This window comes from Romboutsia lituseburensis (genome assembly GCF_024723825.1).
Taxonomy (GTDB): Bacteria; Bacillota; Clostridia; order Peptostreptococcales; family Peptostreptococcaceae; genus Romboutsia_F; species Romboutsia_F lituseburensis_A.
Genome location: NZ_JANQBQ010000001.1, coordinates 288,358 through 346,028, shown reverse-complemented (window position 1 = coordinate 346,028; position 57,671 = coordinate 288,358). Strand labels below are relative to the sequence as shown.

Below are 57,671 nucleotides of genomic sequence, written 5' to 3'. Positions count from 1 at the left end.
TCAAATCCTAAAGAGGGACATATTACAAATATAGATAGGATGCTTGGCATTGTTTTAAATTAGTTACTCAAAACTAGCTTACATCAAAAAGGAAGAAATATGAAATTTCTTCCTTTTTATTTTTAAGTTATATAAATAATTACAAATATTAGTATTCAAATTTATAAATTAAAAACATCTCTTGACTATCTTTACCGTATAAATTACTTATTGGTATTTCTTTATGTAATATAAATGGAGTTTCATTTTCTAAGTAATATATGTAATCATCTGATGGATAGTATAAAATCAAGTCTACAAATTTATTATATTCATAAGCTGAGATTATAATATTATCAATAATTTTTCTAAATATCTGAACTGAAAATGGATTAAAAAAGTAAAACTTATTTTCCAACGGTTTTATTTCATAATCTTGCGCAAAACAGCATTCAAAATTTATTTTATTGCTACTTTTTTTATGTATCTTCAAATAGCTTTCTTTATTTAGTAGACACTCTTTATAATATTTATCATCCATTTCTATTCCTATTACAGTTGAATTAAAATGGTAATTTATATAAAAATTAAGTCTACCTTTTCCACATCCAAAATCAACTACATAATCATTTGTACTTAAACTATATTCTTTAAATAAATCTTCTAGAGCTTTATATAAAGTTGCTTGATATGGATGATAATGATTTATTTTATCACTCCACAACTCTTCTCCAGTTGTTTTTATATTTAATAATTTCTCATATGACACTTCTTGCATGTTTATTCCTTCCTTTTATTGCTAATTTATTATGTCGGTAACATCTCCATTATTTATATTAACATGAAACCATCCTGTAGTAGCCGTATGACTTTCACCTTCATTTTCTATAATTTCATATGCGTGTACTAAATAATAATTACCATCAATGCTATCTACATCTATTATAGGCGGAATATATCCACCCGTTTTATTTAAATATTCTTTCACATTTTTTATTGCTTGCTTCTCAGTTATAGTTTTATCATCATTATTAATCATCAAAGCTTCAACATTATCATTATTTTTTTCTTTATTATTATAAGATATATTAGCATTTACACATATAATAAATAAAATTCCAAACAATATAGAACTTATTAGTATTAATTTTTTTGAATTCATGGTAGACCCCTCCGTAATTTTTCATTAATACTATTTTTTTCCTTATACTGTTTATTTATACACTAAATTTATTTAATCTTTATTTAGATATTACTATTTTAACAGATTTAATTTTATATAATATATATATTTTTTCAATATTTTTATTTAACTAGATAAAACCATATTTATATTTTATAATTAAAATCTCCTATAACATTAGATAATGCTATAGGAGATCTAATACTATTTTTCATACCATTTTGAAATAACTTTTATGCTTTCCTTTGATGGATAAAAGTTTTTATCTTTACCTTTTTGTCCAACAGCAAACACCGAAAATCCATTTATAAAATCTTCATCTTCAAATACTATTTTATAAGCTTCAAAGCACCTTGTTTGCTCTTTATTGTTTACTATATCTGACACTAAACTGTCCCAAGGATGAGTTGCTGCATAGCTTCGTCTTGGAAATCCTAACTCGCCTAAAAATATAGGTTTTTGATATTTTTCATAAAAATTATGAATTTCTTTTACTATATTTTGTTGTCGATTATAAATTCTAGTCGATTTTAAACAATTTACCAATTCATCAACAGTATTTTCACTTTTCTCGCTTAATTCAAAGTATGCTCCAATAGATATAAAATCCACCTTGGAAAATAGTTTATTATTTAGTTTATTATTGTATCTATTTATACTTTCTTTATCCCATTTAGCAGTATACCACCATGCTGTTTTATAGGTAACTAATCCATTAAATTTTGATTTAACAAAATCTATTATTTCACACCACTCGTCTTCATAAACTTCTAGTTTACTCATATTTGAAGATACTACCATAATATCTATTTTATAGGGATTGGCTACATCTTCTATTAAACAATTTAAAATATTTTTCCAATCTAAAAAAAATTTATCTTTATCTAAAGGATTATATTCTGTTTCATAATCACTTCCATTGTTTATCCAAGGATAAGGCTCTAATACTATTTTTATTTTTTTATCTTCAAGCTTTTTTATTAATTTTATAGCTTTCTCTTTACTATATTCATCTATTATAATATCATTCGAGGTTAAACTTGGTATATTTATCACCACTGGAACATTAACTGTATTTACATTTAATTTTTTTATATCAATTAAAACTTGTTTAATTTCATAGTCTGTCGATAAATTAACAGATTTTATCTTCTCCTGAGAATGTTTTTCATTTAAATTTAACTTACTTATAGTAAATATCCCTAAAAGCAGTACTATTATTATAATTATTATTTTTTTATTCATTAGTACTCCTTTCTTCAATTTATTTTCTGTATTTTAATACTAAAAATGCTATAGATGTTATTAATGTTATAAATAAAAATATTGCTACTAATATAAATATTTTTGCTTCGCTACTTAAAGTTTTATGTGTATTTATACTTTCTTTAGTGTTTGGACTACTTTCTTTATAGCTTAAATCTTTTATATATCCATTTCTATCTATAATAACTGTATCCCCTTTAAGTTCTTTTGTAAGTCTTAGGTCACTTAAGTAAACTCTAACTAGGCTTAAATCTTTGGGATTTGTTGAAGATACAACCATAGTAGCCTTAGCCCTTTCATATGGCGATTCTATTAATTGTATTGATGCAATCTCTGATGCATATTTACCTACAAATTTTATATTATCATCTGATTCAAATCCACTGTAATCACTTTTAAATTTAAGATTTAAATTTTTATTTATGTCTTTTATTAGTTGATTATTTTTAGGTGTTCCAATTATAATTAAATTGCTTTTTTTATCTTCATTTTTTATTTCACTACTCTTTAAAACTGTGAAGTCTCCACTATTAATATTAACATCTCTACCTATATAGCTTATTATATTTGATATATTTGTTAAATCCTCTGAACTTGAGCTATCTGGTATTATAACTTTTAAGTCATCAAACTTATCATTATTTACAAAAGGATTTGGATAATTTTTAAAGTTTAAATTTTTATTATCTGCATATAAAAAATCTATAAAAGAATCATTTGATATATATGCCCAAGGATTATCTGTTTCTCTTGTTACACATGCTAAATCTAATAGTTCTAAGTTGAACACAACCTTAATTTGATAATAATTATAGTTGAAAATTTCCTTTGGAAGCTTTAACTCGATAGTGTCATTGTTACTTTTTTCTTTAGATAATTTCTTACTTCCTATTGGAATTTCATTTATATAAACAGTTGCTAAGCTTCTTTCAAAGTCTAAATTTTGTGCATATCTGATATTAAATTTAACTTTTGAACCATCTGTTACTATCTTGTTTTTTGGTATCTTTATATCTATTATTGTTTCTTGAGAAAAAGGTCCTTTTTCAATTATATTGTCATACCCTAAATCTTTTAAATAAACTCTATTAGAACTTAGTTTTTTATTTAAATCATCTACATCTGTATTCTCATTAATTATCATACTTTCAGTATTTAAATTTTTAATTAATTCATCACTGCTAATCAACCTACTTGCATTTTCTAGTAATCCATCTTTATTAGATATTATAATTATCATTTTCTTCTCTTTATTAAATATTGAATTGGCCTGTTTTATAATACAATTTTCATTTAACTTATTTTTTTCATCTTCTGTTAATAGATTTAATATTTCTTTTGAAGTATTATTTTCTTTTCCTATATAAATTATATTGTCATTTTTATTTTTAAAATCTGAGTATAAATTAAAATCAAATTTAAATGATTCATTTTTTAAGTTTTTACCAATATCAGAACTTAAAATCATACCTGATGTAAGTTCTGATGATGAGTAACTATCTGGTATTAATATTGTAGTATTTAACCTTGATCCATTATCTAAATTCATATATAAGTTATTATATTCACTTATTTGATTTGAAGCCTCTTTGTAATTATAATCAACACTGATATTTGACTCTTTATGTATAACTAACCAATTAGCTGTGTTTGAATCATCTCTACATACCATATCAGATATTGTTTTATAAGCTTTAATTTTTATTTCATTAAATCCTTCTTTAATTAAATCTTTAGGAATTTCAATAGCTGTTTCTTTTTTATATTCCTTTTTACCATCTAGTCTTTGAGAATGAATAGGTGTATCATTTATAAGTACTGTTATTGTTGAATAATCTATATCTAACAATTCACTTTTAGTAAATACTAAATTTAGTTTTGCATTTTCAACATTCCAGTTCTTTGATATGTTAAAAAACTTTCCTGTCGTACTTATAACTCCACTCATTTTTATATCATTTTCAAAACTATAATTTTTAACGTTTTTTTCATCTGCAAAAGAAGTCATACTACTCGTAATCGTTATTAGTATTGATAGTATTATAGTTATTAATCTCATATTATCTTCTCCCTAAAATCGTTCTGTTTTATACCATTTTGCTTCTCTTTTATGTATTGCATCTGAAAAATACCCAAACATTCCTTTTAGTGCCACAATTAACCACATTTGAGAATACGTAAAATACATAAGTGCAACAAGTAATATATTCTGTAAATCACCTTCTCCTTTTTCCATACTTAATGTAATGCTTACTTGTAGTATGAATAAAATATAAGATAATATCCAAATAACTAAAAAGTTAAATGGTATGTTTATTTCAACTATATTAAATAAGCTTAAAACAAATATTATATCTGATATTACTACTGATGTTAAAAATAAAAAATATACTGAGAAAAAATATAAAATATCAAATAAAACTCTATTTTGTTTTCCCTTAAATATATTTGTTATATATTTTACTAGTACATATATATTTCCCTTAACCCATCTTGTTCTTTGTTTTATCCAAACATTTATTGTTTCAGGTTCTTGCTCCCAAGTAACTGATTGCGGAATATATGTTATTCTCTGTCCTATTTTATAAATTCTAAAACTTATCTCGGTATCTTCTGCAATGGCTTTTGTATCCCATCCCCCTAATTTTTCAATTGTCGTTCTTCTAAGTACAAAATTAGTTCCGGGTATTGTGCAAAGGCCTAAAATCTGTCTTCTTCCAGCCTGAGCAATCCATTGAAAACTAAGAGTTTCTATATTTATAAATTTAGTTAATATATTTTTATACTTATTTCTAGTTCTAAACTTTCCTATTACTGCTCCTAAGCTATCATCTCTTACTATTGTTTGTATAAGATATCTTAAAGCTGTTTTTTGAGGAGTATTATCTGCATCATATATTGCAATAAATTCTCCTTTAGCTGATTGGTATCCAATATTTAAAGCATTAGATTTTCCTTTTCCTCCAGTTATATTATCTGTATTTATTATTGTAAAATTATATTTGGGATATCTAATTTTAATACTTTGTAAGATGTCTTTTGAATCATCCGAGGAATTATCATTTATAACTATAAGCTCCATTTTATCGATAGGATAGTCAAGTAATAGAAGAGACTCTACAGTTTTTCCTATAACTTTTCCTTCATTATGTGCTGGTACTAATATAGACACAAATGGGTAATATTCTAACTTTTCATCTTTAAAATTTAAATTTTTTAAATAATATACATATCCGCCTATAGCTAAGATTATATTTATAAGCAATATAGCCCATATTGAAACTAAAGAAAATAGGAAAAAATAATCCACTATTTTTAAATTTTCCATTTTTATCTCCTTGTAAATTTATTAGTGTTGATTTTTCTAAACACTATAAAAATTATGAAAAATATTACTAACACAAAAGACACAAATCCTATTATCATATCATTTATGTTTTTTATTGTAATTTCAAAGTTTGATTTCTTACTTTCTTTAGAAATAGACTTTGACTTATCATAATTTAAATATATATTTCCATTTTTAGACTTTATACTTATATCTTCTATTTTCACATAATTACTCTTAAATCTTAAATCTATAAATTCTATATTATTATCTTTTATATATTGTATTATTTCATCTAAATTATTAATTTTTACATTAGGTGAAATTGATAAACCTGCGCTGTATCCTCTAACTACAGATAATTTATCTAAATTTTCTTTTACCCTTTCTGTAGAAAATTCATCTTCACTATTTAAAATACCTAAATTTTCAGGTAAAAAAGTGTTGAACAAATCACTTTTATTTATCTTGTAAGGAAAAGAGCTTATAAAATAATTATCATTATTATTTTGGAAGTATCCTATAAATGTAGAAAAATATTTTTTTATTTCTATATATCCTTTGTTATCCATTGCACCACTAGGCGCTTCAAATGCTAGCGGATATATATTATTTTCTATACATATTCTTAATCCACGTAAAACTCTATCTTTTATATAGGATTTAATATCATTAGTTATTGGACTATCACTTTTTATATCCCAAAATTCATATTCATTATTTTGTTTGTCCTCTTTATATTTTGAATATCCATTTAAGACTACTACTCCACCTTGTTCTTGTATTTTCTGTAATACTTCTATAAATTCTAAATTTAAACCCTCTGTATTTTTATTTTTGCTATTTGTATAAGTTGGAGTCAGTGAAATTAAAAATGGAACTGACTGTGAATACAAATAGTTACTTATTTCACTTAGCGCTTTTATATCTGTATTTGGATTAACATTATTTATTTTTATAAAGATCTCATTATTTTTATTATTTTTAACTTCAAAAAAATCATTCAAAGAATCTTCAAATACAAAATTTTCGCCTAAATTATATTGTGATATATAATACAAGTTTTTTTCTCTTATTATATAAGGATATTCATTGTAACCATCCCCCATAGTTGAAAGTATTTCAGTACCTTTAGATGTACTCAATATGTTAAATTCATTTTTAGATTGTAATATCATTTTTTTATTTTTGTAAAATATAGCATTTATGTTTTCAATTTTTCCTTTATAGGATATAGAGTACTTTTTATTTTGTTCTAGTATGTTTTCTATTTTATTTCCTATCCAATATATATTTTTATCATAAATAGATATATCATATAAAAAATCTTCATTTGATATGTCATTTTTTATATTTATAACAAAAACAGAATCAAAATTATTTATATATTCTTTTTTATAATCTTCTAAGTTTATTTTTTCAACGCCTTCATTAAATACATATAAAAGTTCTTTCAAATGATTTACTTTATTTTCATTACTTGAAAAAGTTTTTTCATTTTCATATACTATTAAGGATTTTTTATTTGTGTTTGCATATGTAAAATAAGGTACATTAAAAAGAAATACTGCTATTATAAATATACTTACATAAAATTTCTTATACATCATATTGTAGTTCCTCTTCTGTAAGATATTTAAATTCCATAGATGTGTTTATTTCTTCTTTATACTGAAGTATAGCTATTTTTGTATCTATATTCACATATTTTTTTTCTTCATTTAACTTTAAATTTAAATTGTCTATTCCTGATTTGATTCTATCTTTTACAACTTGAGCTCCACTTATATCTGTAGTTGGCATTATTATTGCTAATGTATCATTTTCTATAGTATATCTTTCATCTTCGCTTCTAGTAGATTTTATAATAACATCACTTATTTCTTTAATTAATTTATTAGCTCTATTTTCTCCAACTATTTTTTTAATTTCTTTATAATATGGAAGCTTTATTAACATTAATGTGCATGGAGTTTTATGTCGTCTAGACTTACTAATCTCTCTATCTAAGTGCATATAAAATAATTTTATATTTCCAAGTCCAGTTTGCTCATCTATTGTCACTAAATCTTTATAACTTTCTCTTAAATTCATATTTATTTCTTGAAGTTTAACTATATGACGTTGCAATTTACCTGCTGTAAAAGTTACTATAGGTATTGATATCATCCATATATAGGATATAGTTTGAATATCTACATTTTTAATTAAATTGTTATAAAATATATAACTTCCATATATAAATGTAGCTATTGAACTTAATATAAGACCTACTATTAACCCTCCAGTATAAGTTATAATAACAGTAAAAAAAGTTATACATAACATTATAAAATCCAAAATATTTCTAGATTCACTTATATGTAGCATAAAGATTATTACAATAATAAATAGCTCTAGCATTAGTCCTAACACATACGCATCAATTTTTCTCGAGTTTTTATCCATTCATTTCACCTCAACTATTATATCAATTTTGACCACCAAATAATGAAGAACGCTTAAAACATAACATATCTGTCGTTTTTTTGTCAAAACTTGCGAACGTCATTTAATTTTATATTTTTTATCGATTAGAATTATGTTGTGAATATTTATATTTGCTTATTCTAATTAATACCATTATACATACATATTTAAAAATAAATTATTAAAATTACATTAATTAATTTATTTTTACATAATGCAGTTATTATATTATTGAGCTACTATTATGATAGTTCTCTGTTTATTATTTTTTATATTCGAAAATTTTTAGGAGGTTAACTACTATGAGACCTATGTATTTAGCTGTGATTCAAATGAACACTACTGAAGACAAACTTACTAACTTAAAAACTGCTACTAAATTTATAAATAAAGCATGTGAACAAAAAATTGATATGGTCATTCTTCCAGAAATGTTTAATTGTCCTTATAGTACATCTAATTTTCCAATTTATGCTGAACCTGAAAATGGTGATACATACAATTACCTTTCTGGTCTTGCCAAAAAACATAAAGTATATATAGTTGGAGGATCTATTCCTGAAAAAGATTTTAATGGTAATATATATAATACCTCTTATGTATTTGATAGAAAAGGTAAACAAATAGCAAAACATAGAAAAGTTCATTTGTTTGATGTACAAATTGAAGGTGGCCAATACTTTAAAGAATCAGACACTCTAAATGCAGGAAATAATGTTACTACATTTAATACTGAATTTGCTACATTCGGTCTTGCTATTTGCTATGATTTTAGATTCCCAGAACTTTCTCGTATGATGGTTAACAATGGTGCTAAGGCTATAATAGTTCCAGCCTCATTTAATCTAACTACAGGACCTGCTCATTGGGAAATTTTATTTAAGTCAAGAGCTATCGATAATCAAGTATATACTATAGGATGTTCTAGTAGTCGTGATTGCTCCGCTTCATATATTTCATATGGTAACTCTATAGCTGTATCACCGTGGGGAGAAATTATAAATAGAATGGATGAAAAAGAAGGGTATTTTATATGCAAATTAGATTTTTCTTATGTTGATAAAATAAGAAATGAACTTCCTCTTCTTAGTCACAGAAGGCTAGATTTATATAACCAAAATACTTAAAATTAAACAGTTAATATGTAACATTTTCGTAACCTAAAGTAACAAGTACGTAACTACTATATTGTTCTTTTCTATGATAATATTTAAGTATAGAAATAATAAATAAAATGCAATTATAAATATACATATTATCTAAGAAAAGTGAGGTTATTACTATGAAAAAGACAGCTTTAATATTATCAATACTAATCGGAGGATTAGCTTTTATAACACCTCTAGAAAAAGTAGTATTTGCACAAGAAAAAAATACTAAAAAAATAGAACAAGCAATAAACTTAACTCAAAATGATGCTAAAAAACTTTTAATAGACTTTAATAATAAAGTAGATTACATATACCAAGGAACTCATAACGATTTTAAATACTTACAAGAAAAAGGATTAAAAGGATTTGTATTTTTACCTGATGTAGAAACAGATATAGGATACTTTGTTGATGAAAATACATCTCATATATATGCATTCCATCCAAGTGGATACTTAGAATTAGAAAAGTAATATTTAAATAAAAAAGCCTAGAAATAAATTTTAAAATTAATAATTTATTTCTAGGCTTTATATGTATTTATTAAAATGCAATAAATATTATAATATGAAATTGATCAATGATATTATATATTTTGATACATATGATTTTTCATCAGTTGTATATATAAGATATTTTTTTAATTCATTCCATTTATCTTCATCATCAATATTTTTGTTATTTATCTTTTCTAACTCATCTATAATATTTATTAACTCATATTTCTTTTCTTTTAATATTTTACTATTATTTCGTATATTGTCTCTAGCATCATTAAATGTATTTATAGATATTTCTTTATTATAATTTTCTAAAACTTCTTCTTTATACTTAATTATATTTTCTTTTAAATCTATTAAGTCATTTTTAGTATATGACCAGACTTTATTATTCTCTGTAGAAATTGTATTAATTTTATCTTTATACTTATCAATTAACTCTTCTAGTGCTATAACTATTTCTAGATAACTATTTTCTATTAATACATCTTCGCATCTTTTAATGTCTTTATTTATATCTAGTATTTGATTATCCAATTTATTACCTCTTTCTTATTTCTAATTATTAATATATTTTACTATATATTATAAAATATATTAATAACTTATTTAAATAATAAAAACTATAGTCTTACAAGACTATAGTTTTTATTATTCATTAAGTTCACTTATATACTTAGCTAATTCATTTACTGCTAATTGCTCGTCTTCACCTTCTGCTTGAATTATTATAGTTTCCCCTTTACACACACCTAGACTAAATAATCCTAGTATACTCTTTGCACTTACTTGAGCACTTCCTTTTATTATTGTTATATTTGATTTATATTTTGAAGCTTTTCTTATAAGCATAGTAGCAGGTCTAGCGTGTAATCCAGATTCATTAACTATTGTTACTTCTTGTTTAACCATACTCAACATCTCCTTAAGACTATTATAATTATACAATATCTGAAAACGTTTTTATAGTCAATGAATTTATTATATTTTTTATATTACTTTTTTATTGTATTTTTTAAATGTACATTTTTATTATATTTTTCATAAATTGTTGTATACAGTTATAAACAATGCTATTCTATTAAAATAGCTATAAATTTCAAATAAAAAAGGGGGACTTTCATGACCAAAGATATGACTCATGGTAATCCAGTCAAACTGATTTTGTATTTTTCAATTCCACTTCTAATCGGGAACATATTTCAACAGTTTTATAGTATGGTTGATACCATAATAGTTGGGAGATTTTTAGGTGTAAAAGCACTTGCAGCCGTTGGTTCAACTGGATCTTTAACATTTTTAATCATAGGATTTGTTTTAGGATTAACTTCAGGCTTTTCTGTTTTAGTATCTCAAAGATTTGGAGCTAATGATGATGAAGGATTAAAAAAAGCAGTAGCTAGTGCTACTTTATTATCTATTATGATGGCAATTATAATAACTATTATAAGTTTATTTGCAGCAAAACCACTGCTTCACATAATGAATACTCCAGATGACATTATCGAAAGTGCTTATTCTTATATTTTCGTAATCTTCGCTGGAACCTTCGCTACATTTTTCTATAATATGATTTCAAGCATATTACGTGCTTTAGGTGATAGTAAAACACCTTTGTACTTCTTAATTGTGGCTTCTTTATTAAATATAGCACTAGATTTAGTATTTATCGTTAATTTTTCAATGGGTGTTGCAGGTGCAGCTTATGCCACTGTAATATCGCAAGGAGTATCAGGTTTATTATGTTTTATTTATATATCAAAAAAATTACCTATATTAAAGTTAGAAAAAAAACATTTTAAAGTTGAAGCTGAGTACATTAGTCAACATCTAAAAATAGCAATTCCTATGGCTTTACAATTTTCTATAACGGCAGTTGGAGCTGTTATTTTACAAAGCGCAGTTAATGCTTTTGGTTCAATAGTGGTCGCTGCTCATACAGCTGCTTCTAAAGTTGAACAACTTGCTATGCAACCAAGTGTTACATTCGGTGTTACTATGGCTACTTATTGCGCTCAAAACCTAGGTTCCGGCAATATTGATCGTATAAGGGAAGGTGTAAAAAAATGTACTATAATTAATATTATAATAGGCTTAGTAGGTGGAGTTATGCTAATTTTCTTCGGTGAACATTTTATAAAACTGTTTGTATCAGGTTCTGATCCAAATGTTATCTCTTATGCTAAGCAGTATTTATTTATTGTTGCATTCTTCTTTATACCACTTAGTTTAATATTTATATATAGAAATGCTTTGCAAGGTATGGGACACACTTTTATGCCTATGATGGCTGGTGTCGGAGAATTATTAGCAAGAACTATAGTTTCATTTACATTACCTAGTTTAATTGGATATGCAGGAATTTGCTTAGCAGGTCCTATGGCTTGGCTAGCTGCATCAATTCCTTTAATAATAGATTACTTAAAGAAAATGAATGATATGTCTCATCTTCCTGAGTATAGTTCTATATAATCATTTAGTAACATAGCACAAATAGAAAAAGACTATTTTCAATCTAAATTTAGATTAAAAATAGTCTTTTTCTATTTATTCATATTATTCACTTGTTCCTTTTTAACATTTTCAAGGTCTGCTAAAAATGCTTCTGCTTGATTATAATCTATATATAATAAGCAAGATATATCATCAGTTTTTTCACTTATTCTAGTTGCTACCCTTACATGATCTTCTAAATGTTTAGTGTCAAACTTATATATTAAATCTAAATGTTTTAATTCTCCATCCATGATAATATTTATATCATTTTGATGAATATATAACTCTACATTTCTTTCAGTTTCACTCATTGATATATTATTGAATTTAGTATATTTAAATGAATGACCATTGTAGTCAAATCTATTACTTTCTTTTAACTTTTCAAGTATAAGCTTAGCATCCTCTATTTTTTCTAAAAACTCATCTTCTTCATAAAAGTAATATTTAGAAAAATAATCTAATGTATATTTTCCCATAAATACCTCCTAAATATGTATTCAAATTTAGTATTTACAATAAGTAATATATATATTTACTTAATATAAAATCATCACATAAAAAAACGATTTGAAATAATATATTTCAAATCGTTTTTTTATTATGCTAATTCTAATGCAACTTCCATAATCTTAGTAAATGCTGTTTGTCTTTCTAATGCAGTTGTAACAACCCCTTCAAATGGTAAATCTAATATTGTCAATTTATTAACTTGGCTTAGAGACAGAGTTTGGCCTTATGAAAGTAGTTTTGACTATGAATACTCTTTAGTTTCATCTACTGCATGTTGTGTAGAATTAATAAGATCTGGGGTAACTACGTTCTTAGAGTAAGGTGGTCAATATGTTGATGCTATGGTTGAAGCAGTTGATAAAACAGGTATAAGAGCCTGCCTTGCTAAATCAACTATGGTAAAGTATCTCATAACCCTGCAGCTGCAATGAAGGTTGTTTTAGGGTTTACTTCAATACCAGAGATGCTTGATAAAGTAATACCTGTATCTATAGGTACAGATAGTGCACCTTCAAATAATAGAATGGATATGATGAGAGATATGTACTTAACATCATTAATACACAAAGGAAGAACACTAAAGTAAATGGTTAATGAAAGAAAAAGAAATAGTTGTTCTTGATGGAGTTGAATTGTTAGAAAAAGTTAAATCTCAAGATGAAATAATAAGAAGAAAAGCTAATATAAATTTAACTTCAAATTTTAATATAATAAAATAAAATTTAATGATATAATAAAGAAGAAGTATATTTTAATGTTAAATACATTTTAATATACTTCTTTTTAATTATTCTTGATAAAGAAAATTTATAATAAATATGTTATTATAGAAACAGTAATTATTTACTTCATCTACACTGGAGGATTAATATGAACGATAAGTATATTATTTATTTTATTAGTAGAACTAAGGCTAGTATGATAAAATTTATAGAAAATAAATTAAAAGAAAATAAGTTAAATGATTTGATACCTACGCACGGTAATATATTAACTGCTCTTTATGAAAGTGAAAAAAGCTTAACTATGAAAGAAATAGCAAAAAAAATTGGAAAAGACAAATCTACAGTTACTTCTTTAGTAAATAAGCTTACAGATTTAGGATATGTTAAAAAACAAAAATGCGAAAAAGACAAGAGAGTAACATATATCGTTTTAACAAATAAAGCTAGAGAAATCGAAGATACTTTTAACTTTATTTCTTCTCAAGTTAAAGAAACTGCATATAGTAATTTTACAGATGAAGAAAAAAAAGAATTTCTTAGACTTTTAAGAAAACTTAGTACTAACTTTAAAAATGCAAACAACTAATCTATTTAAATTTTTATAAAAAATAAAAAAGCTATCTATTATTTTAGATAGCTTTTTATTGTATATTTAAAGTTTTAATTATTAATTAGTCTATAAACGTTACAACATCTTCTAATGGTTTACGAGGTGGTTGAGCTGGAGTGTTATCTTGTGCTACACCTAATGATATCATAGACATTAACTCATAACCTTCTTTTTCAAATCCTATTAGTTTTTCTATTTCTGTCTTAGCATGAGTAGGTCCTGTCATATAACAAGTTCCATACCCCATCTCAGTTGCTGCTAATAAGAAGTTTTCAACAGCTGATCCTATTCCTTGTGCAGCAGATTGAGGTGACACTAAAACATCAAGCACTTCTTGAGGTGCATTGTTTTGCTTTAATATTTTGTACTCTATCATTTTATATTCACAAGAATACACTAAAACTACTACTGGAGCATCTTTAAAGCATGTATAATAGTTTATTACACTCATATGTCTTTTGAAATCTTTTTCATCTTTTGCAAGTTGTCCTATTTTTTCATGGCTTTTAGCTACTATATCTGCCATTTCATTTATTATATCTTTGTTTTGAAGTACAACAAAGTGCCAGTTTTGCTGATGTTTTGGAGATGGTGCATAAGTTGCTGCATTTAATAATTCAACTATATCCTCTTTTGGTATTTTAGTATCTTTGAATTGTCTTACACTTTTACGGTTGTATATGAAATCTAAATTTGCCATTATGTAATTCTCCTTTTGTTAAATTAGTTTGTCTTCAAACTAATTATATTAAAAAAATAGTTTTATGTCAAACTATTTTATTCAGAACATTATCTTGTCAAATTTTATAAAATAAAAGTACTTCTTGAAATTTTAAGAAGTACTTTTATTTTATCATTTATTTTCATTTATAAACAGATTTATTTCATCTATTGTAGCATATGAACTTATAGCCCCTTTTTTAGTTGTGCTATAAGCAGCATAATAATTTGCAAATATTAAATAATCTTTAATAGTCTGAAATTCCAGTTCACTTAAAGAGTTGACATCTACATTGTCTTTTAATAGTTTATATAAAAATGCACCTATAAAAGAATCTCCTGCTCCTGTTATATCTATAGCATTTACTTTGTTTCCATTTATAGTAACAAAGTTATTTTTAGTATAAGCTGTAACACATTTGCTTCCTTTTGTGAATAAAACCATAGATACATTTCCTCTAAATAAAACTTCTTGAGCTATTTTTTTATAGTCCAACTCTCAATCTCCTTTCAATATTTATGTAATCGATTATATATGGTATCGATTCCTTATGTCGCATTTATTATATAATAGGTTTTATTCTTTGTAAACATTTTCATAAAATTTATTTTAGTTATATTATTTCTATTTTGTTTATTATTTATATAATTTGATTAGTCATAAAAAAAGTATACTAATTTACTGTATACTTTCTCTTTCTTTTAATTTATATCCTAATTTTATGTTCTTTATTTCTTTATCTTTATTTTGTAATTTACTTATAATTAATTTTGCTGCTTCTATTCCGCTAGTTTTATAATGATAATGTATAGTTGTAAGTTTTGGGCTAACCACTTTAGATACTCTAGAGTCCCCCTATTGATATCATGGCTATATCTTTTGGTATATTAATATTATTTTCTTTAAGATACTCCATAGCTCCTATTGCTATACTATCAGTTGCACAGAATATTTAATCTAGATGCTTATTATTTTGAATTAATACTTTACACCCTTCATATCCTGATTTTTTTGAAAACTCACCTATTTGAATTCGCTCTTTTTCTACTTCATAATTATAATTTTTTAATGCTTTTAAGTAGCCATTTTTTCTTTCTTTACCAACAGCTATATCTTTTTCACTTACTCCTATATATCCTATATTTTTTTTATTATTTTTTATAAGGTATGTAACTGCACTGTATGCTGCTCCAAAATCATCATGATATATGCATAAGTAATTTTCTACACTTTGACCTACTATAACTATAGGTCTTTTTATTTTTTTCATTATCTCTAAATGATTTTTCGTTATTACAGTTGCAACAAATATAATCCCATAAACTTCATTGTTTTTAAATATATTTAAGTATTCTATTTCTTTTTCTATATCTAAGTCAGTGTTGCCTAAAAGTACATTATATCCATGTTTTCCTATTTCACTACTTATACCATCTACAACTCTACTTATAGTCTCTGAGCTTATCTTCGGAAGAATTACTCCTATTAAATTAGTTTTCTTAGTTCTTAATGTCTGTGCATATGAAGATGGTACATATCCTGTTTCATCTATAATTTTTTGTATTTTTAATCTATTAGCTTCACTTACATATCCATCATTTAAAAATCTAGATACAGTTGTTCTTGAAACACCTGCTAGCTCTGCGATTTTACTTATGTTCATTATATCCTCCTAATTACTTTATCTATTGATATTTTATTATAAATTTATCGTATTGTTAAGGGTGTATTTTTATATTTGACTAACTATCATACTTTCGAAACTTAAAAAGGAGATATTTTTATATATCTCCTTTTTTCTTGTGTTCATTTTTATTTGTTAAAATAATTTTTTACAGTTAAATATAGTGTTTTACTATATTTACTAGGTCGTCAAAAGTTAACTTTATCATTAGGGGTGATGTTGTTAACATCACTGTAGAGATGCTTGCTACAAAAAAATCATATAAATCAAGGGACATAATCTCATCTCCTAATAATGCAGTTTTTATATTATATTACTTAAAACTAAATTTAATAAATATTATTTGAAATTTATAGAAATACTAAAAGTGTTGTAATAATTATTTTACTATTTTATAGAAGATATTATTTCAATATTTTATTTTGTTTTTAATCATTAAAAGTAAATAAAGGAGGCATTTATATGAGTGACAAAAAGTTGCCTAAAGAAGCTTATGGTGGTGTATCCGGTAAAGATTATGTACCATATATCACTGATAAGTCTCACAAAGGTGCAAACGTAGCTGTATTGATTATAGGTATTTTCCTTGCAACAATATTTGCTGCTTCTACCGCTTATTCTGGTATGAAATCCGGACTTACTGTTGCAGCTGGTATTCCAGGGGCTATAATTGGTTCTATGTTTGTCGGAGTATTTGCCAAAGAAAAAGGTATACTGGGTAAAAATATATTACAAGGTATGTCAAGTGGTGGAGAATCCATTGCAAGTGGTATGATTTATGTATTACCTGCAATAATTTTAATCGGTAGCCAAATTACATTTTTCGAAGGTGTAGTTATAGGTGTTGGTGGAGTTTTATTTGGTATAGGGTGCTGTTCTTTAGTTTACAACTATTTAATTGTTGAAGAGCATGGTAAGCTTATGTATCCAGAATCTATGGCTATTTCAGAAACACTTGTTGCTTCTGATGGTGGCGGAGATGCTATAAAATTTATGGGTATTGGTTTTGCTATAAGCGGAATTATAAATGTATTAACAAGTTCTTTCTTAAATGTATTAAATAATACTATGACATTTATAGGAAGTAGATTTTATAAATGGAAATTCTCAACAGAAGTTAATCCTTTACTTTTAGGTATCGGTTTTATAGTAGGTCTTGAGGTATCTTTAACTATGTTTGCAGGTTCCATATTATCTAACTTTGGTGTAGCACCATTAATAGGTTACTTTACTGATATGGCCGCAAATGGCGCTGTTGTTTGGAATGATCCAGCTATTGCTATCAATCAAATGGATGTTAATTCTATTTCCGGTAGTTATGTTAAATACATTGGTGCTGGTATGATGCTTTGTGGTGGTATAATAGGTGCCCTTAAGCTTATACCTACTATAGTTGTTTCTATTAAAGAAACTCTTAAAGCTAAGTCTAGCAAAGACGGTAACTCAGAGGGATCGTCTAGTGAAATGTTAATTTTATTAGGTGGCATAGTTATTGGATTTGTAGGTGCATTTTTAGTATCACAAAGTATAACTATGGCTATTGTTGGTGGTATAGTATCTCTTATATTATCACTATTATTCGTTATAGTTGCTGGACGTTTAACTGGTACTATAGGTACTTCTAATCTACCAGTTTCTGGTATGACAATAGCTTCTTTAGTTATACTAACATTAGTATTCGTTATAATGGGATGGAAAGGGCAAGCTGACAATAAATCTTTACTTTTATTTGCTGCTTTTATGGTTGTTGCTATATCCATAGCTGGTGGTTATACTCAATCTCAAAAGGTTGCTTATATTATAGGTGGTAGTAAACGTGAAATGCAAAATTACTTTACTATAGCAGGTATTGTAGGTGTTGTTGTTGTTACTGGTACAATACTTTTACTTTCTAGTCAATTAGCTATAACTGGCAGTGATGCTCCATTTGCTCTTCCTCAAGCAAACTTAATGTCAACATTAACTTCTGGTATTATGTCTGGTAACTTACCTTGGGTTATGATAATTGTTGGTATATTTATAGCTTTAGTTTTATTTTTCTTAAATTTACCAATAATGACTGTAGCTATAGGTTTCTACTTACCGATATCAACTACTTCTATAATATTAGTTGGTGCATTAATAAGAGTATTTGTTGAGAAAATGTCTAAAAGTGAAGCAGAAAAAGAAACTAGAGTTGCTAATGGTATAAGTTTATCTTCTGGTCTTGTTGCTGGTGGATCTATAATAGGTCTAATAGGTATCATATTACAAGTTTCAGGAATAATTAAACCAAATATCCCAACTGGATTTGCATCAACTAATGCTATGGCTCTTATTATTTTAGCTGTATTGGTTGTAGCAACTACAATACCTATTATTTCATCAAAACCAAAAGGAAATCAAAGATAAATAATATATATTTTAATTAATAAACAAAAATAAAGGAACTATATTTTATAGTTCCTTTATTTTTGTTTATTATTAAGTTGTATTTATTAGTATATAATCAGTATTTTTATATTTTTTTGTTGTTTTTTAAATATCAAGTTAAACATTTTATGTAAAAAATATTTTACTTTGTAATTTTGTATTTTTTATTGTCGAGTTTTATGGTATAATCTAGTAACAATTTAATACAAGGAGGAATTTCTAATGAAGAAAAAATTACCTAAGGAGGCTTATGGTGGTGTATCTGGTAAAGACTATGTACCATATATCACTGATAAGTCTAATAAGGGTGGAAACGTTGCTATTTTAATAATAGGTATCGTTTTATCTACAATTTTCGCTGCTTCTACTGCTTATTCAGGTATGAAGTCAGGACTTACTGTTGCAGCAGGTATACCTGGTGCTATAATCGGTTCTATGCTTGTGGGTGTTTTCGCTCGTGAAAAGGGTATTCTAGGCAAAAACATATTACAAGGTATGTCAAGTGGTGGAGAATCTATCGCTAGTGGTATGATTTATGTTTTACCTGCAATTATATTAATCGGTAGCCAAATAACATTCTTTGAAGGTCTGTTAGTTGGTGTTGGTGGAGTTTTATTCGGTGTTGGATGTTCATCGTTAGTTTATAACTACTTAATAGTAGAAGAACACGGTAAACTTATGTATCCAGAATCTATGGCTATTTCAGAAACACTTGTTGCTTCTGATGGTGGCGGAGATGCTATAAAATACATGGGAATCGGTTTTGGTATAAGTGGTATTATAAACGTTTTAACTGGTTCATTCTTAAACGTAGTAAACAATACTATGACTTTTGTAGGAAGTAAATTCTACAAATGGAAATTCTCAACAGAAGTTAACCCTCTACTTTTAGGTATAGGATTTATCGTTGGTCTTGAAGTATCGTTAACAATGTTTGCTGGCTCTATATTATCAAACTTTGGTATAGCTCCATTAATAGGTTACTTTACTGATATGGCTGGAAGCAATGCTGCAGTATGGAATGATGCATCAATGTCTATTAGTCAAATGGATGTAAACGCTATCTCTGGTAGCTACGTTAAGTACATAGGTGCTGGTATGATGCTTTGTGGTGGTATAATAGGTGCTCTTAAACTTATACCTACTATAATCATTTCTATAAAAGAAACTCTTAATGCTAAGTCTAATAATGATGGTAGTGCAGAAAGCTCTTCTGGAGAAATGTTAATCCTACTAGGTGGTGTAGTTATAGGATTTGTAGCTGCATTCTTAATATCTGGTAGCATTACAATGGCTATCGTAGGAGCTATAGTTTCTTTAATATTAGCGTTATTATTCGTTATAGTTGCTGGACGTTTAACTGGTACTATAGGGACTTCTAACCTTCCAGTTTCTGGTATGACAATAGCTTCTTTAGTTATATTAACATTAGTATTCGTTGTAATGGGATGGAAAACTCCAGAAGATAATAAGTCTTTACTTTTATTTGCTGCTTTCATGGTTGTTGCTATATCTATCGCTGGTGGTTATACTCAATCTCAAAAAGTTACTTACATAATAGGTGGTAGTAAACGTGAAATGCAAAACTACTTTACTATAGCAGGTATTGTTGGAGTTGTGGTTGTTACAGGAACAATATTATTACTTTCTGGACAATTAGCTATAACTGGTAGTGATGCTCCATTTGCACTTCCTCAAGCAAACTTAATGTCAACATTAACTTCTGGTATAATGTCTGGTAACTTACCTTGGGTTATGATAATTGTTGGTGTGTTTATGGCTTTAGTTTTATTCTTCTTAAACTTACCAATAATGACTATAGCTATTGGTTTCTACTTACCTATATCAACTACTTCTATAATATTAGTTGGTGCTTTAATAAGAGTATTCGTTGAAAAAATGTCTAAAAATGACTCTGAAAAAGAAGCTAGAGTTGCTAATGGTATAAGTTTATCTTCTGGTCTTGTTGCTGGTGGATCTATAATAGGTCTAATAGGTATAATATTACAAGTTTCAGGTATTGTTAAGCCAAATACTCCTTCAGGATTTGCTGCAAGTAATATGATGGCATTTGTTATATTAATACTTTTAGTTATAGCTACAACTTTACCAATAATTTCAACTAAAGTAAGACAAAATGAAAAATAATGAAGATGTTTTAGGTATAATTTTTAAAGTGTCAGATACAATTTGTGTTGAAGTGAGTAACGATAATATTGTTACCATATTAGAAAAACAAGATCATAAAGTACAAAGCTTTTTTAGAAAGTTAAAATTTAAAATTCCACAATATAAAAAAATTGAATTAGATGAATTCGGAAGTGCTGTATTTTTATTAATTGATGGAAAAAGCACCGTTAAAGAAATTGGTGAAATTTTAGATTCTAAATATGGTGAAAAAATTCATCCTCTTTATGAAAGACTATTATTATTTTTAAATCATATTGATGTAAATTGTAACTATATTGAAAAATTAGATATTTAAAATACAAAATATAACAAAAGTGGGAGACTTAATTTGTCCTCCCACTTATTATTTTAAAATACTTATTTTTTACACTTATCTATCTTTTAGTAAATGGATTTATCTCATATGTAGAATAAATAGGTATCTAGTAGATTCATTACTTATATTAACGTCTCTTACGACATTTACCAATTCTACTGAATCTATAGTTGAAACTTCTCTAAATTCTTCTAAAGATCAATTATATCCTATACTTTCTATTTCATTCTTATTACATTGTAAACTTTTTTCCATATCTTTTTACAGTTATTTTGATCATTTTGATTATTAGGTCTATTGTTATTGCAGCTACAATGATTATTTGGGCTACCAACGCAACCATTATTGTGGTTATAATTGCAATGGTGATGGTTAGTGCCGCTATTATTTCTATCTTCTACTTCATCAAAATCACAATTCTGATTTTGATTATGATTTATTTTCCTTCTTACTTTTATTCTTTTACATTCATAGTCTGCATCTATTGCTAAATAATCCTGTGCACAATTAGATTGATGTCTTATTATTTGATTAAGTCTTCTATTTAATCAACTTATAAATTCCCTATTACTAGTTTCACTAGTTAAAACTTTTATTTTAGATATGTCACAAATAGATATAGTTAAATCTCCAAAATTTACAACAGTATCGCATATTTTTGCTTGCTCAAATACACCAGAATGAATCTCTATACGGTATACTAAGCCTGTATTTAATGTTATCTCTATATTTATTCCAAATCCAGGTATATTAGAATGGTGTACACAATCTATTATAGCCTTTAATGTTGCTCTTATTCCATTTATACAAGAGTCATTATTATTATGTTTACATTTATTTTCATGATTACATTGATTATTATCGCAATTATTTCCATAAAATTCACTATACATAATTTATCGCCGCCATAAAATTCATAAGATATATTTTTAAATTAATATATCTAGTATTAATGCATTAGTTTTCGACTTAATTTGATACAAAAACTATGTATAAAATAAAAAATAGTAGTCATAAATGACTACTATTTTCTAATATGTTATTATTCATTTTTAATTAAGCTTGAGATGCCCAATCCGCTGGATATGTTACATATATAAATCTAGCATAATCTTTAACAGAAAATTGTATGCTACTTCCTTTTGGTATAAGTATTAATTCACCAGCTGAAGCAGAAACTGTTCTTCCATCTATTATTATATCTAGTGTTCCTTCTATTACGTAATCAATTTCATCGTAGTTTAAAGTCCAATCAAATGTTGTTTCTTTCATTTCCATCATTCCACAACCTAATCTTGGGCTTTCTTCTAATGTAAATAAATCTTTAGTGTATACTACATCTTTAGAATTTCCTGTATCTAATCTATTTGATTCATCAACCTTTACAGTTGGTAATTTTATAGATGTTATTCCACTTACATCTTTATTTCTTACAAAATCTACGCTATCTTTAGTTCCATTTATTTTTTCTTCTATTATTTGTCTTACTAATGTTTCAAGTAAACTTTTATCTATATTTTTTATATCCATTTTATGCTTGCTCCTTTTTTAGTGTTTTATTTGCTATAACCATAGCTAACATAACTGCACTTATTCCTCCAACTAATTTAGCAACTATCATTGGAGTTATCATTTCCGAATTAAATCCTGCTGTAAATCCTAAGTGATCTCCAAATACGAATGCTGCTGATACAGAGAATGCTACGTTTATTATTTTTCCTCTATCATCCATATCTTTCATCATACCAAACATAGGTATACAGTTAGCTAAACTTGCAACAAGTCCTGCTGCTGATATATCATTCATTCCAAGTACTTTACCTAAAGCCATTAAAGGTTTGTTGAATACTTTAGTTATAACAAATACTAGTGGGAATGCTCCCGCTAAAACTATTGCTATATCTCCAACTATTGCTATACCATCATGTATAGGAGCCATCCCTGGTATTATAACTATTCCAGTTAATGCTTCAACTATAGCTGCTGCAAGACCTAATGTTATAACTATTACTACACCTTTTCCAAAATATGTGAATCCTTTTATCATAGCGTTTTCAAATTTTAATAATCCAAGTGCTATAACTATTGCAAATATTATTATAGGTATTAAGTTTTTAACAATCATCATAAGTGGGAACCCTGCTACTAATCCTCCAACAAATGCTCCAACAGGTATTGTTATTATACCTGCAAGTATTCCTGTTGCTAAGAACTTTTGATCTTCTTTTTCTATTATTCCAAGAGCTACTGGTATTATAAATACTATAGTAGGTCCCATCATTGCACCTACTATTAATCCACCAAATAATCCTGCTTGAGGATCTTTTGCAAGTTCCATTGCAAGTGGCGCTCCACCCATATCATTAGCAAGTAAACTTCCTGCAAACATTGCTGGGTCTGCACCTAACATGTCAAATACAGGAACTATTATAGGTCTTAATACGTCTGCAAGTACTGGCGCTAAACATATAACCCCTACCATTGCAACCGCTAGAGAACCCATTGCCATTATACCTTCTTCAAATTGTTCTCCTAGTCCAAACTTGTTACCTATAGATTTATCTATAGCTCCAAGTACCATAAATAGTACCATTACATAAATTATAATTTCATTTATACTCATAATGCCCCTCCATTATATTAGATTTTTTATTATTTGATTATCAACATATGGTATTATTGAAATATTTACTATATCTTTTTTATCTAAAATCTTAGTTCCTTCATCTATACCATAGTCTAAATCACTTAAATTTCCACTTACTATATATACAAGTTTTCCTCCTATTGCAAAAGATAATTGCAATTTAACAAGAGATACATCACTAGATTTTAATGTTTTGTCAAGTGCTGTAAGTCCTGCACATACTTTGTTGGTTTCTACTACTCCAATAGATGTTATACTTTCTAACTTTTTATATTTATTTTTTAGTCCATTTATTATATCTAAACTAACTGCATTAATTACAAAACTATCAACTATATAACCACTACCTTTAGTTAATCCATAATCTATGGACTCATTTATATAAGAAGTTTCCCCAGCTATTATTATTAAGAATTTACCTGGACAAATACTTTTTAAATATAATACTTCAACTGAGGACTTCTTAATCATTTCATTCGATACTTCTATGCCTTTTGCTATACTTCTAAATTCTATAGCACCTATACTTTTATTCATCGAAAAACTCTAATGTATCAACTATACCAACTATAGTTGCATCTATTGGCACATCTCTTTTTTCAATGGATGCTCTTGCTGATGAACCTTTAGTTATGAAAACTAAGTCTCCATTACCAGCTCCTGCATTATCAGCTGCAACTAAAAAACCTTCTTTGTACGTATCTTTAGTTTTTAAAAGCTTTACTACTAAAAACTTTAATCCACATAATTTTTCATCTTTTCTAGTTGCCCACACATTGCCTACAACTTTACCTATTTCCATAACAATTCACCACTACATTCTTTTTAATTTTAAATGATGTATTCTCATAAAGTCAGTAGCTAATGGAGTTATTATGCTTTTTTTGCTAACAACAACATTTTTTATTCCATTTACCATTGGCTTTCTTAAGTCACTTTCTGATATAAGTTTTTTAGTTCTTAAATCTAAGCTAATTTCATCATCTATTATTTCTTTTTCTCTTAAAGTTTTTTTATCTAAAATATTTAAGCTTAAGTTTTCTACTTTATTAGTATTAATTTTAGCTTTTGAAGTTATAGAATTTAAGTCTTTAACTACCTCTACTCCAAATTTCAATATTTCATCTTCATAAGATAAGTATTTGTTGTATAGAGCTTTTGGTGCAGTTTCTTTGTATCTTTTATATTCTATTCCTTCATCTAATACATATACTTTTTTGCCTTTCATAAGCATTTTAAGTATAAATCTTTCTTCATCACTTACACTATTTCCTAAAGCTAGATTACAAATTCCTCTCATACAAAGTTTTGATACTATAATCATTTCACAGTCTCTTATGTCTTTTTCAAAAGATACTACATCAAAATTTTCTTTTAAGAAATTAAATCGTTCTTTATTGTTTTCATATATTAAAACAGCTTTTGGCTTATTTGTAATTTCTAATTTATCTGTACAATTTATTTTTTTGTAAATCTCTTCTACTATAAGATTTACAAGATTATCATAATTCATATATTCTCCTCCCTAGAGGTAGTTTACTAATTTTAACCTTTTATAATTTTTGCCATAGTTCCTTTACTAAATCCACATGCATTAGCTTCATCATAGTCTATATGCATATATGTGTTAAATTTTTCATTAACTCTAACGACTACATCATCAAATATTAATGGTCTTTGTCCAAATACTTTAACTTGAACTACTTCATTATCACATACATTAAATTTAGCTGCATCACTAGGTGTTATGTGTATATGTCTTTTAGCAACCATAAGACCTTTATCTAATGAAACTTCACCATGTTCTGTAGATATTTTTATACCTAATGTATTTTTTAAATCTCCACTTTGTTTTATAGGAGCTTTTACGCCTAAAGAAGATCCATCTGTTAATGACACTTCAACTTGAGTTTCTTTTCTACAAGGTCCTAGTACTATAACATTTTTTATACTACCTTTTGGACCAGTTATTGTGACTCTTTCTTTACAAGCATATTGACCTGGTTGAGATAAATCTCTTAACTTTGTTAAGGTATATCCTTTTCCAAATAATTTTTCTACATCTTCTTCACTTAAGTGAACATGTCTACCCGATGCCTCAACCTCTATAAAAGCTTCTTTTTTTACTCTACTTATAACTTCTTGTACTATTTCATTTAATAGATTTTCCATTATGTCCTCCAATTACTTATATTTTCCTGTTCTAATTTTATAAATCATAATCCAGAACACTGATGATAATCTATTAAGTGCTTTTATTAAATCTTCTCTTTCAACTTGTCCATATTCCCCTTTGAAAGCTTCATATGCACAAAGCTCAGCTTCTCTTGTAGCACTTCTTATACTATTTATACCTACTACTACTTCTCCCATCTCATATGATGGAAACTCATGTCCTATACCAAAGTATTTTTTAGGATAATGTGATTGCTCTCTTAATTCATCAGGAGTTAATCCTAAAAGAGTAAACTCTTCTAATTTTTCTTCTAATACTTCACATCTCATTATGCTTCTTACAAAGTCTAATATTTCTTGTAAATCCTTTGTCAATTTTGGCATATTACTTTTTTGAGAAAGTATTTGTCCTTCTAGTATTTTAGACTCTAAAGAATCTATTTTACCTCTAAGAATTATTCTTTTATGATCCTTAAATACTAATAAATTTCCATTTAATTGTGTCATGTGCTCTGGCTTTTTATCTAATTTAGCACCAAATACAGTAGTGTATTTATATGATTTTTCTTTTATAACTTCTTTTATAATTTCTTTCGGTTCATTACTCACTTCACTTATGCTATCAACATATTTAAGTTCAATACTTTTTTCTAATAAATATGATTTTGCTGAAGGAGTTATTATCTGACCCTTTTCTATATAAAATTCTGTTAACTTATCTTTGTCTTTTCCTATTCTTCTTCTTATTTCACTCTCTGTTAAAACACCCATTTTATCACATCTCCTACTAGATGTATAAAAGGAGATGTCTCATAGTTATAAATTGCTTTATCATTATGAAACAATCAGCTTTTGAGACATCTCCTTTTTTATCAAAATTTATTTATTCATTTGAGCAACGAGCCTTTTTAGATCGTTGGCGAAATGAGCATCGTGAATATTATTCAGCAGATACTTTTGGTAATATAGCATCTACTTCAAAGTGTGGTCTTGGTATTACATGAACTGATACTAATTCTCCAACTCTTTCAGCAGCTGCAGCTCCAGCGTCAGTAGCAGCTTTAACAGCTCCAACATCTCCTCTTACCATTACAGTAACTAATCCTCCACCAACTTGTTCTTTACCTACTAATTGTACATTTGCAGCTTTAACCATTGCATCTGCTGCTTCTATTGCTCCTACTAATCCTTTAGTTTCTATCATTCCTAATGCATTTGCGTTTGCCATAACAATTACCTCCAAAATTTTTTATATTATTATTTTTATTTTTTATTAATTGATCTTATCCTTAACTTATTTAACTTGCTAGTTTAATTCTTTAACTATTTTTTTTACTAATAAATTTATTAACTCTTCTTTATCCATAGAGTCAAATACTGAAGTTTCAACCTTAGGAGTAGTTCCTTTAAGCTCTTCTATTTCTTTAACTCCATAAGCTACTTTTTTAATGTTTATTAAATCAAGTGGCCCTATATTATTTGAAGTTGAACTTCCACCTATTGCTCCACATCCTAATGTTAAAGCTGGTATAAGATTAGTTGAGCCACCTATTCCTCCAAGTGCTGACGGAGTATTTACTAGTATTCTTGATACTGGCATATTAAGTGCAAATCTTTTTACTAACTCTTCGTCATTTGCATGCATTGAGAAAGTATGTCCTGCACCTTCATTTAATAATACTTCTCTACATCTATTTAATACTTTATCTACGTTTTCTTCAACATAAAATGCTAATATTGGAGCCAGCTTTTCTCTAGAGTAAGCAACGTCATGTCCTACTTTAGTTTCTCTTGCTATTAATACTTTTGCAGTAGATGGTACATTTTTTAAATTAGCTAAGTTTGCAATTGTTTCTACACTTTTTCCAACTATTTGTGGGTTCATAGTACCATTTGCTCTTAGTATAAACTTTGATAACATTTGGCTTTCTTCTTCATTTAAGAAGTAAGCTCCTTGATTTTTAAGTTCATTTACTACAACATCTTCCATAAACTTCTCAACAACTATTGATTGTTCTGATGCACATATAACACCATTATCAAAAGTCTTAGAATCTAATATTCTTTTAACTGCTAACTTAACATCAGCACTTTTATCTATAAATGCAGGTCCATTTCCTGGTCCTACTCCTATTGCTGGAGTTCCTGATGAGTAAGCTGCTCTAACCATTGCTTCTCCACCAGTTGCTAATATTAATTTAGTATCTTTGTGTCTCATTAGTTCATTAGTTCCTTGGATACTTGGAGTTTGTATACATAATATAGCATCTTCTGGGCATCCTGCACTTATAGCTGCTTCATTTATTATTTTTACAGTTTCAAGTATACATTTTTTAGCATTTGGATGTGGCGAGAATACTATTGAGTTTCCTGCCTTTAAAGATATCATCGTTTTATATATTACTGTTGATGTTGGGTTAGTTGAAGGTATTAAACCTGCTACAACTCCCACTCCAGTTGCAATATCTATAGTTTTTTCTTCTCTATTTTCAGCTATTATTCCAACAGTTTTTGTATCTTTTAATGTTTCATAAACCATTTTAGATGCAAATGTATTTTTAACTATTTTATCTTGCCATTTTCCAAATCCTGTTTCTTCATTAGCCATTTTAGCTAATTTTTCAGCATTTTCAAATGCATTGTCTGCTATAGCCTTTACTATTTTATCTATTTGTTCTTGGCTCATCTGGCTAAGTTTTTCTTGAGCTACTTTAGCTTTTTTTACAAGAGTTCTTACTTCTTGTATAGATAGTAAATCTTTATCTAAAAGTGTCATATCTATCTATCCTCTCTACTTAGCTTATCAATTAAATCTATTAACTCTTCCTTTTTTAAAGAGTTTAACTCTTTATTAGTTACGGAGCTGTCTAGTTTCTTTATATAAGCTTTTAATTCTTTTATACTTTTCTTTGATAAATCTTCTTTATTAGAATCAGCATTGCTTTCATTTTCTACTGCTTGATCTAATTCATTTTGATTTAAACTGTCAGTATTGTTTTCATTTTCTTCTATTTTATCTTCTAATATTTCATTATTTACTTTTATACTAGAATCTTCATTTATTGTTATTTGTTCTTCTTCTAAAGGAGAAATTTCTGTTGATGCAGCTTCTTGTACTTCACTATTTATGCTAACTTCTTCTTTAGTTTCTTTTTTATTTTCTTTTTTGAATAAAACATCTGCAACTTCTTTATTAATTCTTGGGATTACATGAGTTGATCTTAATGTTCCAATTCTATTAACAGCTACTTCAGCTGATTCTACTGCTGATTTAACTGCTCCTACATCTCCACTTATTGTTAAAGTAACTATACCACTTCCTACTTTATCAATACTTACTAAACTTACATTGGCAGACTTTAAACAAGCATCACTAGCTTCTATAGCAGCAACATATCCTATTACTTCTACTAAACCTAAAGCATTCATTTATACTAGAATCCTGTTGGGTTATCTGCTACTGATTTTACTGCTTCTGCAAAAGCATCACATGCTGCTTTACAAGCTGATTGAGAACCTGTAAGTAATGCTCCACCAAAGTTTGTTTCAGTTGGAGGTGCAAATAATTCACACATTGATACATCTGCTGCCTTCATAGCTGCATCTAGAGCATACATTGCTTCAAGTGGTGGTGCTACTAAGTAAGCTAATGCCTCTCCTTCTCTTATTCCTGCTACTTTAGAAAGATAAGTTCCTGTTCTTGATACACAATGAGCATAATATGCTATTGAATCATCATCATTAGCACTTATAAATGTTGATCCATATTCCATAAAGTCAACTACTGCATTTAATCCACTTCTTACTTCAGCAGGGCTTGGTCCTGCTATTATACCTAATACTTCACCTGCAAGTTTAGTTGATGCATTTGCAGCTCCTGCATACATTGATTTTGCATAAACTACCTCTACTTCAGAAGCTTTAGTAGCTTCATCAAGCGCAGTATATGTTACATCATCACAATCAGCTGTTATTAATCCTAAACTTTTGTGATGTGGCTCAAGTTCTAATTTTTTAGCCATTTCTGGGCTTACATTTGATATTATTTTTATTCCTAGTATATTAGGACGAATTACATCATTTTTCATAGTTTATACTCCTTTAGGTTATTATTTTAGGTCTATTCCTGAAGCTTTTTTATCTAACATTGTTTTTATAAGTTCAGCTATATGAGCACCTGCTTCAACTGCAGTTGTTCCTCCCTTATGGATGTTTGATATAACTGTTCTTTTAGCTTCTGCCATTCCTATATATGGCTTGTATGCAATGTATGCTGACATTGATTCAGCAGTAACTAGACCTGGTCTTTCTCCAACTAACATACATATAACTTCACAACCTAATTCTTCACCTAAGTGGTCCATAGCACCAACTCTACAGTGCTTAACAAATACTAATTCACCGCATTCTATACCATACATTTTTAATCCTTGCTTTATAGCTGGTACACAATCTTTTAAGTTTGCTTCTATTGCAGCTGAGCTTAATCCATCTCCTACCATAATTAGTACTTTTTGATTAGTTCCTACTTTATCTTTTAAAGCTTTTATAGTTTCTTGTGAGAACTTTCTACCAAGGTCTGGTCTTGTTAAGTACTCATCTTTATCATTACATAAAGTTTCTACTGCGAACATGTTATTTTCTTTTACGAAATCTTCATTTACATATGAGAATACAGCATCTTGTGCAGCAGCGTGGTCTGCTCTGAATCTTAAAACTGTTTCTGTTTTGTATCTAGCACCACATCTACCTATCCCTATTCTTGCAGGAGTCTTAGCTTTCATGTCTAAGTAACTTTCTGCATCTTTAGGATTATCTACTAATAATTGTTTCTTTATATCTACTTCCGTTATATCATCTATACAAGCATCGTTATCTACTACAGTATTGCTTACTTTTTTAACAGTTTCAGCTATAACGTTTGAATCTATATCTCCAACCATTTGTCCTACTAACTGTTCTACTAATGCTTTTAAATCCTTTTCATTCATATTAAAGACCTCCTATCCTAATAATATTGATGCATCTCCAGCTATTTCAGTTAACTTACCATCTTTAGTGAATCCCATCTTTTCAGTCCAAGCATCAAATTCTTTTATTGCTGTTAATCCAAACATTTCTCTAAGTGCTGCTGTTTCATGGTATCCTGTTGTTTGGTAGTTAAGCATTACGTCATCTCCATGAGGTATTCCCATAAAGTATGTACATCCTGCTGTTGTTAATAATATAGCTAAGTTTTCCATGTCGTTTTGGTCTGCTTTCATGTGGTTAGTATAACAAACGTCAACTCCCATTGGTAGTCCACTTAATTTACCCATGAAGTGGTCTTCAAGACCTGCCCTTACTACTTGTTTTGCATCATATAAATATTCAGGTCCTATAAATCCAACAACTGTGTTAACTAAGAATGGCTCGAATTTTTTAGCAAATCCGTAACATCTAGCTTCCATAGTTACCTGGTCTATTCCATGATGGGCTTCTGAAGAAAGTTCTGAACCTTGGCCTGTTTCAAAGTACATTACATTAGGTCCTGTAGCTGTACCATGTTTAAGTGCTAGTTGTCTAGCTTCTTCTATTGTGTCACCATTAAATCCAAAGGCTTCATTTCCTTTTTCTGATCCTGCTATTGATTGGAATATTAAATCTGCAGGAGCTCCATTTCTTATTGCTTCCATTTGTGTAGTAACATGAGCTAACACACAAGTTTGAGTAGGTATTTGATATTTATTTTTTACTTCATCAAATCTCTTAAGTACTTTAGTAACACTCTCAACTGAGTCATCAACTGGATTAAGACCTAAGACTGCATCTCCTATACCGAAAGTTAAACCTTCAAGAAGTGATGCAAGTATTCCATCTGGATCATCAGTTGGATGGTTTGGTTGAAGTCTAGCAGATAAAGTTCCTTCTTCACCTATTGTTGTATTACAATGAGCTGTAACTTTTATCTTTTTAGCCGCATAAACTAAGTCCATATTTGACATTAATTTAGCAACAGCTGCTATCATTTCAGAAGTTAAACCTCTTGATATTCTCTTTATATGGACACTAGTAGTATTACTATCTAATAACCATTCTCTAAATTCAGATACTGTCCAATCTTTTATTTCTTCATAAACCTTTTCATTTACAGCATCTTGTATTATTCTAGTTACTTCATCTTCTTCATAAGGTACTGCAGGATTATTTCTTATATTCTCTAACTTTATGTGTGATAAAACAACTTTTGCTGCAACTCTTTCTTCTGCTGATTCTGCTGCAAGGCCTGCTAATCTATCTCCTGATTTTTCTTCATTAGCTTTAGCCATTACATCATATAAGCCATTGAACTGATAAGTACGTCCAAATAATTTTGTCTTTAAAATCATTTGCTTACCTCCCTCTATTAATTAAAAACTAATGTTTTTATTACCACAGGTAATACTTTACCTTCTACTATTGGTTTACCAATGTCGATATAATCTCCATTTTCAACCTTGATACTGTCTATACAAACAATATCTTTTTCATAATTTAAAATCGCATAAATGGCTTGCCCTAGTACTTTTGCCATATCATTTTCAACAATTACTATAAATGGCAAGTTATTGTCTATGATTTCTTTCATTCCATTTACAAATCCATTTGCATATTCTTGTATATCTAAAAAAGTTGGATTTTTCTTGCCTGTTATGGCTATTGCAACTTTTTGAAGATCATTTTCTAGCTTAAACCAATTAAGTTTACTTTTTATTGCTTCTTTTATCTGTGTTTCATTACCATTTTCTTCTTCTGGTGATAGCTTTAAAACAGGTAAATTTTTAATTGGAAAAGCCTCATGTGTGTAAGTTATTGTACTTCCACTTACTTCTGTAGTATGAGAACCTGCTCCTACTACTGTAGCTCTTATAGTTTCTAGAGATTTTACTAAGTTTATATCTTTAAGATATTTGCTATTTCTTATTGCTTGACCAAGTAAGATACCTAAATCTCCATATTCAAAATAATCTTTTATTTCTCCATCATAGTAAATGTAATCAGCTACTCCACCAGAGAAAGATACGTTTTCAATCTTTTCATTTAATTTTATAGACTTATTAGTCATTATAAAGTCAAACAAAGGTGTTTTTGGTTTTAATCCAATACTTTCTGCTATTAAATCTACCATTATATCTATTATTGGTTTTGTATTTTCAATTGTTGCTGTTGTTCCTACTCGGAGATTAATATTATTTTCTTTGATAATTTTTTCTATCTTAGGTGATATATAAGTTATTTTCTTGCTTATCTTATCTACTTTTATAAGCCTTCCACCTATATCAAGGCACCCAGTGTCAATTACCTCTCCTCTTTTAAATGATGCTAAGTTACTAGTTCCTCCACCTACATCTATATTTACAACAGTTGTAGAATGTTCTTTTGAGTAGATATGAGCTCCAGCTCCTTTTCCAGAAATTATACTTTCTAAGTCTGGACCTGCCGTTGCTACAACAAAGTCACCCGCAAATCCACTTAAAGTATGAAGCACATCATTTGCATTTTCTTTTCTAGCTGTTTCACCAGTTATTATAACTGCTCCTGTGTGTATATCTTCTTTAGCTATATTTGCTAGTTTGTATTCCTTATCTACTATATCTTTTATTTCTTGACCATTTATCTCATTGTTTGAAACAAGAGGCGTAAAGTATACTTGACTTTTATAAATAATTTCTTTGTCTACTATACTGATTCTAGGTACTGAAAAACTCGATGCCGTATTTTCAACTATTAATTTTGAAAATATTAACTGAGTAGTACTTGTACCAATATCAATACCAACACTTAATAACTCTTCTCGCATTTTTTCACCTCCAAGTTAAAAGTATGTTTTAAACAAACAAAGAGGCTCAAAGCTATAATAAATATAAGCTAAAAATCAATAGATTTTTATTACTTACTTCATTAATAACCTTAAGCCTCTTTGCTCAATTAAAACTACTACTTTGTAGCCTTGTTATTATTAGTATTAATTTTTAAACAGGTATCTTAAGTAATATCTTAGTACCCTTTTCATTTGATTCTCTTTCTAAAGTTCCTCTCAAAACTTGTGTAATATAACTATCTATTATAAAAGTTCCTAGACTTTTTCTATCTATATTATTAGTTGAAAATCCTACTCCATCGTCTATTATTGCAATGTTTTTATAGTTATTTTCTTTGTTAATCAAAATTCGTATATTTCCACTTTCTTTTCCTTCAAAAGCATGATCATAGCAATTTTGAATTATCTCGTTTATAACTAGTAGTATTGCTGTTGCTTTCTCTCCACCTATCTTAAAATCTTCACCTGTTATGCAAATGTTTATATCTTTATTATCACAATAGCCTCCTTGGATATTGCTTACTAATAAATTCATAGCTTCTAGTATAGAAATATTATTATCTTCTTCTTTAGATAATAGATGGTGTGTTGAAAGTATTGCAAAAACTCTATTTGTTATATTATCTAAACAATGTTTTACTTCTTCATTGTTTGATAGCCTACTTTGCTTTCTTATTATTGATATTACTGTATGAAGGTTGTTTTTAACTCTATGATGAGCTTCCCTTACTGAAACTGATTTTAAAACTAACTCAGCCTCTTTTTGTTTTAAATCACTTATATCTTCAATTATTTTAACGACTTTGTACTCATCATCTTTGATGTGTATTGTTTTTATTTTGAAATATAAATCATCAATACAAACTTCATTGGTTTCATCATAATTTTCATCTAGTAATATATCTTCAAATTTTTTAGGTTCTATATATATATCATTATAATGTACGTCTTGTATATCACATAAAAATCCAAGCTTTTCATACATTTTTACTGCATTTTTATTTTTTATTTTAAGTTTTCCATTTTTATCAAATATAAGTATTGCTGCATTTAAATTATCTGTTAAGAAATTATTGTTCTTTATTAGATTTATAAATTCATGTGAGTTTTTCTTTTTATCAAATCCATCTTTTAACTCACTACTTATATCTTTTTCTACGATTAATACTGCTATAACTTTTTCATCTAGTGTTACAGGTTGAATAGTTTGTTTTACTACTTTGTATTCTTGTGTTAGAGCCTTTATATCCCTAGTTGTTATTCCTGTATTTAAGGTCTTTATAACTCCTGGTTCATTTTCATTTAGAGCTTTTTTTCCTACAACGTTTTCAGCATAAAGAGATTTATTTTTCGGCTTACTGTGACAAACTACTATTGCTTCCTCTACATCCTTACTCAACACATCAATGAAAACATCACTATCATAGAAGTTTGCCATTAAATCTAGAGATTTTGAAACTTCTAAGATTTTATCTATTTCATTTTCATTTAGTATTGTATTTTCTTGGCAGAGTGTTTTTATGATGTTACTCATCATATCCAATTATAATCATCTTAGCAATTTCAAGCATTGTGGTTCTCTTATCCATGCTAAGTTTTCTTATTCTTGTGTAAGCTTCATCTTCACTAATCTTAAATTCTCTTATAAGTATGCCTTTAGCTCTTTCTACTATTTTTCTTTCTGCTAACTTAGAATTCATTTTTTCTAAGTCTTTTTTCATTTGTTCAAATTCCTTGACTTTACTTAAACACATCTCAATTGTTGGTATAAGTGATTTTTCACTAGCTGGCTTAACTAAATATCCAAACGCGCCTATGCTTTTAGCTTTTTCAATGTGTTCTTTATCTTCAAATGAAGTTAATAAAAGTACTCCACCTGCTAAGTTTTCTTTAGCCATTATTTTTCCAGCTTTTATTCCATCTAGTATTGGCATATCTATATCCATAATTACTAAATCTGGATTATGTTTTTTACACATTTCAACAGCTTCAAATCCATCACAAGCTTCACCTATTACTTCATATCCACGGTCCTCTAGAATATCTCTAATGTCCATTCTTATAAGAGGTTCGTCATCAACTAATAGTATTTTTCTCCCCATATGTCTTTACCTCACTAACTAAAGGTTAATGTTTGCCAGGTAGTCAAATAATGGTTTAAGACCAATATCATCTACTGTATCTACTTTAAATATTTGACTTGCACCTGCTAATTCTAGTCTATCATAAGCTAGATTTATCTGTTCTTCGGTTGCTTTATTTATTTTTGTTATTATTCCTATAACATCTTTGCAAAACATACCTGCAAATCCTGGTGCTATATAATTTTCTTCTTGAGTTGGATCATATACTATTGCTATAACTTTTGCATCTACTGATGTAGTTATTAATGCATTGTATAATCCTCTGTTTTCCATATATTCACCAGGGGTATCTATTGCATTGTTGTATAACTCCACTGATTGTGTTTTTTTATATTTTATTTCTAATTGGTCTAGTTTTTGGCATAGTGTTGTTTTTCCACTGCCTGTCTTTCCCATAAATATTATATTTTTCATCACTATGTCCTCGTTATTTTCGCAGATGAGAAATTTAGCATATCTCCTAAAACTTGTAAAACTTCATTTAATGCTGATTCTACTGAACTTACATCACCGCTTATTACTACTGATCCACTGAATCTGTCTATAAAGCCTAATGACACATCTGATGATTTTGTTGCAACATCTGCTGCTATTATTGATGCTTCACTTGGCGTTATTGTCAGTATTCCTATTGCATCTTTTTTTTCAATAACTAATCCTAATTTCTTATAAATATCTTGATTTGGATTAGCTATTATATGTGCAAGAGTAACTTGTTTACCTGGAACATATTCTTGGATAACTCTTTGTTTAGTTTCTTCTACCAATTTAATTCCTGCTTTCTTTTGTCATTTAAATAAATAAAAGCTTCTAAAAGACACATACAGAATATATCTTTAAGAAGCTTCGTTGCTTTTTATCAAACTATCACGCCTTTGTGATACTTTTATTATAATCACTTGCCATATTTTTGTCAATATTTATTTAATAATTTATAAAAACATTTTCCTTTATTTTTTTCGACCCGCTTATTTGCTAGGTTTTTACAACTTTCGTTTAATTATTACTTTATTTTATTTAATATATCTATTATATCTTTTTCTGTAGGAACTCTTGGATTTGTTTTTGTGCATCCATCATTTATAGCAAGTATTGCTATTTCATTTTCTACACTACTTAAATCAGATATATTAACTTTACATTGGCTTAAGTTAGTTACCATATTCATTTCCTTTTGAAGTTTCTTTATTTCATTTACTAGATTTTTGACACCCATTCTGACATTAGATGTATTTAAACCTAATAACATAGATATTTGTGCGTACTTATTAGCAGCCATTGAATACTTTGTATTTGTATAACCTACTATATCTGCATTGTACTCTATTACATGTGGTAATAATATTGAATTTGTTCTTCCATGTGGTACATGGAATTTGCCACCTAGTACGTGTGCTATTGAGTGATTTATTCCAAGTGATGTTTGATTAAATGCCATACCTGCTAAACAAGATGCATTGTGCATTTTCTCTCTTGCTTCTATATCATTTCCATCTTTATATGCTCTTAATAAATATTTAAAAACAAGTTTTATAGCTTTTTCTGCTAAAGCATCAGAAAAATCATTAGCTTCAGTTGATACATAAGCCTCAATAGCATGTGTTAATACATCCATTCCTGTATCCGCTGTTATAAAGTTTGGCACTGTTTTTACTAGTTCCGGATCAAGTATTGCTACGTTAGGTAAAAGATCATCACTTACTAAAGGATACTTTGTTCCTTTTTGCTTATCAGTTATTACTGAAAATGATGTTACTTCTGATCCTGTACCACTAGTTGTAGGAATTGCTATAAACTCTATATCATTTGTTTTTAATATTTTTTTAGAAAAATCCATTATAGCTTTTGAAGCATCTATTGCTGATCCCCCACCTAATGCTATAAGTACATCTGGGTTTACTTCTTTAAATACTTCTATTCCACTTACTACCGTTTCTATTGGTGGGTCTGGAACTATATCACTAAATACTTCATATGAACCTTCTTTTAAATTTACTAATATTTTATCTATTGCTTTTGACTGAACCATAAATGGATCTGTTATGATTAATACTTTTTTATCTTGTATTTCTTGTAAAGCCTTTAAAGAGCCTTCTCCAAATTTTATTTTTGTCTTAATTTCAAAACTATGCAATTTAATCTCTCCTTTTATTTTCTATTCTAATATAAATTAAATTTACTATTTCCCAAGAAATACGTTTTCTTTAGTATTTATAAGTACTAGAAATTATTTTTTCTTGAGTAACGTGTTTCATCTTTAATTAATACTTAAAAAACAAAAAAGCTCCATAGATAATCTATGGAGCTTCATTGCTCTGTTAACACGCCTTTGTGTTATTAATTTTAATATACTATTTGATTTATATAAAGTCAATATTATTTTACATCATATATTTTTAAATATATAGCTCATATATGTCAGAAAGCTCTAATTCTATGTTAGATACATCTACTTTATATATTCTATCGTCTAAGTACTCACCATCTAATTTTTTATTTGGAAGTAAAATTTCAAATTCTGTACCGTTTTTTCCATCACTATCTAAATAAATTTCACCTTCATTTAATTTGACAGCAGACTGAACTATACTAAGTCCTATTCCACTACCTTCATTTAAGCGAGTTAATGACTTATCGTTTTGTACAAATCTTTCAAATATCGTTCCTTGCATTTCTATAGGTATCCCCATGCCATCATCTTTTACAATTATATGTATCCATTTTTCATCTGCATACATATTCACCAGCACATTTCCATTTTGCTTTGTAAACTTTATGGCATTCGATAGGAGATTAAGCATTGCTCTTTCCATCATATCTTCATCACATTTTATAATCTGTTCTTCGATTTCTGTATCAAACACAATATTTATTTTTTTATTTTGTGCATAATTAACTACAGATAGGGTTATATCCTCAACTAGACTTACTATATCACAATTTACAAATTTAGGCTTTATAAACCCTACATCAATTTTTGTTATATCTACTATATTATTTATAAGTCTTAACATACGTTGACAATTAGTTTTTAAACATTGTTTATGATCAGAGTAAATTTCATTAAATTTTTCTGGATTTGTTTTATTTTTTAAATCTAGTAACTGTATAGTTGAATAGAAAATATTAAGGGGAGTTCTTAATTCATGAGATATATTAGCAAAAAATTCATTTCTTACTTGTTCTTGATTTTTCATTTTTTCATATTCTATCAAGGATCGCTTTGTTCTAATTCTATCTGTTATATCATTAAAAATTATTACGATTTTTTTCATATCTTCCATATATATCTTTTGTACACTACAACTTATTGTAACCCCTGTTTCTTCTACCTCTATTTTACCTTTCCAGTATCCAAGTTGTAAAAAATGATCTTTTATTTCTTTTATTTTCTCTGGATTAATACCTTTACTTTCATAAATTAATATTTTATTTATATCTTCATATATAGTGCCTTCTTTTATATTATAGTATTGTTTAGCTAAACTGTTTATATATTTTAAATTTTTATATTCATCATATATAAGTATACAACTATGTCTACTTTCATCAGCTATTTTTTTAAACACCGTAAGTTCATTTTCAAGTTCTTTATTTTTTCTTATACTTAGTAAAAGTTCGCAAATTATTCCTCCTAGTAATATAATAAACCCTATATATGTAATAGATATAGATAATAACTTTACATTAGCTAAAGCTTTTGTGGCCCCTACTACTGCATATATAGCTTTCAGCATAAAAAAGAATATACTTGCGCTTATAACTGAGTATATATACTCACTTCTATCTAAGCTCTTTTTTAAATAAATAACTGAAATTATTCCATAAAATATAGTTAAAAATATATTGTAAGTAACAAATCCAGCTACATCATTAAATGTTGTAAATAGTATATCATGATGCTTTAAAAGTCCGAAACTTGTTGCAATTGCAATTGTTATTAAAATTGACTTTATTCTATTTTCCATTATTATTTTTTTCATCTTTCTAAAAGACGATAAGCTAAATGTTAGTATTATTAATCTAAAAATAGAATTTTCTACAATAAGATAATTACTTATATTTATTGTAGATGCATCAAGACTCATATTATCTACATTTCCAAGCAAAACATCTATGAAAAATATAATATAAAAAAGAGATAAAATAAATAGCTCTTCCTTATTAGTACTTTCATAGCAAAGTATACAACTTGATATAGCTAACAATACTAATATCAGCTCAAAAATCTTGATAAATGCTATTATATCAGCTGTATTTATTTTATTTGAACTTAATATTCCAAATAATAAAACCAAATAACTAACCCCAATGATAAAGCTTATTAAAAATATTACATTTATTGCTATTTGGTTTGTGGACGAGATTTTTTCCTTATTACTCATATTTAAATCACTCATCTGTCATTCTCCTAATTTGATTATTTACTTAAGTTTATTTAATATAAACTTTCCCCATTTTTTTCCATTTTAATATTATATCATTTTTCTTTCAAATATAATTATTTATGTATTTAATTAAATGCATTCAAAAAACATATGCCTTTAAACATCGGTATTTACAGACATATTTGAGCCATCTTCCATATCTGGATTAAGTATGTTATAAATATTTAGTATTTAAGAGTATAAATCTTAGGTGCTATTATTTCGTTTATATCTACATAATCTATACTCGTCACCCCTATGAGAGTATGTTTTTGCAACCTTTAGACTTATAATAACTTAATTAATTATGCTTCTATATTATACCATTATATCATGAATGTATCTTATTATATATATACGTTCTTGTTAAGTGCTATAATATTTTTGTAAAAGTAAATAAGGAGATGAAAAATATATGAAAATATTTGCCCATAGAGGTGCTAGTGGTGAATATCCTGAAAATACAATGCTTTCTTTTAAAAAAGCTATTGACTTAGGTATAAAAGCCATAGAACTTGACGTTCATAAGTCTAAAGATTCTAATTTGGTAGTAATTCATGATGAGGATATCAAAAGAACATTTAATGGACATGGTTTAGTTAAAGATTATACATATAATGAGTTAAGAAATTTCAAATGCAAAAAATTTGAATATATAAATAACGATTTATGTAAAATTCCTACTCTTGATGAAGTTTTAAAATTAATTAAGGATAATAATATTTGTTTAAATATTGAAGCTAAAACTGACTTAATTCACTATGATTTAGAAAAAGATGTTTTAAACTTAATAAAAAAATATAATTTAGAAGATAACGTACTTATATCAAGCTTTAATCATAAATGCATAAATGTATTTAAAAGTTTAAATCCTAGTCTTAAATATGGTGCTCTTTATCATAGTAAAGATGATTTTAAAGGATTTACTAATGTTATTGAGCATGCAAAAAACTTAGGTATTTATAGTATAAACCTAAATCATCAATTAGTTGACAAAAATATTGTAAATTTAGCTCATAAAAATAACTTAAAAGTTTTTGTATATACAGTTAATGACCCTATTCTTATGAAAAATATGATTGAATATGAAGTTGACGGAATATTTTCTGATTATCCAGATTTAATGAGAGATATTTTAAATAGTAACTAAAAAAGCCTAAAGATTTTCATCTTTAGGCTTTTATCTATTTGTAATACTTAGGCTACATAGAAGCTTTAAGTATATCTTTCACTTCATCATGAGTTGCTTTTATAGGATTTGTTAATCTGCAAGCATCTTTTAATGCATTTTCTGCTAATATATCAAAATCAGATTCTTTAACTCCGAGTTCTTTAAGACCTGATGGTATATTTATAGATTTAGATAATTCCATTATAGCATCTATTGAAGCTTGAGCTCCTTGTTCATCATTTAAGTTAGTTACATCAACCCCCATAAACATTGCAACATCTTTTAATCTAGCTGCACTTACTTTAGCGTTGAATTTTTGAACTCTTGGAAGCAATACCGCATTACATACTCCATGAGGTAAATCATAAAATCCTCCTAATTGGTGAGCTATGGCATGAACATATCCAAGTGATGCATTGTTAAATGCCATACCAGCTAAGTATTCAGCATAAGCCATGTTGTCACGAGCAGTTATATCATTTCCATTGTCAACTGCATTTTTTAAGTTAACTGATATTAATTGTATAGCTTTCATAGCACAAGCATCTGTTACAGGTGTAGCTGCAGTTGATACATATGCTTCTACTGCATGTGTTAATGCATCCATTCCTGTAGCTGCAGTTAATCCTTTTGGCATTGCTGTCATTAATTCTGGATCATTTACTGCACATATTGGAGTCATATTTTTATCAACTAAAGCCATCTTAACATGTCTATCTTCATCTGTTATTATACAGAATATCGTCATTTCACTTGCAGTTCCTGCTGTAGTGTTTACACATATTAAAGGTAATTGAGGTAATTTAGATTTATTAACTCCTTCATAGTCTTTTATATCTCCACCATTAATAGCTAATATAGCTATACCTTTTGCACAGTCATGTGGAGATCCCCCTCCAAATGATATTACAAAATCACATTGATATTCTTTTAATAGTTCTAATCCATCATGTACATTTTTTACAGTTGGGTTTGGTTTAGTTTCATTATATATAACATATTCAGCACTATTATCTTCTAATACTTTTGTAAGCTTGTCTACTAATTTAATATCACATAGTATTTTATCTGTTACTATAAGTGCTTTTTTAAATCCCCTTGCACTTATTTCTTCACCCATTTCTTTTAAGCATCCTTGCCCCATTAAACTTAATTGCGGCATATAAAATCTGTAAGCCATGTTGTTGTCCTCCCCTAGAGTCATTTTAATTTTAGTAATAAATTAAATATTAATTTATTTATTGTTTATTCTGTAATTTTAATTAAAATTTTATTTAATTTAAAATCATATTATTTTTATGTTAACAAGTTTCCAAATCCATGCCAACGTTTTCTAAAATATTTTTGTAAATAATTTCCTTGTTTTTTATTTTATTTTATTAATTTTTAACTAAAAAATAATAAAATACTTTATAATTAATTTTATTTTTGAATTTAAAATAAATATTATATATCCTAAATATTTTATTACCACAAACATTATAAAAATAATCATTTTAGCTTATATTAATTTGTTACAAAATATAAATTGTTTTTTGTTAAATAACGGTAGAATTAGTTAAAATAACACGTTGGAGGATTAATTATGAGACTATCAGAAAAAATCGAAGCTAAAAGAAAAGCAAAGGAAAAAGCATTAAAAAAAGAAAAAGCTAAAACAGTTGCTGTCGGTGCTACAGTTGAAGTTTTAACAGGCACTATAGGTGGTATATTATTAGCTCCAAAGTCTGGAAAAGAAACTAGAGATGATCTAAAAGCTGCATCTTCACAATTAACTGAAAAAGTTAATGAAAGAACAATTAAAGCTAAGTCTAATGTAAATAAAACTCTACTAGAAAATAAAGAAAAATTATCTGAGTCTAAAAGAAAAGTAAAAGAATACTTAAAAAATAAAAAATCAAATGAAATGGAAATAGAACATGAAATAGCTTTATTGGAATGTAATAATGATGTCGAAGAAAAAATAGAGTCTATTGATTCTAACAGCACTTTAAGAATAGAGGAGTAATATGTATATAGATATAAATGTAATATACGTAGCATTATTATTAGCAACACTTGGCTTTATAGTATATTTAATATATACTTTAAAAAATTTTAACAAATTAATATCTAATGCAAATAATATTTTGCTATATAATACTAAAAGTATAAATACAGCACTTGATAATTTACCTAGTATAGCTAAGAATGTTGAAAGTGCTAGTGAAAATGTAAAAGACGTAACATAGGTTGCCACTGATATAGCTGCTGGTGTTATAATTACAAAAGAAAATATAAAGTCAAATGCTGATACAGCTAAAGATATTATACACATAGTTAAATCTGTATTTATGAAATAATAACAAATAGGTATTGATTATTATAATCAATACCTATTTATTATATACAAATTTACTTTATTCTACTAAATGTAGCAATCGCTTCTGCTCTTGTTATATTTTTTGTAGGTCCAAAACTTCTATCAGAATATCCTAATATATATTCTTTCTCTACAACACCTTCTACAGAAGGTTTTGCCCAACTAGCTATATCTTCATAATCACTAAATACACTTATTTTATCTAAGTTTTCATCTGCTAATTTATTGTAATTAGCAAGCATTACAGCAGCTTCCTCTCTAGTTATAAAATCATCTGGTTTAAATTCCTTTGATGTTTTCCCATTACATACTCCATTTGTAACAGCTACATCTATATCATACTTAGCCCAATGAGTTTCAGTATCATCAAATATTTTTCCGCTAGAATTATTTAATCCATGCACTTTATTAAATATCGTTATAAACTCTGCTCTTGTTATATATCCATTAGGTCTAAAGGAATTTGAATTTGTAACCCATCCTTTATTCATAGCTTCAGATATAGTTTCTTTAGCCCAATGATCACTCCAATCATCTATGGGATTTTGATTTGGCTGTATAATCCTTCTTGCCGCTATATACTTAGATGCATATTTATGTTCTGATATCTTAGATACTATAACTCCAACATCAGGATTTGCAGCATGTACAAATTTACCCTCTCCTATGTACATACCAACATGATTTACTCTACCTGTTTTCATAGTGTCAAAGAATACCAAGTCGCCTTTTTTTAACTTATTTTTAGGAATATATGTACCTTTTACAGCTTGCTCTGCAGAATAATCAGTTAATTCTACATTTGCACCTTGTTTATAGCTATATAACATTAATCCTGAACAATCAAATTCATCAGGACCTATAGCTGCCCATACATAAGGTTTTCCTATTTGTTTTTTAGCTATATCTACGACCTTATTTATTATATTGTCTACTTCTAATTGAGTTAAGTAGTTTAAGGATTCTTCATTATAGTATTTAAAGCCTTTTAAATACTTTTCTTCGCACCAACCTAAAACACCATTAGGAAATTCAACCTTATACCACCCGTTCATATTTTTTTCTTTTAGTAAAACTACCTGATTAACTCTACCAGTATGAATAATTTTTTCCTTACTACTTGGACCTTTTCTCACACTAATAGTTTTACTACTTACAGTTGCAACTGTATTTATTAGTTTTTCTGTGTTTTCATATGCAAATACATAATCTAAGTTCAATAAATTAATAGAAAATACAGTCACTAGTAGCAATTTGATCAATATTTTTTTCATTTCCATCCTCCCCATTTTTTATTCCATTAAATATAATATCATAATTACTCTTTGTTTATAGTATATTTTTAACATAAATAAATTTTTTTGTTAAATTATGTATTTAATATGAAATAAATGGTTATATTTAACTATTTAAAAATAAGAAAAAAGCCACCTTCTGTAATATAGAAGTTAGCTTTTTTCTTATTTTCAATTAATAAATTTCATCTAGTATTTTGTGTTATATTTTTATATCTTCCATAATCAACTAAAAAATCGCTTATAATCACTATAACAATCTAAGCAGACTTTCTTTCCACCCTGTAGTCTTGTAAATTGCTCTGAAGTTTTTTCTCCACAAACTTCACATACTTCTGATAAAAATATTCTTGCTTTCTCTGGAAGTTCTATATTTGTTTCACTAAACTCTAACTGATATATAGTTTATAAACCTTCATGGCTTGATTATCTTTGTTTATATATGTCTTGCCACTTCAAATGCATCCCATATAGCATACATTATATTTTTGACTTCATTAGCATCACCTATCATTCTCACATTATTATGAGAGAATCTAATCTTATCATACAAAGAGTTTTCAGAGTTGTAGCCAATAGCAGCTATTGCTGAATCTGCTTTTGTTACTTTTGCACTACATTTTACATTTATATCTTTAAAATGAATTAAATCTTTTAGCATATCATGATTTGCATGACATATAGGACCTCCAACTGCTAATATATCATCCATCATCTCAACTATAGTTACTTTTTTGCCTTGTTTTTGTAGCCATAGCGCTGTTTCACATCCTACTAATCCACCACCAATTATTATTGTAGATTTTCCAGCATCTTTTTTACCTAATAAAACTTCTTCTGCTGTAAATAATTTATCAGTGCCTTCAATGTTTAATATCTTAGGTCTAGACCCTGTAGCTACAATAACTGCATCAGCACTATATTGTTGTATAGTTTTTTCATTTGCACATGTATTTAAAATTACATTTACTTTAAGCTTTTCAAGTTCTAAATTATACCATCAACTAATGCAGTATCATCTTCTTTAAAGTCTGGTCTTCCTCCTGCTATCAAGTTTCCACCTAATCTATCAGACTTTTCTATAAGTACTACATCATGACCTCTTAATGCTGATACCCTTGCAGCTTCACATCCTGCTACACCACCACCTATAATAAGCACTCTTTTCTTTTCATCAGCTTTTTTTATTTCTAATTCTTTTTCTCTACAACAAGCTGGGTTAACAGCACATGAAAGAGTAGCATAATTTTGTATTCTTCCCATACATCCTTCTTGACAAGAAAGGCATGGTCGAACGCTTTTATAGTCACCCGCTAGTATTTTGTTTGGTATTTGTGAATCTGCTAATAATGGTCTTGCTAGGCCTATCATATCAGTCTTTCCTGACAATATAGCATTAATAGCTAACTCTGGATTTTCCATTCTTCCTGCAGTTATTATCGGAACATCTACTGCTTTTTTTAGTATTTCATTATATGGTAAGTAAAGTCCTTTTTCTTGATACATTGGTGGATGAGACCAATACCAAGAGTCATATGATCCAACATCACCATTTAATGCATCATATCCTGCTTCAACTAGTATTTTAGCAGCTTCAATTCCCTCATCTATATCTCTTCCCATTTCTTTAAATTCTTCACCTGGTAGCCCACCTTTACACCAGTCTTTTATAAAACTTTTTATACTATATCTTAAAGATACTGGATAATCTTCTCCACATCTTTTCTTTATTTCTTGAACTATTTCACAAGCAAAACGTAAACGATTTTTTAAACTTCCTCCATATTCATCAGTTCTATTATTAAACATTGCTATTGCAAATTGATCTAGTAAATATCCCTCATGAACAGCATGTATTTCTATTCCATCAAATCCTGATTTTTTAGCAATCTCTGCTGAATCACCGAATTTTTTTACATACTGTCTTACTTCATCTGTAGTTAATTCTCTACAAGTAACTCCTTTTAAAAATCTATGTGGTATTTCTGATGGAGCTATAGCTACTTCTCCAACCATTGATGGTATACTTACACGTCCAAACCCAGCTGATAATTGCAAGAATATTTTAGCTCCATAAGCATGAACACGCTCAGTTATAGATTTTTCCCTTGTTGTAAAGTTTAGAGGATTAAGCGTAGGACATGGCATAGATGGTAGTGCACACTTTTCTATATTATTTTCAACCATAGTTACTCCAGTCATTATTAATCCTGTACCGCCTCTTGCACGCTCTACATAAAACTCTTCTCCTCTTTCATTAAAGCTTCCATCAGCGTTGCATAATCCAGCAGGACCCATTGGAGCTAAAACAAATCTGTTTTTAATCTCTAATTTACCAATTTTGATTGGATCAAATAATATCTTATGTTTTTGATCTAACATACTTTATCCCCCTACACAATAAATATTTCAGATAAGAAAATCTTATCTAAAATCAAGTGTATTACATAAAGTAACTTTACATGCAAGCACATTGTTATGATTTTGTCATAATAATTTAATAGGTATCCATAACTCAATATAAGTTTGTAACTTTGCTGGCTTATATACATCAACAACTAATATTTTACCTATAATATCCCCACATATTTCTAATCCCTTGGATTGTGCATATTGTATAACATCTCTAAAAATAATATCTTGATTTAAAGTTAATTCATCGCTAACTATTTTTATAGTATGTAAACAAGACTCACTTTTAATATTTTTAACATTTAATTTAAGAGGTAAATTTAATTCATTCACTTTTTCTTCTGAAACAAGATATCCGAAGTTACTATTGTTAGATTCACTATGTTTTATAACTCCTAATTGTACAACAGGCATTTCCTTTACCCATTTATGGACTATTTTTTGTGATTCTCTATTTTTTGAAATTCATCCACATTCTTCATCATAAATCATAACTAAATCTGGACATTTGTCAAACTCATACTTATCTAATAAATCATCTATAAGTCGTGCACTTTTCAAATTTTCTTCTATTGATTCAGCTAATTTTTTATAGTGTATGCTTTTTTCTTATGCCTTTTTTTATATTCTTCCATTCTATCTTTAATAAGCAAATGACCTGTTTCATCTCAACTAAACTGCTTTATAATCCTTTTCATAGGAAATTCCATATGTCTATATTTTGTATAAGACAAAAGCCTAAAAATATCAATAACATTATAAAAACGATGTCCATTTTTTTCTTTATTAACTTTTATTAAATTTTGCTTTTCAAAATAGTGGATCGCACTTGTTGTTATTCCCAATATCTCTGCTAAATCGGTAATACCATACTTCATAATATTGTCAAATGCACCTATTACAATAGCTTTATTGATATTTATTTTAATAAATCATCTTATAATATCTGTGTATTTTACTTTCAAACTCCTCAATACTTATATATCTAGCTTCTCTTATAGTTTCTTTTTTCTGAACATAAACTATTATACCTGGTATAGTAAATATATTATATTGACCCGCTATTTCTCTAGAATTTTCTGTTTTAATTTCTAAACTCTTTATATTCGTATATTTTGTTAATATATCTTCTACCTTGGATTTTATAACATTACATACTCCACAGTTTTCTCCACTGAAATATAAAAGAACCATATCATTATTATTTATTAATTCATTTATTTCTTCATAGCTATTAGTTATTTTCATATTATGACCTCTTTTTAATTTATTTGCTTAATAAATCACTTATATATTAGAAAACTAATTCTAGAAAATCATCCTCAGTAATAATTTTTAAATTTTTTCCTTGCGATATTAATCTTTCTGCACTTATATGTTTGCTACTTTTAACTTTACCATTTAGCTTTCTAATACTTTGTTCTCCTAAAACTAAATAATCTGTATTTTTAGTTACGCTGTATCCACCTATTCCACCAACATTGTTCACTTTTTTCATAGCTTCAGACCTTCTCATACTTCTAAGAGCACCTGTAAACACTATCGTTTTTTTATAAAATGGGTGACTATTTTCAAAGTCATATGTTCTTAATTTTATTTCTTCTATATCTATTTCTCTTCTATATTTTTGTTTTTTTATACCAAATGGTTTATATGATTTATTGAAAAGTACTCCTTTTTCTATGTTAAATTCTTTGAGTAAATCTTCTATTTTGTTATATTTAAAATTTCTTAATATATCTAAATATGTATTTAAACATTTATAAGCTTCTTCACTTGAGCTATTATATAAAATTTCTTCATCTAAATCTTCTTCTTCATTTTGTTTTACTATATTAGATAGTTTCCAAGTACATAAGTAATCAAAATTGGGATAAACCATATTATACTTGTCACAAGCATGTATAAGCACACTAATATCTAAACTAGCATTAGGTGATATTACTAAGGTATTTTTATCTATCATATAAGATATTGATTGCCATGCTTTATTAAATATTTTAGCATCTTGTATCTTTTCTTCATTTATATTATGCATTTTAATGCTATATTCATCAAACTCTTCTTCTGGATTAACCAGTATTTCTTCATTTAATTTAATTTTACCATCTTCATAAAGAGCTAGTCCTATGCTACATACACTGGATCTATTATAATTTGCTGTTTTAAATGATATAGCTAATACTTTATTACTCACTTTTAGACTTTCCTCTCTATTATATATTTATATAAAATTATATCATAATTAAAATGAGTAAAGTCTCTTTATTTAAATAAAGAGACTTTACTCATTTTAGTTATTGTATTATATTTTTATATTAAATTAATTTCCTCAACATCATTTATAGTTATATGTTCTAAGAAATTATTTAAAGCATCTTCATGTTTTTTAATAGTTTCTTCAGATGGTTTTTGTATGTGATTATAAGTAAAGTATACTAATATAGCCATTTGTGCTGTCAATCTATTTTCAGCTTCATCAAATATTACAGATTCACTACCATTCATAACTTCTCTTGTACATTCTCTTTGATCATTAGCTGGTAGGCAGTGCATAAATAAAGCATCCTTACCTGCCATATTCATGATATCTTGAGTAACTACATACTTAGGCATGAATGTAGTTAGCCTTTCTTCTTTTTCATCTTCTTGCCCAAACCAGTAGAAACTATCTGCAACAACTATATCAGAACCTCTAACAGCCTCAATATCGTCTGTAACTATTAATTCTCCACCTGATGTTTCACAATTTTTTATAGCTATATCTTGCCACTCTTTAGGCATTTGATATTTTTTAGGTCCTATATGCTTATACTTCATACCTAATTGAGTACATATAAATGCTAGTGATGAGCATACATTGGTTGCGTCTCCCATAAAACTTACCGTTAAATCTTCTAACTTTTTACCTTTAGGTAAATGTTCTATCATAGTAAATACATCTGCTAACATTTGAGTTGGATGTAGCCAATCACATAGTCCATTTACAACTGGAACTGTTGAATACTCTGCAAGCCCTGCTACTGTAGAATGTTTATCCACTCTAGCCATCATCATATCAACCATTCTTGATAAAACCTTTGATGTGTCTTCTAGACTTTCTTTAGCTCCTAAATGTATATCCTTTGGTGATAAAAATAGAGCATGACCTCCAAGTATAGTAGCTGCCGTTTCAAAAGATACCCTTGTTCTTGTTGATGGCTGCTCAAATATCATCGCTATTGATTTTCCTTTAAATAATTGAGGAACTGCATTGTCTTTTCTAGCTTCTTTTAAAAGTCTCATTAACTCAAATAACTCTAATAATTCTTTTTTACTTAAGTCTTGTGTATCTAAAAAATGTCTTAATCCTTTCTTGTTAAGATCTGTTGCACTTGATACTGGTAATTTCATAATAATTTCCCCCTTATATTTTAATAACTTTTTATATTTAAATTTTTATATTTTTTAATATTGATAATGAAATAATTTAAGCTTTAGGTTGCTGTTGAGTTATACAATGAATGTTTCCTCCACCAAGAAGAATCTCTCTAGCATAAACTCCTACTATTTTTCTATTAGGAAAACAACATTTAAGTGTCTCTATCGCTTTTTCATCATTAGGGTCATTAAATAGTGGTAATACTACTCCACCATTTGCTATATAAAAGTTTGCATAAGATGCTGCCAAACGATCTCCTTCTTGTCGTGGTAAAGTTCCATCTATAGCATCAACACCTTCACTTTCTTCTTTTGTTATCAATATATTCGAAGGCAGCATTAGCTTTACAACTTCAATATTTCTACCTTTTGCATCTGTTTCATTACTTAAAATTTCATAAGCTTTTTGACATATTTCATATTGTGGATCATTTTTATCATTAGTCCAAGCCAAAACAACTTTTCCTGGTGCTACATAATGTATGATGTTATCTACATGGCCATTAGTTTCATCATTGTAAATTCCTAGTGGTATCCAAATAATCTTTTCAAGATTTAAGTATTCTTTTAATACATCTTCTATTTCGTCTCTTGATAGATCCGGATTACGACCTTCACTTAATAAACATTCTTCAGTAACTATTAAAGTACCCTCACCATCAACGTGTATAGATCCACCTTCTAATACAAAATCGTCTAATCTATATCTATCTCTTTGTTCTATTTCACATACCTTTCTAGCTACATGATCATCTTTATCCCATGGGAAATATAATCCATCTACTAAACCACCCCATGCATTAAATGACCAGTCAATACCTCTTACTTCTTTTCCATTAGTTACAAAAGTAGGTCCACAATCACGAATCCAGGAATCATTATTAGATATTTCAACTAGTCTTACATTTTCTGGTAACATATTTCTAGCATTATCATATTGTTCATTACTTACACATACAGTAACTGATTCAAATTCACTAATAGCTTTGGCTACTTCTACAAATACCTTTTGAGCAGGTTTTGCACCAAGTCTCCAGTTGTCAGTTCTCTCTGGCCATATTATCCAGCATCCATCATGTGGTTCAAATTCTCCTGGCATTCTAAATCCATCTGTTTTTGGAGTAGAGTTTAAAGTTTTCATTATATTCCCTTCCCTTCTTTTTTATTATTTCTATTTTTATCTCTGATTAAAAACTCTCCTATTATGAAGAAAATAATTGAGCCTATTGTTATCGGTAATGTTTCAGATAAAGCTTCTTTTTCAAAGCTAAGTGGAATAGCTATAAAAATTATAGATATAATAATCATAACCATAGGAAGTATTGCTAAAATTTTTAATATAAAATTACTTCCACTAACTTTAAATGGTCTTTCTCTGTCTGGATCTATTTTTCTAAGTTTTAAAAATGCAGGAAATACTGGTAAATATGCTGCTAAGAACATTACAAGATTTAATGCAAAGAAACTCCAGAATAAATCTTGGTTAGGTAAAAACATAGCTAATAATACTACAGCTGATGCTACTATTCCATTCATTATTGCTGCACCTGTTGGCATATCATTTTTTTTACTCTTTTTAGCAAATACCTTGGGCATATCTCCATTTAAAGCCGCATAACAAGCAACATTATTTACACCAAGTGACCAAGAAATCATATTTCCAAATAAGCTTAATAAGAATAAAATACTCATAACTGATATAAACATTCCACCACTTTTACCAGTCAATAGTTGTAAACTATCTATCAATCCACTACTAGTACTTACTTCTGCTGTTGGTATTGCAACGCCTATCCCAAATGCTGAAAAAATATATATTGCTGCTATTACAATTCCCCCTACAATAATAGCTTGCGGGATTTGTTTTTTAGGATTTTCCATATCATCTGCAAAAGTACATACAACTTCAAATCCTAAGAAGTTAAATAATATAACTGAAATAAAAGATAAGCTGTTTAAATCAAATGATGGAAGCAAATACTCTAATGTATATTCATTTGCAACTCCATGATTTATAGCTCCATATATACCAAGCCCACCTACTACTACTGCTAATAAAACTTTAATAACTGCTGCGCCATTTAATATCCAAACGCTATCACATACTGGATAAAAACTAATAGCTACTACAATCCATATAAATGCTAGTTCAATAATTAATGAAGGTACTAATCCTACTTCACATCCAAATACAATACCTAATATTTCTGGGAAAATTACTGCTAATGATGCCATCCATAAAGGAAAATTAATCCAATAATACCAAGAAGCTCTACCTCCCCATCTTTTTCCAAATGCCTTTCTAATCCAATCATATAAACCACCCTCACCATTATAAGTAGTTCCTAATTCAGAAGATATAAGACCATAAGGTAAAAGAAACGTTAGCATCAAGAATATCCACCAAAAGTATTGGGAATTTCCTATAGCAGCTACAGGAGCTGCTGCCTCTGCAACAAATACTACACAAATTACTGATAAGATAGCATCTGTTAACTTAAACTTTTTCTTGTTTTGAATTTGGTTCATTTTTTATCCCCTCTTAAAATTATTCTTTTATATCAAGTTTGCTAACAACCAACCTGCTTACAACTCAATGATAGTGACTAAACCCATAAGTTTAGAATCTATCTTTTCTAATACTTTAGGTATTATTTATTTATAGCTAAGTTTTTTTGTCTAATCATATCTAAACTTACCTTCTGTATAAGTTGTATTAAATTTATAGCTATAGTAAACTTATTATATATAGGTACTAAAAATTGGTAGAAAGGTGGTGGTCCCATGGATATTACACTTTTTATTTATAATATTTTTCTAATAATTTTATATACATGTGCGATTGTGTATTCTTTTCATTTGAATGTATGTAAGAAACAACCTTTATATTTAGCTATAAACGTTATGTTTGTATTGTTTATACTTGATAATGTAATCATTTATATGACAGAGTTTTTCGATAAGTTTTCTAGCTTCTATGACCTGCAGTTTATGACTATCCCCTCTTTTAAGACATTAATTATGATGTCTATTGTAATAGTTTATTTTCTAATCCAAAAGTATACATTAAATAAAAGCTTTACAACGCTAGATTATTTAATGCTTGCACTACTTTCAATATGTGTTTTATTTATTCCTTTAGCGCTTAATGGTGCTCTTATGGTGTGGAGTTATTACCTACCTTATCAGCTTATAACAATTTATTTAAGCTTAGTTGGCCTTAAATACATAAAAAGCAATTCTGATTTATTAAATAAAAACCCCTACATGAATTTATATAAAAAAGTACTTAAATACACATTAATATTTTCATTTCTAATTATTATCGAAGATACTATTGTTATTTTTTCATTCGATGTATACTCAGATATATTAGTTAAAATCAACAATAGAAGTGTATCTGAAGATATATTAACTATTATTTATTCGGTATATGCTATTAAGTACTGCTCTACCAAAATTAATTCGTTATTAAAAGTAGAAAATAATGTTTCTAGTGAAACTAAAGATATAGATATTATTGACTATGGGTTTTATGAATTTGTACAACACTATAATTTAACTAATAGAGAGCAAGATATATTGAAACTGTTGTTACAAAATAAAAATAATCAGGAAATTAGTGAAAACCTATTTATATCAATTGGAACAGTTAAGACTCATATACATAATATTTTTCAGAAAGTGGATGTGACTAAAAGGAATATGTTAATCGATATCTATAAAGAATTTATTTTAAATATTTCAAACTCAAAACCTGAGATTTGATTTTTATAACAAAAAATCCTATATAGTTATACACATTAAGTGTATTTACTATATAGGATTTATTAAACCTAATTATTTACTATTATTGTTGAATTGTCGTCTGACTTTTTTCCTTTGCATTACTCTTTTTAGCCATTGCAGGTAATATTAAACCTATACCTACTAATACTATAGGAGTTAGAAGATTTAAAGCTACTTTAAACATCCATTCTGAACTAAATGCAGCTACATCTGTTGGAAACATACCCATGATACATGCAAATGCAGTAAATACAAAGCACCATAAGCCAATTATAAATCCAGCTTTATCACTTTTTACAAACTTATAATCAGTTTTAAATTTGCTACTAGCTTTCTTAAGTCCCATATAAGCTAAGAATACCCATAAGTATCTCATTGGCATAACAACAGCATTTAGCTTAGTTAATGTAATGAATAACTCGTTTGTATTACCTATTCCTAAAGCTGGAACTATTATTAATATAGAAACTAATATAGCAGTCATTATGTAACCATTTACTAATACACCATTTTTATTAGTCTTTGATAAAGACTTTGGTATAAAGTTTGAATCAGCTTCAGATAATAGAACTCTAAGTGGAGCATCTATTGAGAATACTAAAGCAGATAATTGAGCAGCTGTATTTGCTAATGCATATATTATAACAAATATACTACCTAAACCAAAATGTTCTCCTAATAATTGGAATGCATAATATGCACCGTTCATCATTAAGTCTTCTGGTATTTCATTAGCATTGAATATCATACCCATTGCTACTGAACCTAAAAGAGCACAAACTGCAACCATTCCAGCTAAAACTAACATTCCTTTTGGGAAGTTTTTAGATGGGTCTTTAGTGTTGTTTACATATGGAGCTATCTTTTCGCATCCACCAACTGCGAACACTAACATTGCTAAAGTCGTTAAGTAGTTAAAATCAAATTTAGGTATAAATGAGTTCATTGTTATATTTGGAGTTGCAACCTTTCCAGTTATAGCTGGAGCTGCTAGTCCTAAAACTATAAATAATAATGACATAACAAACATTGACGTACCTGCAATGTTACCAATAACCTTTAGTGTCTTAACACCCTTTGTTGATACATATAAAAATACTAGGAATATTACCAACACAATTGATTGTAATAACATCGGATTTAATTCTTTTAAAGTTATCGCTAACTCACCTGATGGGTTAATTGCCCAAGAAAGAGCTATCATAAGCCCTAGTGGTTTTTGAGCTAAATAAGGAATGTGTACAACCCAATATGTCCATCCTGCCATAAAAGCAAGCATAGGTGTTGTAGTTGATTTTATCCAAGCTGATACACCACCTTGAGAATCCTTAAAAGCAGAACCTAGCTCCCCTACCATCAATGTATATGGTACAAAATATAGTCCTATCATAAGTACCCATGAAAATACTACTGTAAGACCTTGTGTTGCGAAGTTTAGTACGACATTACCAAACCCCCATACCATGACAAACCCCATAAGGGCTATATTTCGCCATGTTAAATTTCTGTTTTGATCTGACATGCTATTCCCTCCAAAAATTTGATTAAGTTGCTATTGTGCTATTAAATTTAAAAATGTTCATTTTCAATATAATTATAATCATGCTTTACTGTTAAGACAATGTTTTAAGTTCGTCATTTTTCTATCTTTTTTTACTTTTTATCCTAAATTATCTAATTATTGCCTTAACTTTATTATCAAAATGATACAAAAATGTTCATAGACAATTTTTCTATATAGAAAAATCACTTTACCCATACTAAATTTTTTATATGTATTTTTATGATTTATTGCATATAACATAATAAAAATTAACCATATTATCATTTTGTTTTAAAAAATAAATTTTATATTTTTTTTAAATTTACATATATTATTTTATTTTTTATTTTATTTTTATTTTAAATTTTTGTTAAATTTTATTAATTTATTTTTAGTTTCTCGCACAACAAGTACAAATTATAATAACTTATATCCTAAGGATGTAGTAACCTAAAAAAATTTCAGCCAATAGAAGACCTGATATGCTTTATCTCTAAACAATTAAAATCCAAAATAGATAAAGGGTTAAAGGATATGAAGTTAGGTCAAGGTCAAACCTTAACTATAATGTAAAATGCGAGATAACCTATGCAAAAAATAATATATGATCTCTTTACTTTTTAAATTATTTAGATATAAATATATCAATTAAAATGAAAATTTACTATACTATAAATATACTAATTATAACAAAATAATTAAAAGAAAGGTATTGAGTATATGAGTTTATTAAAAAAAGCTATGGCAAATGTTTTAGGAGTTGGTGGTGCTAAGGTAGATGCGATTTTATCTAATCAAAATACTACTCCTGGTGGAAATGTAGAAGGATATATTAATATATGTGCAGGTCAAGTAATACAAAAAATAAAATCTGTATCTATTAATGTAAAAACCAAGTACAAA

General features: G+C 27.8%; 65 protein-coding genes (2 of these 65 only partly in view). 15 read left to right on the top strand and 50 right to left on the bottom strand.

What is annotated here, in order from left to right:
* Positions 1-63, top strand: the 3' portion of a protein-coding gene (locus tag NWE74_RS01705) for a SpoIVB peptidase S55 domain-containing protein (RefSeq protein ID WP_258241513.1). 867 nt of this gene lie to the left of the window's left edge; the window shows 63 of its 930 coding nt (coding positions 868-930); its start codon lies beyond the left edge, outside the window; its stop codon occupies positions 61-63.
* An 85-nt stretch (positions 64-148) separates the two neighbouring features.
* Here NWE74_RS01705 and NWE74_RS01700 read toward each other — a convergent pair whose 3' ends face one another.
* From NWE74_RS01700 to NWE74_RS01670, 7 genes are all read right to left on the bottom strand, one after another.
* Entirely contained in the window at positions 149-757 is a 609-nt protein-coding gene (locus NWE74_RS01700) for an SAM-dependent methyltransferase (protein ID WP_258241512.1), read from the bottom strand.
* A 21-nt stretch (positions 758-778) separates the two neighbouring features.
* Positions 779-1,141, bottom strand: a complete 363-nt coding sequence (locus NWE74_RS01695; protein ID WP_258241511.1) for a hypothetical protein — start codon at positions 1,139-1,141, stop codon at positions 779-781.
* 225 nt (positions 1,142-1,366) lie between these two features.
* Complete coding sequence (locus NWE74_RS01690) at positions 1,367-2,407, bottom strand: glycoside hydrolase family 113 (RefSeq protein ID WP_258241509.1); 1,041 nt, start codon at positions 2,405-2,407, stop codon at positions 1,367-1,369.
* A 19-nt stretch (positions 2,408-2,426) separates the two neighbouring features.
* A complete protein-coding gene (locus NWE74_RS01685) occupies positions 2,427-4,487 on the bottom strand; it encodes a cellulose biosynthesis cyclic di-GMP-binding regulatory protein BcsB (protein ID WP_258241508.1) in 2,061 nt (686 codons plus the stop codon).
* Between the two features lie 12 nt (positions 4,488-4,499).
* Positions 4,500-5,756, bottom strand: coding sequence for a glycosyltransferase (locus NWE74_RS01680; protein ID WP_258241507.1), 1,257 nt, complete (start codon positions 5,754-5,756; stop codon positions 4,500-4,502).
* Positions 5,757-5,758: 2 nt separating this feature from the next.
* Positions 5,759-7,366, bottom strand: a complete 1,608-nt coding sequence (locus NWE74_RS01675; RefSeq protein ID WP_258241506.1) for a DUF2334 domain-containing protein — start codon at positions 7,364-7,366, stop codon at positions 5,759-5,761.
* Positions 7,356-8,204, bottom strand: a complete 849-nt coding sequence (locus tag NWE74_RS01670) for a GGDEF domain-containing protein (RefSeq protein WP_258241505.1) — start codon at positions 8,202-8,204, stop codon at positions 7,356-7,358. Before NWE74_RS01670 ends, NWE74_RS01675 begins: the two co-directional genes overlap by 11 nt.
* Positions 8,205-8,527: 323 nt before the next feature.
* Between NWE74_RS01670 and NWE74_RS01665 the strand changes: the two genes are divergently transcribed.
* Positions 8,528-9,352: a carbon-nitrogen hydrolase family protein gene (locus NWE74_RS01665; protein ID WP_258241504.1), complete on the top strand. Its 825-nt coding sequence runs from the start codon at positions 8,528-8,530 to the stop codon at positions 9,350-9,352.
* A 155-nt stretch (positions 9,353-9,507) separates the two neighbouring features.
* A complete protein-coding gene (locus NWE74_RS01660; RefSeq protein ID WP_258241503.1) occupies positions 9,508-9,849 on the top strand; it encodes a hypothetical protein in 342 nt (113 codons plus the stop codon).
* An 87-nt stretch (positions 9,850-9,936) separates the two neighbouring features.
* Here the strand turns inward: NWE74_RS01660 and NWE74_RS01655 are convergent, their stop codons facing one another.
* Entirely contained in the window at positions 9,937-10,413 is a 477-nt protein-coding gene (locus NWE74_RS01655; RefSeq protein WP_258241502.1) for a hypothetical protein, read from the bottom strand.
* A gap of 114 nt (positions 10,414-10,527) precedes the next feature.
* On the bottom strand, positions 10,528-10,788 hold the full coding sequence (locus NWE74_RS01650; RefSeq protein ID WP_258241501.1) for an HPr family phosphocarrier protein: 261 nt from the start codon (positions 10,786-10,788) through the stop codon (positions 10,528-10,530).
* Positions 10,789-10,998: 210 nt separating this feature from the next.
* Between NWE74_RS01650 and NWE74_RS01645 the strand changes: the two genes are divergently transcribed.
* Complete coding sequence (locus NWE74_RS01645) at positions 10,999-12,348, top strand: MATE family efflux transporter (RefSeq protein WP_258241500.1); 1,350 nt, start codon at positions 10,999-11,001, stop codon at positions 12,346-12,348.
* A 71-nt stretch (positions 12,349-12,419) separates the two neighbouring features.
* On the opposite strand, the gene NWE74_RS01640 is transcribed toward NWE74_RS01645, so the two are convergent.
* A complete protein-coding gene (locus tag NWE74_RS01640; RefSeq protein WP_258241499.1) occupies positions 12,420-12,851 on the bottom strand; it encodes a hypothetical protein in 432 nt (143 codons plus the stop codon).
* 461 nt (positions 12,852-13,312) lie between these two features.
* On the opposite strand from NWE74_RS01640, the gene NWE74_RS01635 reads away from it, so the two are divergent.
* From NWE74_RS01635 to NWE74_RS01625, 3 genes are all read left to right on the top strand, one after another.
* Positions 13,313-13,471, top strand: a complete 159-nt coding sequence (locus tag NWE74_RS01635) for a hypothetical protein (protein ID WP_258241498.1) — start codon at positions 13,313-13,315, stop codon at positions 13,469-13,471.
* A gap of 7 nt (positions 13,472-13,478) precedes the next feature.
* On the top strand, positions 13,479-13,604 hold the full coding sequence (locus tag NWE74_RS01630) for a hypothetical protein (protein ID WP_258241497.1): 126 nt from the start codon (positions 13,479-13,481) through the stop codon (positions 13,602-13,604).
* Between the two features lie 151 nt (positions 13,605-13,755).
* Positions 13,756-14,196 (top strand): MarR family winged helix-turn-helix transcriptional regulator, encoded by a 441-nt coding sequence (locus tag NWE74_RS01625; protein ID WP_258241496.1) that lies wholly within the window; start codon positions 13,756-13,758, stop codon positions 14,194-14,196.
* An 85-nt stretch (positions 14,197-14,281) separates the two neighbouring features.
* Here the strand turns inward: NWE74_RS01625 and NWE74_RS01620 are convergent, their stop codons facing one another.
* From NWE74_RS01620 to NWE74_RS01605, 5 genes are all read right to left on the bottom strand, one after another.
* Positions 14,282-14,920 carry a nitroreductase family protein gene (locus NWE74_RS01620; protein ID WP_258241495.1) on the bottom strand — a complete coding sequence of 213 codons (639 nt, stop codon included), beginning with the start codon at positions 14,918-14,920 and terminating at the stop codon, positions 14,282-14,284.
* Between the two features lie 153 nt (positions 14,921-15,073).
* Entirely contained in the window at positions 15,074-15,436 is a 363-nt protein-coding gene (locus tag NWE74_RS01615; RefSeq protein WP_258241494.1) for a carbohydrate kinase family protein, read from the bottom strand.
* A gap of 183 nt (positions 15,437-15,619) precedes the next feature.
* Positions 15,620-15,775, bottom strand: coding sequence for a substrate-binding domain-containing protein (locus tag NWE74_RS01610; RefSeq protein ID WP_258241492.1), 156 nt, complete (start codon positions 15,773-15,775; stop codon positions 15,620-15,622).
* 10 nt (positions 15,776-15,785) lie between these two features.
* Positions 15,786-15,857 (bottom strand): hypothetical protein, encoded by a 72-nt coding sequence (locus NWE74_RS19270; RefSeq protein WP_309137300.1) that lies wholly within the window; start codon positions 15,855-15,857, stop codon positions 15,786-15,788.
* 36 nt (positions 15,858-15,893) lie between these two features.
* Positions 15,894-16,604 carry a LacI family DNA-binding transcriptional regulator gene (locus NWE74_RS01605; RefSeq protein WP_258241491.1) on the bottom strand — a complete coding sequence of 237 codons (711 nt, stop codon included), beginning with the start codon at positions 16,602-16,604 and terminating at the stop codon, positions 15,894-15,896.
* Between the two features lie 483 nt (positions 16,605-17,087).
* Here NWE74_RS01605 and NWE74_RS01600 point away from each other — a divergent pair, with 483 nt between their 5' ends.
* The 3 genes from NWE74_RS01600 to NWE74_RS01590 all read left to right on the top strand — a co-directional run bounded on the left by NWE74_RS01600 (position 17,088) and on the right by NWE74_RS01590 (position 21,522).
* Positions 17,088-19,016 carry an OPT family oligopeptide transporter gene (locus NWE74_RS01600; RefSeq protein ID WP_258241490.1) on the top strand — a complete coding sequence of 643 codons (1,929 nt, stop codon included), beginning with the start codon at positions 17,088-17,090 and terminating at the stop codon, positions 19,014-19,016.
* 243 nt (positions 19,017-19,259) lie between these two features.
* Positions 19,260-21,185 carry an OPT family oligopeptide transporter gene (locus tag NWE74_RS01595; RefSeq protein ID WP_258241489.1) on the top strand — a complete coding sequence of 642 codons (1,926 nt, stop codon included), beginning with the start codon at positions 19,260-19,262 and terminating at the stop codon, positions 21,183-21,185.
* The gene (locus NWE74_RS01590; protein ID WP_258241488.1) at positions 21,175-21,522 is read left to right on the top strand and encodes a PqqD family protein; all 348 of its coding nucleotides are present in this window, start codon (positions 21,175-21,177) and stop codon (positions 21,520-21,522) included. Before NWE74_RS01595 ends, NWE74_RS01590 begins: the two co-directional genes overlap by 11 nt.
* Positions 21,523-22,091: 569 nt before the next feature.
* Here the strand turns inward: NWE74_RS01590 and NWE74_RS01585 are convergent.
* The 21 genes from NWE74_RS01585 to NWE74_RS01485 all read right to left on the bottom strand — a co-directional run bounded on the left by NWE74_RS01585 (position 22,092) and on the right by NWE74_RS01485 (position 40,749).
* The gene (locus NWE74_RS01585; RefSeq protein ID WP_258241487.1) at positions 22,092-22,436 is read right to left on the bottom strand and encodes a hypothetical protein; all 345 of its coding nucleotides are present in this window, start codon (positions 22,434-22,436) and stop codon (positions 22,092-22,094) included.
* A 163-nt stretch (positions 22,437-22,599) separates the two neighbouring features.
* Positions 22,600-23,073, bottom strand: coding sequence for a cupin domain-containing protein (locus tag NWE74_RS01580; protein ID WP_258241486.1), 474 nt, complete (start codon positions 23,071-23,073; stop codon positions 22,600-22,602).
* A 1-nt stretch (position 23,074) separates the two neighbouring features.
* Positions 23,075-24,166: an ethanolamine utilization protein EutH gene (eutH, locus tag NWE74_RS01575; protein WP_258241485.1), complete on the bottom strand. Its 1,092-nt coding sequence runs from the start codon at positions 24,164-24,166 to the stop codon at positions 23,075-23,077.
* A 12-nt stretch (positions 24,167-24,178) separates the two neighbouring features.
* Positions 24,179-24,727: a BMC domain-containing protein gene (locus NWE74_RS01570; RefSeq protein WP_258241484.1), complete on the bottom strand. Its 549-nt coding sequence runs from the start codon at positions 24,725-24,727 to the stop codon at positions 24,179-24,181.
* A complete protein-coding gene (locus NWE74_RS01565) occupies positions 24,720-24,992 on the bottom strand; it encodes a EutN/CcmL family microcompartment protein (protein WP_092721760.1) in 273 nt (90 codons plus the stop codon). The genes NWE74_RS01570 and NWE74_RS01565 overlap by 8 nt, the downstream gene beginning before the upstream one ends.
* Before the next feature lie 12 nt (positions 24,993-25,004).
* Entirely contained in the window at positions 25,005-25,703 is a 699-nt protein-coding gene (locus tag NWE74_RS01560; protein WP_258241483.1) for a TIGR02536 family ethanolamine utilization protein, read from the bottom strand.
* A 32-nt stretch (positions 25,704-25,735) separates the two neighbouring features.
* Positions 25,736-26,362 carry an ethanolamine utilization phosphate acetyltransferase EutD gene (eutD, locus tag NWE74_RS01555; RefSeq protein ID WP_258241482.1) on the bottom strand — a complete coding sequence of 209 codons (627 nt, stop codon included), beginning with the start codon at positions 26,360-26,362 and terminating at the stop codon, positions 25,736-25,738.
* A 12-nt stretch (positions 26,363-26,374) separates the two neighbouring features.
* Positions 26,375-27,136 carry a cobalamin adenosyltransferase gene (locus tag NWE74_RS01550; protein WP_258241481.1) on the bottom strand — a complete coding sequence of 254 codons (762 nt, stop codon included), beginning with the start codon at positions 27,134-27,136 and terminating at the stop codon, positions 26,375-26,377.
* A gap of 169 nt (positions 27,137-27,305) precedes the next feature.
* Positions 27,306-27,593 (bottom strand): ethanolamine utilization microcompartment protein EutM, encoded by a 288-nt coding sequence (gene eutM, locus NWE74_RS01545; RefSeq protein WP_026901054.1) that lies wholly within the window; start codon positions 27,591-27,593, stop codon positions 27,306-27,308.
* Between the two features lie 78 nt (positions 27,594-27,671).
* Positions 27,672-29,141 carry an acetaldehyde dehydrogenase (acetylating) gene (locus tag NWE74_RS01540; protein ID WP_258241480.1) on the bottom strand — a complete coding sequence of 490 codons (1,470 nt, stop codon included), beginning with the start codon at positions 29,139-29,141 and terminating at the stop codon, positions 27,672-27,674.
* A 2-nt stretch (positions 29,142-29,143) separates the two neighbouring features.
* Positions 29,144-29,794, bottom strand: a complete 651-nt coding sequence (locus NWE74_RS19090) for a BMC domain-containing protein (protein WP_309137266.1) — start codon at positions 29,792-29,794, stop codon at positions 29,144-29,146.
* 5 nt (positions 29,795-29,799) lie between these two features.
* Positions 29,800-30,453, bottom strand: coding sequence for an ethanolamine utilization microcompartment protein EutL (gene eutL, locus NWE74_RS01530; protein ID WP_258241479.1), 654 nt, complete (start codon positions 30,451-30,453; stop codon positions 29,800-29,802).
* A gap of 21 nt (positions 30,454-30,474) precedes the next feature.
* Positions 30,475-31,356, bottom strand: a complete 882-nt coding sequence (gene eutC, locus NWE74_RS01525; RefSeq protein ID WP_258241478.1) for an ethanolamine ammonia-lyase subunit EutC — start codon at positions 31,354-31,356, stop codon at positions 30,475-30,477.
* A gap of 12 nt (positions 31,357-31,368) precedes the next feature.
* Positions 31,369-32,733, bottom strand: coding sequence for an ethanolamine ammonia-lyase subunit EutB (locus tag NWE74_RS01520; protein WP_258241477.1), 1,365 nt, complete (start codon positions 32,731-32,733; stop codon positions 31,369-31,371).
* Positions 32,734-32,750: 17 nt separating this feature from the next.
* Positions 32,751-34,184, bottom strand: a complete 1,434-nt coding sequence (gene eutA, locus NWE74_RS01515; protein ID WP_258241476.1) for an ethanolamine ammonia-lyase reactivating factor EutA — start codon at positions 34,182-34,184, stop codon at positions 32,751-32,753.
* A gap of 172 nt (positions 34,185-34,356) precedes the next feature.
* A complete protein-coding gene (locus tag NWE74_RS01510) occupies positions 34,357-35,742 on the bottom strand; it encodes a sensor histidine kinase (protein WP_258244404.1) in 1,386 nt (461 codons plus the stop codon).
* Entirely contained in the window at positions 35,732-36,307 is a 576-nt protein-coding gene (locus NWE74_RS01505; RefSeq protein WP_092721780.1) for an ANTAR domain-containing response regulator, read from the bottom strand. Before NWE74_RS01505 ends, NWE74_RS01510 begins: the two co-directional genes overlap by 11 nt.
* Positions 36,308-36,325: 18 nt before the next feature.
* Positions 36,326-36,763 carry a EutP/PduV family microcompartment system protein gene (locus NWE74_RS01500; protein WP_258241475.1) on the bottom strand — a complete coding sequence of 146 codons (438 nt, stop codon included), beginning with the start codon at positions 36,761-36,763 and terminating at the stop codon, positions 36,326-36,328.
* 2 nt (positions 36,764-36,765) lie between these two features.
* Positions 36,766-37,116 carry a BMC domain-containing protein gene (locus NWE74_RS01495; RefSeq protein WP_092721784.1) on the bottom strand — a complete coding sequence of 117 codons (351 nt, stop codon included), beginning with the start codon at positions 37,114-37,116 and terminating at the stop codon, positions 36,766-36,768.
* A gap of 236 nt (positions 37,117-37,352) precedes the next feature.
* Positions 37,353-38,483 (bottom strand): 1-propanol dehydrogenase PduQ, encoded by a 1,131-nt coding sequence (locus NWE74_RS01490; RefSeq protein WP_258241474.1) that lies wholly within the window; start codon positions 38,481-38,483, stop codon positions 37,353-37,355.
* Between the two features lie 262 nt (positions 38,484-38,745).
* Positions 38,746-40,749 carry a sensor histidine kinase gene (locus NWE74_RS01485; RefSeq protein ID WP_258241473.1) on the bottom strand — a complete coding sequence of 668 codons (2,004 nt, stop codon included), beginning with the start codon at positions 40,747-40,749 and terminating at the stop codon, positions 38,746-38,748.
* 442 nt (positions 40,750-41,191) lie between these two features.
* Here NWE74_RS01485 and NWE74_RS01480 point away from each other — a divergent pair, with 442 nt between their 5' ends.
* Positions 41,192-41,926 carry a glycerophosphodiester phosphodiesterase gene (locus tag NWE74_RS01480; RefSeq protein WP_258241472.1) on the top strand — a complete coding sequence of 245 codons (735 nt, stop codon included), beginning with the start codon at positions 41,192-41,194 and terminating at the stop codon, positions 41,924-41,926.
* A 52-nt stretch (positions 41,927-41,978) separates the two neighbouring features.
* Here the strand turns inward: NWE74_RS01480 and yiaY are convergent, their stop codons facing one another.
* Positions 41,979-43,127 (bottom strand): L-threonine dehydrogenase, encoded by a 1,149-nt coding sequence (gene yiaY / locus NWE74_RS01475; protein ID WP_258241471.1) that lies wholly within the window; start codon positions 43,125-43,127, stop codon positions 41,979-41,981.
* A 405-nt stretch (positions 43,128-43,532) separates the two neighbouring features.
* Between yiaY and NWE74_RS01470 the strand changes: the two genes are divergently transcribed.
* Both NWE74_RS01470 and NWE74_RS01465 read left to right on the top strand, forming a co-directional pair.
* Positions 43,533-43,955, top strand: a complete 423-nt coding sequence (locus NWE74_RS01470) for a YtxH domain-containing protein (RefSeq protein WP_258241470.1) — start codon at positions 43,533-43,535, stop codon at positions 43,953-43,955.
* A 1-nt stretch (position 43,956) separates the two neighbouring features.
* Entirely contained in the window at positions 43,957-44,178 is a 222-nt protein-coding gene (locus tag NWE74_RS01465) for a hypothetical protein (protein ID WP_258241469.1), read from the top strand.
* 163 nt (positions 44,179-44,341) lie between these two features.
* Here the strand turns inward: NWE74_RS01465 and NWE74_RS01460 are convergent, their stop codons facing one another.
* The 12 genes from NWE74_RS01460 to NWE74_RS01410 form a co-directional block, all read right to left on the bottom strand.
* Positions 44,342-45,583: an S-layer homology domain-containing protein gene (locus NWE74_RS01460; RefSeq protein ID WP_258241468.1), complete on the bottom strand. Its 1,242-nt coding sequence runs from the start codon at positions 45,581-45,583 to the stop codon at positions 44,342-44,344.
* Between the two features lie 246 nt (positions 45,584-45,829).
* On the bottom strand, positions 45,830-45,952 hold the full coding sequence (locus NWE74_RS19245) for a TraR/DksA C4-type zinc finger protein (protein WP_258244403.1): 123 nt from the start codon (positions 45,950-45,952) through the stop codon (positions 45,830-45,832).
* Between the two features lie 88 nt (positions 45,953-46,040).
* The gene (locus NWE74_RS19185; protein ID WP_330666424.1) at positions 46,041-46,508 is read right to left on the bottom strand and encodes an FAD-dependent oxidoreductase; all 468 of its coding nucleotides are present in this window, start codon (positions 46,506-46,508) and stop codon (positions 46,041-46,043) included.
* An 83-nt stretch (positions 46,509-46,591) separates the two neighbouring features.
* A complete protein-coding gene (locus NWE74_RS01450; RefSeq protein ID WP_330666263.1) occupies positions 46,592-47,986 on the bottom strand; it encodes an FAD-dependent oxidoreductase in 1,395 nt (464 codons plus the stop codon).
* A gap of 105 nt (positions 47,987-48,091) precedes the next feature.
* Positions 48,092-48,430 (bottom strand): hypothetical protein, encoded by a 339-nt coding sequence (locus NWE74_RS01445; protein ID WP_258241467.1) that lies wholly within the window; start codon positions 48,428-48,430, stop codon positions 48,092-48,094.
* 254 nt (positions 48,431-48,684) lie between these two features.
* Positions 48,685-48,894 carry a MerR family transcriptional regulator gene (locus NWE74_RS19265; protein WP_258241466.1) on the bottom strand — a complete coding sequence of 70 codons (210 nt, stop codon included), beginning with the start codon at positions 48,892-48,894 and terminating at the stop codon, positions 48,685-48,687.
* Positions 48,895-48,940: 46 nt separating this feature from the next.
* Positions 48,941-49,264, bottom strand: a complete 324-nt coding sequence (locus tag NWE74_RS01435; protein ID WP_258241465.1) for a thioredoxin family protein — start codon at positions 49,262-49,264, stop codon at positions 48,941-48,943.
* A 46-nt stretch (positions 49,265-49,310) separates the two neighbouring features.
* Positions 49,311-50,213 (bottom strand): exonuclease domain-containing protein, encoded by a 903-nt coding sequence (locus tag NWE74_RS01430; RefSeq protein ID WP_258241464.1) that lies wholly within the window; start codon positions 50,211-50,213, stop codon positions 49,311-49,313.
* A gap of 116 nt (positions 50,214-50,329) precedes the next feature.
* Positions 50,330-51,409, bottom strand: coding sequence for a putrescine carbamoyltransferase (gene ptcA / locus NWE74_RS01425; protein ID WP_258241463.1), 1,080 nt, complete (start codon positions 51,407-51,409; stop codon positions 50,330-50,332).
* 76 nt (positions 51,410-51,485) lie between these two features.
* On the bottom strand, positions 51,486-52,577 hold the full coding sequence (aguA, locus tag NWE74_RS01420) for an agmatine deiminase (RefSeq protein ID WP_258241462.1): 1,092 nt from the start codon (positions 52,575-52,577) through the stop codon (positions 51,486-51,488).
* Complete coding sequence (locus NWE74_RS01415) at positions 52,577-53,965, bottom strand: APC family permease (protein WP_258241461.1); 1,389 nt, start codon at positions 53,963-53,965, stop codon at positions 52,577-52,579. Before NWE74_RS01415 ends, aguA begins: the two co-directional genes overlap by 1 nt.
* 122 nt (positions 53,966-54,087) lie before the next feature.
* Entirely contained in the window at positions 54,088-54,222 is a 135-nt protein-coding gene (locus tag NWE74_RS01410) for a hypothetical protein (RefSeq protein ID WP_258241460.1), read from the bottom strand.
* On the opposite strand from NWE74_RS01410, the gene NWE74_RS01405 reads away from it, so the two are divergent.
* Positions 54,221-55,204 carry a response regulator transcription factor gene (locus tag NWE74_RS01405; RefSeq protein ID WP_258241459.1) on the top strand — a complete coding sequence of 328 codons (984 nt, stop codon included), beginning with the start codon at positions 54,221-54,223 and terminating at the stop codon, positions 55,202-55,204. The two genes, NWE74_RS01410 and NWE74_RS01405, sit on opposite strands and share 2 nt — an antisense overlap.
* Positions 55,205-55,286: 82 nt before the next feature.
* On the opposite strand, the gene NWE74_RS01400 is transcribed toward NWE74_RS01405, so the two are convergent.
* Positions 55,287-56,747, bottom strand: coding sequence for an APC family permease (locus NWE74_RS01400; RefSeq protein ID WP_258241458.1), 1,461 nt, complete (start codon positions 56,745-56,747; stop codon positions 55,287-55,289).
* A 741-nt stretch (positions 56,748-57,488) separates the two neighbouring features.
* Here NWE74_RS01400 and NWE74_RS01395 point away from each other — a divergent pair.
* Positions 57,489-57,671, top strand: the start of a protein-coding gene (locus NWE74_RS01395; protein ID WP_258241457.1) for a sporulation protein. Its footprint extends 591 nt past the window's final position; the window shows 183 of its 774 coding nt (coding positions 1-183); the start codon lies at positions 57,489-57,491; its stop codon lies beyond the right edge, outside the window.

Coding starts and splice junctions, on each gene's coding strand:
- NWE74_RS01700 (WP_258241512.1), bottom strand. CDS start 757: ATGCAAGAAGTGTCATATGAGAAATTATTAAATATAAAAACAACTGGA.
- NWE74_RS01695 (WP_258241511.1), bottom strand. CDS start 1,141: ATGAATTCAAAAAAATTAATACTAATAAGTTCTATATTGTTTGGAATT.
- NWE74_RS01690 (WP_258241509.1), bottom strand. CDS start 2,407: ATGAATAAAAAAATAATAATTATAATAATAGTACTGCTTTTAGGGATA.
- NWE74_RS01685 (WP_258241508.1), bottom strand. CDS start 4,487: ATGAGATTAATAACTATAATACTATCAATACTAATAACGATTACGAGT.
- NWE74_RS01680 (WP_258241507.1), bottom strand. CDS start 5,756: ATGGAAAATTTAAAAATAGTGGATTATTTTTTCCTATTTTCTTTAGTT.
- NWE74_RS01675 (WP_258241506.1), bottom strand. CDS start 7,366: ATGATGTATAAGAAATTTTATGTAAGTATATTTATAATAGCAGTATTT.
- NWE74_RS01670 (WP_258241505.1), bottom strand. CDS start 8,204: ATGGATAAAAACTCGAGAAAAATTGATGCGTATGTGTTAGGACTAATG.
- NWE74_RS01665 (WP_258241504.1), top strand. CDS start 8,528: ATGAGACCTATGTATTTAGCTGTGATTCAAATGAACACTACTGAAGAC.
- NWE74_RS01660 (WP_258241503.1), top strand. CDS start 9,508: ATGAAAAAGACAGCTTTAATATTATCAATACTAATCGGAGGATTAGCT.
- NWE74_RS01650 (WP_258241501.1), bottom strand. CDS start 10,788: ATGGTTAAACAAGAAGTAACAATAGTTAATGAATCTGGATTACACGCT.
- NWE74_RS01645 (WP_258241500.1), top strand. CDS start 10,999: ATGACCAAAGATATGACTCATGGTAATCCAGTCAAACTGATTTTGTAT.
- NWE74_RS01640 (WP_258241499.1), bottom strand. CDS start 12,851: ATGGGAAAATATACATTAGATTATTTTTCTAAATATTACTTTTATGAA.
- NWE74_RS01635 (WP_258241498.1), top strand. CDS start 13,313: ATGAAGGTTGTTTTAGGGTTTACTTCAATACCAGAGATGCTTGATAAA.
- NWE74_RS01630 (WP_258241497.1), top strand. CDS start 13,479: ATGAAAGAAAAAGAAATAGTTGTTCTTGATGGAGTTGAATTGTTAGAA.
- NWE74_RS01625 (WP_258241496.1), top strand. CDS start 13,756: ATGAACGATAAGTATATTATTTATTTTATTAGTAGAACTAAGGCTAGT.
- NWE74_RS01620 (WP_258241495.1), bottom strand. CDS start 14,920: ATGGCAAATTTAGATTTCATATACAACCGTAAAAGTGTAAGACAATTC.
- NWE74_RS01605 (WP_258241491.1), bottom strand. CDS start 16,604: ATGAACATAAGTAAAATCGCAGAGCTAGCAGGTGTTTCAAGAACAACT.
- NWE74_RS01600 (WP_258241490.1), top strand. CDS start 17,088: ATGAGTGACAAAAAGTTGCCTAAAGAAGCTTATGGTGGTGTATCCGGT.
- NWE74_RS01595 (WP_258241489.1), top strand. CDS start 19,260: ATGAAGAAAAAATTACCTAAGGAGGCTTATGGTGGTGTATCTGGTAAA.
- NWE74_RS01590 (WP_258241488.1), top strand. CDS start 21,175: ATGAAAAATAATGAAGATGTTTTAGGTATAATTTTTAAAGTGTCAGAT.
- NWE74_RS01585 (WP_258241487.1), bottom strand. CDS start 22,436: ATGTATAGTGAATTTTATGGAAATAATTGCGATAATAATCAATGTAAT.
- NWE74_RS01580 (WP_258241486.1), bottom strand. CDS start 23,073: ATGGATATAAAAAATATAGATAAAAGTTTACTTGAAACATTAGTAAGA.
- eutH (WP_258241485.1), bottom strand. CDS start 24,166: ATGAGTATAAATGAAATTATAATTTATGTAATGGTACTATTTATGGTA.
- NWE74_RS01570 (WP_258241484.1), bottom strand. CDS start 24,727: ATGAATAAAAGTATAGGTGCTATAGAATTTAGAAGTATAGCAAAAGGC.
- NWE74_RS01565 (WP_092721760.1), bottom strand. CDS start 24,992: ATGGAAATAGGTAAAGTTGTAGGCAATGTGTGGGCAACTAGAAAAGAT.
- NWE74_RS01560 (WP_258241483.1), bottom strand. CDS start 25,703: ATGAATTATGATAATCTTGTAAATCTTATAGTAGAAGAGATTTACAAA.
- eutD (WP_258241482.1), bottom strand. CDS start 26,362: ATGGAAAATCTATTAAATGAAATAGTACAAGAAGTTATAAGTAGAGTA.
- NWE74_RS01550 (WP_258241481.1), bottom strand. CDS start 27,136: ATGGGTGTTTTAACAGAGAGTGAAATAAGAAGAAGAATAGGAAAAGAC.
- eutM (WP_026901054.1), bottom strand. CDS start 27,593: ATGGCAAACGCAAATGCATTAGGAATGATAGAAACTAAAGGATTAGTA.
- NWE74_RS01540 (WP_258241480.1), bottom strand. CDS start 29,141: ATGACACTTTTAGATAAAGATTTACTATCTATACAAGAAGTAAGAACT.
- NWE74_RS19090 (WP_309137266.1), bottom strand. CDS start 29,794: ATGAATGCTTTAGGTTTAGTAGAAGTAATAGGATATGTTGCTGCTATA.
- eutL (WP_258241479.1), bottom strand. CDS start 30,453: ATGAAAAATGATGTAATTCGTCCTAATATACTAGGAATAAAAATAATA.
- eutC (WP_258241478.1), bottom strand. CDS start 31,356: ATGAATGAAAAGGATTTAAAAGCATTAGTAGAACAGTTAGTAGGACAA.
- NWE74_RS01520 (WP_258241477.1), bottom strand. CDS start 32,733: ATGATTTTAAAGACAAAATTATTTGGACGTACTTATCAGTTCAATGGC.
- eutA (WP_258241476.1), bottom strand. CDS start 34,184: ATGCGAGAAGAGTTATTAAGTGTTGGTATTGATATTGGTACAAGTACT.
- NWE74_RS01510 (WP_258244404.1), bottom strand. CDS start 35,742: ATGATGAGTAACATCATAAAAACACTCTGCCAAGAAAATACAATACTA.
- NWE74_RS01505 (WP_092721780.1), bottom strand. CDS start 36,307: ATGGGGAGAAAAATACTATTAGTTGATGACGAACCTCTTATAAGAATG.
- NWE74_RS01500 (WP_258241475.1), bottom strand. CDS start 36,763: ATGAAAAATATAATATTTATGGGAAAGACAGGCAGTGGAAAAACAACA.
- NWE74_RS01485 (WP_258241473.1), bottom strand. CDS start 40,749: ATGAGTGATTTAAATATGAGTAATAAGGAAAAAATCTCGTCCACAAAC.
- NWE74_RS01480 (WP_258241472.1), top strand. CDS start 41,192: ATGAAAATATTTGCCCATAGAGGTGCTAGTGGTGAATATCCTGAAAAT.
- yiaY (WP_258241471.1), bottom strand. CDS start 43,127: ATGGCTTACAGATTTTATATGCCGCAATTAAGTTTAATGGGGCAAGGA.
- NWE74_RS01470 (WP_258241470.1), top strand. CDS start 43,533: ATGAGACTATCAGAAAAAATCGAAGCTAAAAGAAAAGCAAAGGAAAAA.
- NWE74_RS01465 (WP_258241469.1), top strand. CDS start 43,957: ATGTATATAGATATAAATGTAATATACGTAGCATTATTATTAGCAACA.
- NWE74_RS01460 (WP_258241468.1), bottom strand. CDS start 45,583: ATGAAAAAAATATTGATCAAATTGCTACTAGTGACTGTATTTTCTATT.
- NWE74_RS01450 (WP_330666263.1), bottom strand. CDS start 47,986: ATGTTAGATCAAAAACATAAGATATTATTTGATCCAATCAAAATTGGT.
- NWE74_RS01445 (WP_258241467.1), bottom strand. CDS start 48,430: ATGCCTGTTGTACAATTAGGAGTTATAAAACATAGTGAATCTAACAAT.
- NWE74_RS19265 (WP_258241466.1), bottom strand. CDS start 48,894: ATGAAGTATGGTATTACCGATTTAGCAGAGATATTGGGAATAACAACA.
- NWE74_RS01435 (WP_258241465.1), bottom strand. CDS start 49,264: ATGAAAATAACTAATAGCTATGAAGAAATAAATGAATTAATAAATAAT.
- ptcA (WP_258241463.1), bottom strand. CDS start 51,409: ATGAAATTACCAGTATCAAGTGCAACAGATCTTAACAAGAAAGGATTA.
- aguA (WP_258241462.1), bottom strand. CDS start 52,577: ATGAAAACTTTAAACTCTACTCCAAAAACAGATGGATTTAGAATGCCA.
- NWE74_RS01415 (WP_258241461.1), bottom strand. CDS start 53,965: ATGAACCAAATTCAAAACAAGAAAAAGTTTAAGTTAACAGATGCTATC.
- NWE74_RS01405 (WP_258241459.1), top strand. CDS start 54,221: ATGGATATTACACTTTTTATTTATAATATTTTTCTAATAATTTTATAT.
- NWE74_RS01410 (WP_258241460.1), bottom strand. CDS start 54,222: ATGGGACCACCACCTTTCTACCAATTTTTAGTACCTATATATAATAAG.
- NWE74_RS01400 (WP_258241458.1), bottom strand. CDS start 56,747: ATGTCAGATCAAAACAGAAATTTAACATGGCGAAATATAGCCCTTATG.